The 57,671-nt window shown below is 50.0% G+C and carries 52 protein-coding genes and 3 pseudogenes (1 of these 55 running past the window's edge); 25 read left to right on the top strand and 30 right to left on the bottom strand.

Annotated features, from left to right (window positions below; genetic code table 11):
* From AC07NP_RS21060 to AC07NP_RS21040, 5 genes and pseudogenes are all read left to right on the top strand, one after another.
* Positions 1–2,421: the 3' portion of an ATP-binding protein gene (locus tag AC07NP_RS21060; RefSeq protein WP_494661613.1), read on the top strand. Its footprint begins 549 nt before the window's first position; the window shows 2,421 of its 2,970 coding nt (coding positions 550–2,970); the start codon falls outside the window, past its left edge; the stop codon is at positions 2,419–2,421.
* Positions 2,414–4,237, top strand: coding sequence for a response regulator receiver domain (locus tag AC07NP_RS21055; protein ID WP_494661612.1), 1,824 nt, complete (start codon positions 2,414–2,416; stop codon positions 4,235–4,237). Before AC07NP_RS21060 ends, AC07NP_RS21055 begins: the two co-directional genes overlap by 8 nt.
* A gap of 170 nt (positions 4,238–4,407) precedes the next feature.
* Positions 4,408–5,280 carry a phosphorothioated DNA-binding restriction endonuclease gene (locus AC07NP_RS21050; RefSeq protein WP_494661611.1) on the top strand — a complete coding sequence of 291 codons (873 nt, stop codon included), beginning with the start codon at positions 4,408–4,410 and terminating at the stop codon, positions 5,278–5,280.
* A 339-nt stretch (positions 5,281–5,619) separates the two neighbouring features.
* Positions 5,620–5,913 (top strand): annotated as a pseudogene (locus AC07NP_RS21045) (hypothetical protein).
* 85 nt (positions 5,914–5,998) lie between these two features.
* Complete coding sequence (locus AC07NP_RS21040) at positions 5,999–6,910, top strand: ArdC family protein (RefSeq protein WP_494661610.1); 912 nt, start codon at positions 5,999–6,001, stop codon at positions 6,908–6,910.
* Positions 6,911–6,931: 21 nt separating this feature from the next.
* On the opposite strand, the gene AC07NP_RS21035 is transcribed toward AC07NP_RS21040, so the two are convergent.
* Positions 6,932–7,138: a hypothetical protein gene (locus AC07NP_RS21035; protein WP_063390046.1), complete on the bottom strand. Its 207-nt coding sequence runs from the start codon at positions 7,136–7,138 to the stop codon at positions 6,932–6,934.
* 76 nt (positions 7,139–7,214) lie between these two features.
* Positions 7,215–7,487: a helix-turn-helix domain-containing protein gene (locus tag AC07NP_RS21030; protein WP_063390934.1), complete on the bottom strand. Its 273-nt coding sequence runs from the start codon at positions 7,485–7,487 to the stop codon at positions 7,215–7,217.
* Between the two features lie 120 nt (positions 7,488–7,607).
* On the opposite strand from AC07NP_RS21030, the gene AC07NP_RS21025 reads away from it, so the two are divergent.
* A complete protein-coding gene (locus tag AC07NP_RS21025; RefSeq protein ID WP_070556590.1) occupies positions 7,608–7,862 on the top strand; it encodes a helix-turn-helix transcriptional regulator in 255 nt (84 codons plus the stop codon).
* A 92-nt stretch (positions 7,863–7,954) separates the two neighbouring features.
* The gene (locus AC07NP_RS21020; RefSeq protein WP_494661617.1) at positions 7,955–8,200 is read left to right on the top strand and encodes a helix-turn-helix domain-containing protein; all 246 of its coding nucleotides are present in this window, start codon (positions 7,955–7,957) and stop codon (positions 8,198–8,200) included.
* Between the two features lies 1 nt (position 8,201).
* Here AC07NP_RS21020 and AC07NP_RS21015 read toward each other — a convergent pair whose 3' ends face one another.
* Positions 8,202–9,314 carry an ROK family protein gene (locus AC07NP_RS21015; protein WP_494661609.1) on the bottom strand — a complete coding sequence of 371 codons (1,113 nt, stop codon included), beginning with the start codon at positions 9,312–9,314 and terminating at the stop codon, positions 8,202–8,204.
* Positions 9,315–9,332: 18 nt separating this feature from the next.
* Positions 9,333–10,163, bottom strand: coding sequence for a glycerophosphodiester phosphodiesterase (locus AC07NP_RS21010; RefSeq protein ID WP_494661608.1), 831 nt, complete (start codon positions 10,161–10,163; stop codon positions 9,333–9,335).
* Between the two features lie 215 nt (positions 10,164–10,378).
* Here AC07NP_RS21010 and AC07NP_RS21005 point away from each other — a divergent pair, with 215 nt between their 5' ends.
* The 6 genes from AC07NP_RS21005 to AC07NP_RS20980 all read left to right on the top strand — a co-directional run bounded on the left by AC07NP_RS21005 (position 10,379) and on the right by AC07NP_RS20980 (position 16,945).
* Positions 10,379–11,446, top strand: coding sequence for an ABC transporter ATP-binding protein (locus tag AC07NP_RS21005; RefSeq protein WP_494661607.1), 1,068 nt, complete (start codon positions 10,379–10,381; stop codon positions 11,444–11,446).
* Positions 11,443–12,309, top strand: a complete 867-nt coding sequence (locus AC07NP_RS21000) for an ABC transporter permease (protein ID WP_494661606.1) — start codon at positions 11,443–11,445, stop codon at positions 12,307–12,309. The genes AC07NP_RS21005 and AC07NP_RS21000 overlap by 4 nt, the downstream gene beginning before the upstream one ends.
* The gene (locus tag AC07NP_RS20995) at positions 12,306–13,142 is read left to right on the top strand and encodes an ABC transporter permease (protein ID WP_494661605.1); all 837 of its coding nucleotides are present in this window, start codon (positions 12,306–12,308) and stop codon (positions 13,140–13,142) included. Before AC07NP_RS21000 ends, AC07NP_RS20995 begins: the two co-directional genes overlap by 4 nt.
* Before the next feature lie 21 nt (positions 13,143–13,163).
* Complete coding sequence (locus AC07NP_RS20990) at positions 13,164–14,237, top strand: extracellular solute-binding protein (protein WP_494661616.1); 1,074 nt, start codon at positions 13,164–13,166, stop codon at positions 14,235–14,237.
* Between the two features lie 181 nt (positions 14,238–14,418).
* The gene (mobH, locus tag AC07NP_RS20985) at positions 14,419–16,029 is read left to right on the top strand and encodes a MobH family relaxase (RefSeq protein WP_494661604.1); all 1,611 of its coding nucleotides are present in this window, start codon (positions 14,419–14,421) and stop codon (positions 16,027–16,029) included.
* Positions 16,019–16,945 carry a tyrosine-type recombinase/integrase gene (locus AC07NP_RS20980; protein ID WP_494661603.1) on the top strand — a complete coding sequence of 309 codons (927 nt, stop codon included), beginning with the start codon at positions 16,019–16,021 and terminating at the stop codon, positions 16,943–16,945. Before mobH ends, AC07NP_RS20980 begins: the two co-directional genes overlap by 11 nt.
* A gap of 445 nt (positions 16,946–17,390) precedes the next feature.
* Here AC07NP_RS20980 and AC07NP_RS20975 read toward each other — a convergent pair whose 3' ends face one another.
* From AC07NP_RS20975 to AC07NP_RS20920, 12 genes are all read right to left on the bottom strand, one after another.
* Positions 17,391–17,762, bottom strand: coding sequence for a TA system toxin CbtA family protein (locus tag AC07NP_RS20975; RefSeq protein WP_064324662.1), 372 nt, complete (start codon positions 17,760–17,762; stop codon positions 17,391–17,393).
* Between the two features lie 38 nt (positions 17,763–17,800).
* Positions 17,801–18,166, bottom strand: coding sequence for a type IV toxin-antitoxin system YeeU family antitoxin (locus tag AC07NP_RS20970; RefSeq protein ID WP_169330389.1), 366 nt, complete (start codon positions 18,164–18,166; stop codon positions 17,801–17,803).
* Between the two features lie 25 nt (positions 18,167–18,191).
* Positions 18,192–18,413, bottom strand: a complete 222-nt coding sequence (locus AC07NP_RS20965) for a DUF987 family protein (RefSeq protein WP_063963757.1) — start codon at positions 18,411–18,413, stop codon at positions 18,192–18,194.
* Positions 18,410–18,952 carry a RadC family protein gene (gene radC / locus AC07NP_RS20960; protein ID WP_169330390.1) on the bottom strand — a complete coding sequence of 181 codons (543 nt, stop codon included), beginning with the start codon at positions 18,950–18,952 and terminating at the stop codon, positions 18,410–18,412. The genes AC07NP_RS20965 and radC overlap by 4 nt, the downstream gene beginning before the upstream one ends.
* 12 nt (positions 18,953–18,964) lie before the next feature.
* Complete coding sequence (locus tag AC07NP_RS20955; RefSeq protein ID WP_001093282.1) at positions 18,965–19,408, bottom strand: antirestriction protein; 444 nt, start codon at positions 19,406–19,408, stop codon at positions 18,965–18,967.
* 30 nt (positions 19,409–19,438) lie between these two features.
* Positions 19,439–20,260: a DUF932 domain-containing protein gene (locus tag AC07NP_RS20950; protein ID WP_169330391.1), complete on the bottom strand. Its 822-nt coding sequence runs from the start codon at positions 20,258–20,260 to the stop codon at positions 19,439–19,441.
* 98 nt (positions 20,261–20,358) lie between these two features.
* Positions 20,359–20,589, bottom strand: coding sequence for a DUF905 domain-containing protein (locus AC07NP_RS20945; protein ID WP_063925496.1), 231 nt, complete (start codon positions 20,587–20,589; stop codon positions 20,359–20,361).
* A gap of 71 nt (positions 20,590–20,660) precedes the next feature.
* Positions 20,661–21,110: an IrmA family protein gene (locus AC07NP_RS20940; protein WP_000734140.1), complete on the bottom strand. Its 450-nt coding sequence runs from the start codon at positions 21,108–21,110 to the stop codon at positions 20,661–20,663.
* Positions 21,107–21,559: a YfjS/YafY family lipoprotein gene (locus AC07NP_RS20935; protein WP_000737933.1), complete on the bottom strand. Its 453-nt coding sequence runs from the start codon at positions 21,557–21,559 to the stop codon at positions 21,107–21,109. Before AC07NP_RS20935 ends, AC07NP_RS20940 begins: the two co-directional genes overlap by 4 nt.
* Positions 21,560–21,595: 36 nt before the next feature.
* Positions 21,596–22,165 (bottom strand): hypothetical protein, encoded by a 570-nt coding sequence (locus AC07NP_RS20930; RefSeq protein WP_169330504.1) that lies wholly within the window; start codon positions 22,163–22,165, stop codon positions 21,596–21,598.
* On the bottom strand, positions 22,165–22,869 hold the full coding sequence (locus AC07NP_RS20925) for a helix-turn-helix transcriptional regulator (protein WP_169330392.1): 705 nt from the start codon (positions 22,867–22,869) through the stop codon (positions 22,165–22,167). The genes AC07NP_RS20930 and AC07NP_RS20925 overlap by 1 nt, the downstream gene beginning before the upstream one ends.
* Before the next feature lie 200 nt (positions 22,870–23,069).
* Positions 23,070–23,945 carry a GTPase family protein gene (locus AC07NP_RS20920; protein ID WP_169330393.1) on the bottom strand — a complete coding sequence of 292 codons (876 nt, stop codon included), beginning with the start codon at positions 23,943–23,945 and terminating at the stop codon, positions 23,070–23,072.
* 393 nt (positions 23,946–24,338) lie between these two features.
* Here AC07NP_RS20920 and AC07NP_RS20915 point away from each other — a divergent pair, with 393 nt between their 5' ends.
* Entirely contained in the window at positions 24,339–26,021 is a 1,683-nt protein-coding gene (locus tag AC07NP_RS20915) for a DUF262 domain-containing protein (RefSeq protein ID WP_488939088.1), read from the top strand.
* A gap of 342 nt (positions 26,022–26,363) precedes the next feature.
* Here the strand turns inward: AC07NP_RS20915 and AC07NP_RS20910 are convergent, their stop codons facing one another.
* Entirely contained in the window at positions 26,364–27,281 is a 918-nt protein-coding gene (locus tag AC07NP_RS20910; RefSeq protein ID WP_494661602.1) for a hypothetical protein, read from the bottom strand.
* Between the two features lie 415 nt (positions 27,282–27,696).
* On the opposite strand from AC07NP_RS20910, the gene AC07NP_RS20905 reads away from it, so the two are divergent.
* Positions 27,697–28,275 carry a YagK/YfjJ domain-containing protein gene (locus tag AC07NP_RS20905; RefSeq protein WP_169330397.1) on the top strand — a complete coding sequence of 193 codons (579 nt, stop codon included), beginning with the start codon at positions 27,697–27,699 and terminating at the stop codon, positions 28,273–28,275.
* Positions 28,276–28,381: 106 nt separating this feature from the next.
* Positions 28,382–28,591, top strand: a complete 210-nt coding sequence (locus tag AC07NP_RS20900) for a helix-turn-helix transcriptional regulator (protein ID WP_169330505.1) — start codon at positions 28,382–28,384, stop codon at positions 28,589–28,591.
* A 218-nt stretch (positions 28,592–28,809) separates the two neighbouring features.
* Here AC07NP_RS20900 and AC07NP_RS20895 read toward each other — a convergent pair whose 3' ends face one another.
* Positions 28,810–29,418: a DUF1062 domain-containing protein gene (locus AC07NP_RS20895; protein ID WP_169330398.1), complete on the bottom strand. Its 609-nt coding sequence runs from the start codon at positions 29,416–29,418 to the stop codon at positions 28,810–28,812.
* A gap of 569 nt (positions 29,419–29,987) precedes the next feature.
* Here AC07NP_RS20895 and AC07NP_RS20890 point away from each other — a divergent pair.
* From AC07NP_RS20890 to queD, 9 genes and pseudogenes are all read left to right on the top strand, one after another.
* On the top strand, positions 29,988–30,380 hold the full coding sequence (locus tag AC07NP_RS20890) for a VOC family protein (protein WP_032689722.1): 393 nt from the start codon (positions 29,988–29,990) through the stop codon (positions 30,378–30,380).
* A 143-nt stretch (positions 30,381–30,523) separates the two neighbouring features.
* Positions 30,524–31,000 carry a GNAT family N-acetyltransferase gene (locus tag AC07NP_RS20885; protein WP_072413939.1) on the top strand — a complete coding sequence of 159 codons (477 nt, stop codon included), beginning with the start codon at positions 30,524–30,526 and terminating at the stop codon, positions 30,998–31,000.
* Positions 31,001–31,340: 340 nt separating this feature from the next.
* Positions 31,341–31,598: a YjhX family toxin gene (locus AC07NP_RS20880; protein WP_001054379.1), complete on the top strand. Its 258-nt coding sequence runs from the start codon at positions 31,341–31,343 to the stop codon at positions 31,596–31,598.
* A gap of 11 nt (positions 31,599–31,609) precedes the next feature.
* Positions 31,610–32,157, top strand: a pseudogene (locus tag AC07NP_RS20875) (GNAT family N-acetyltransferase).
* A 55-nt stretch (positions 32,158–32,212) separates the two neighbouring features.
* Complete coding sequence (locus tag AC07NP_RS20870) at positions 32,213–32,959, top strand: SAM-dependent methyltransferase (protein WP_169330400.1); 747 nt, start codon at positions 32,213–32,215, stop codon at positions 32,957–32,959.
* A gap of 127 nt (positions 32,960–33,086) precedes the next feature.
* Positions 33,087–33,338 carry a zinc ribbon domain-containing protein gene (locus tag AC07NP_RS20865; RefSeq protein WP_172860587.1) on the top strand — a complete coding sequence of 84 codons (252 nt, stop codon included), beginning with the start codon at positions 33,087–33,089 and terminating at the stop codon, positions 33,336–33,338.
* A 64-nt stretch (positions 33,339–33,402) separates the two neighbouring features.
* Positions 33,403–33,615, top strand: a complete 213-nt coding sequence (locus AC07NP_RS20860; protein WP_169330402.1) for a VOC family protein — start codon at positions 33,403–33,405, stop codon at positions 33,613–33,615.
* A 275-nt stretch (positions 33,616–33,890) separates the two neighbouring features.
* Positions 33,891–34,211: a DUF7828 domain-containing protein gene (locus tag AC07NP_RS20855; RefSeq protein WP_169330403.1), complete on the top strand. Its 321-nt coding sequence runs from the start codon at positions 33,891–33,893 to the stop codon at positions 34,209–34,211.
* 299 nt (positions 34,212–34,510) lie between these two features.
* Complete coding sequence (gene queD, locus AC07NP_RS20850; RefSeq protein WP_169330404.1) at positions 34,511–34,873, top strand: 6-carboxytetrahydropterin synthase QueD; 363 nt, start codon at positions 34,511–34,513, stop codon at positions 34,871–34,873.
* 56 nt (positions 34,874–34,929) lie between these two features.
* Here the strand turns inward: queD and dpdD are convergent, their stop codons facing one another.
* The 12 genes and pseudogenes from dpdD to AC07NP_RS20790 all read right to left on the bottom strand — a co-directional run.
* Positions 34,930–37,185, bottom strand: a complete 2,256-nt coding sequence (gene dpdD, locus AC07NP_RS20845; RefSeq protein ID WP_169330405.1) for a protein DpdD — start codon at positions 37,183–37,185, stop codon at positions 34,930–34,932.
* Positions 37,182–37,724: a phospholipase D-like domain-containing protein DpdK gene (gene dpdK / locus AC07NP_RS20840; protein ID WP_001097549.1), complete on the bottom strand. Its 543-nt coding sequence runs from the start codon at positions 37,722–37,724 to the stop codon at positions 37,182–37,184. The genes dpdD and dpdK overlap by 4 nt, the downstream gene beginning before the upstream one ends.
* Positions 37,721–42,250 (bottom strand): protein DpdJ, encoded by a 4,530-nt coding sequence (gene dpdJ / locus AC07NP_RS20835; protein WP_494661601.1) that lies wholly within the window; start codon positions 42,248–42,250, stop codon positions 37,721–37,723. The genes dpdK and dpdJ overlap by 4 nt, the downstream gene beginning before the upstream one ends.
* A gap of 15 nt (positions 42,251–42,265) precedes the next feature.
* Complete coding sequence (locus AC07NP_RS20830; RefSeq protein WP_169330407.1) at positions 42,266–43,057, bottom strand: hypothetical protein; 792 nt, start codon at positions 43,055–43,057, stop codon at positions 42,266–42,268.
* On the bottom strand, positions 43,054–46,134 hold the full coding sequence (gene dpdH / locus AC07NP_RS20825) for a protein DpdH (RefSeq protein WP_421673096.1): 3,081 nt from the start codon (positions 46,132–46,134) through the stop codon (positions 43,054–43,056). The genes AC07NP_RS20830 and dpdH overlap by 4 nt, the downstream gene beginning before the upstream one ends.
* Positions 46,134–47,039, bottom strand: coding sequence for a protein DpdG (dpdG, locus tag AC07NP_RS20820; RefSeq protein ID WP_000022531.1), 906 nt, complete (start codon positions 47,037–47,039; stop codon positions 46,134–46,136). The genes dpdH and dpdG overlap by 1 nt, the downstream gene beginning before the upstream one ends.
* Positions 47,023–49,590: a protein DpdF gene (gene dpdF / locus AC07NP_RS20815; RefSeq protein ID WP_169330408.1), complete on the bottom strand. Its 2,568-nt coding sequence runs from the start codon at positions 49,588–49,590 to the stop codon at positions 47,023–47,025. The genes dpdG and dpdF overlap by 17 nt, the downstream gene beginning before the upstream one ends.
* Positions 49,591–49,595: 5 nt before the next feature.
* Positions 49,596–52,751 (bottom strand): protein DpdE, encoded by a 3,156-nt coding sequence (dpdE, locus tag AC07NP_RS20810; protein WP_172860585.1) that lies wholly within the window; start codon positions 52,749–52,751, stop codon positions 49,596–49,598.
* 435 nt (positions 52,752–53,186) lie between these two features.
* Entirely contained in the window at positions 53,187–54,317 is a 1,131-nt protein-coding gene (dbpB, locus tag AC07NP_RS20805; protein ID WP_103774113.1) for a DGQHR domain-containing protein DpdB, read from the bottom strand.
* Positions 54,314–55,564 carry a tRNA-guanine transglycosylase DpdA gene (gene dpdA, locus AC07NP_RS20800; RefSeq protein WP_049283008.1) on the bottom strand — a complete coding sequence of 417 codons (1,251 nt, stop codon included), beginning with the start codon at positions 55,562–55,564 and terminating at the stop codon, positions 54,314–54,316. The genes dbpB and dpdA overlap by 4 nt, the downstream gene beginning before the upstream one ends.
* A gap of 73 nt (positions 55,565–55,637) precedes the next feature.
* Positions 55,638–56,489 carry a hypothetical protein gene (locus tag AC07NP_RS20795; RefSeq protein ID WP_169330506.1) on the bottom strand — a complete coding sequence of 284 codons (852 nt, stop codon included), beginning with the start codon at positions 56,487–56,489 and terminating at the stop codon, positions 55,638–55,640.
* A gap of 539 nt (positions 56,490–57,028) precedes the next feature.
* A pseudogene (locus tag AC07NP_RS20790) lies at positions 57,029–57,598 on the bottom strand (tyrosine-type recombinase/integrase); the annotation flags it as partial.
* Positions 57,599–57,671 lie beyond the last annotated feature (73 nt).

The raw sequence follows: 57,671 nt of genomic DNA, 5'->3' as shown, positions 1-57,671 counted from the left end.
GTTGACAATTTACGAGACAGCCGCATCGAACAAGCTTGGGAAAGTTATTCTGAATTAGAAGAAAATGAGAACAGTGATACTACAAAAGGAGCTATCGAACAAACTGTAATTAATGCTTTCTTTGAGGAAAGACATTTTCAGTCTTGGCCTGTGTGGAACAATAAAACAACTCACGGCACAGCAATGTTTATTGCTGGAATTCACGATGATTTAATAGCACAGCTATCGACAGATGCGGGTTCAGAAGCTCAAGGTGCAGAAGTTCGGGCTAAAGAACGCTTTCTTCAAACATTAAATAGCTTTGTTAATCCATTTAAAAGAGAAAGCGAAGAACAGATTACTGATTTCAAGACAAGTGTTGTCGCCTGGAATGGTAATCTTCAAAGATTTATTATCGATGAAGTTAGAAACTTTGATATCTCAAATTTTGATCAGCTAGAACATATAGTCGAAGGAAGTATTGATGAAAGTGGATTATTTTCCGGGAAAGTAAAAGCCTTCGGAGAATGGTTTGATAATATTACCGTTAAACCTAAATCTGCATATAAGACCAGAAAAGATACCCGCTTTGGCCCTTTCTTTTTAAGAATAGGCACATTTGAAGTTACGAGAACAAACAGCACCTTGTCAGATGAACAGCATGCAACCTTTAATCGTATCCGTGAACAATTCGGCGGCGTAATGGTTTTTCGAGATGATTTGCGTGTTATGCCTTATGGCCGTGAAGATAACGACTTTTTTGAAATTGAGAAAAGGCGTACTAAAAACGCTGGTATGTATATGTTCAGTAATAGGGCATGCTTTGGTGGTGTATATATAACTAAAGCCCATAACCCTAATCTGCGAGATAAAGCTGGCAGGGAAGGTATTATTGATAATAAAGCATCTAAATTATTTAGAGAGATCGTCGAAAATATTTTGATAGAAGTTGCAAAGAGATTTATTGGGCGTAGTTCAGATTTACGCGATGAGAAGCTCGAAGAAATAAATGCTAAACATGCTGCTTTAAAAGCAGATGAAGACAGAAAAAAACTATTACGAAAAGAACAAAAAAGGATTAAGACATCGATTCATCGGGATCGTCTTTCTTTAGAAAATTTAAGAAAAGAGTTTTATGAAATATCACAGCTTTTGAGCGATAAGAATAACTATAAGGATCTAGAAGAACTTTTACATCTCAAGGAACACATTGATTCATTAGATGGCTCATTGAAAAACTTATCTTTGGGCTCGGTACCTAGGAATTTAGGTAGCATAGAGAAAGACTATCGGCAATATCGTGATATAGAAATTGACGCTAAAAGTCTTTTGAAGCAGATTAATAACTCTGTATATTCAGCACTTGATCACCTTGTAGTTAAAGATGACCTTACAATTGCTGAAAAAGATTTTCGTAGCAAAGCTGCTATATTGCATTCGAAAATAAGAAAATTTTCGAACAAAGGACGCAGCATATTAAAAGAAGAAACCTTGCGATTTGATGAAATAACCAGTAATACCAATAAAGCTTTTCATGAAAAAGCATCACAATGTCTGGCTGATTTACAAGAAAATAGAACATCACTTAAGCAAACACTTGAGAATTTAGACCTTGCCTATCAAATTCAAGATATCGAAATAAATCAAACTTATGCCCCATATATCACAGCATTAGAAAGTTTAAGAGAGGAAATTGATTTAGAAGGCCTTGCTATCTCTTCAGTAAACGAGAATGCACGTTTAAAGAAACAAGTAGAACAAGTTAACGCTCTCGCTCAGTTAGGGATAACTGTGGAGATAATTGGTCATGAAATAGAAGGTTTCGATATGACTATTGAGCGGGGTATAAATAGATTGACATCAACGAATCTCGATGAATATCAGGAAAATGCATTATCTAGCATTACTCAAGCACACCAATCATTAAGCGATTCCTGGCGTTTTTTAAGTCCATTAAAACTATCGGGAGATAAGGTTAGAGCTTTCCTAAGTGGAAAAGATATTTTTGATTATGTTAATCACTTTTTCAAAAGTAAATTTGAAAAGGATTTAATTGAATTTTCTTGCTCTACTAAATTTTTAGATATTTCACTATATGATCAACCAGCTAGAATTTACCCTGTATTTATTAATTTAGTAAATAACTCACGATATTGGGTTAAAGAAACTATAGAAGAACGTCGAATTATTAGATTAGAGGTACTTGATGGTTTGATATATGTTAGTGATAATGGACCAGGGGTTGATCCTGATGATGTGTCCGAGCTTTTTACTATATTTTTCTCCAAGAAACAAAGAGGTGGTCGCGGGGTTGGCCTTTATCTCTGCAAACAAAATTTAGCAGTGAGTGGTCATAGTATTTTCTACGAAACAAGAACAGAGAAAAAAATACTAAATGGTGCTAATTTTGTAATTAATTTTAAAGGAATTAAAAATGCTTAATAACTCTACTTTCGATTACAAACCACATTTGAAATCTGCATATATCGACCCTATCAGAACAGTAACGGTTATTGACGATGAATATCCAACTATTGATGATCTAATTTTAAGCAGCAAAGATGACTTTTCTCAAGAAAATATTTACCGACTAAAAGAAATAATTGATATCAGTCGGAGTGAAAAATACAACTGGCTTTTAGATGTTTACAATGGCAAAGAGCAAAAGGTCCAAGAAGGTACTGTATCTAACCGTCTTTACCACAGTGATTTATTAATCTTAGACTATCATTTAGACGGGGAAGATTCTGGATATTGTAAGAAGTCGATAGATATTATAAAGAGCTTATCTGAGAATCGTCATTTTAATATTGTCGCGGTACATACCAAGGGTTATGATGGGCAAAAAGGTTCCGTTAATGAAGTTCTGATTGATATTATTACGTCATTACAGAAAAGACCAGCAATTAGTATTTTAAATGAGAAAATCAAGTCCAAGGTAGATGATAGTTTAGATGAGTGGGAAATCGACGAGCCTGGAATTAGGGACGATTTGGTTAATTCCATATCAACTATAGATTTATTATACTTAATTCACAAATATGATTCCGACTTATGTTCGGGGAATTTTCAGAACGAAACCCTTGATGTTTTTTATGATATATATGGGAGAAAACCAGATAGCATAAATATACAAAAGCCATTGATTTTAAAATGGATTATCTCAGAAAAACTTGAGAGATATGCAGATCAATTCAATGACAAGACCTCAAAATTTTTTGATTGGGGAATAAATAATGACTGTAATTGGATAAAAACAGAAGACTTATTTATCACGGTCCTTGGTAAAAAAGACACACCAATCAGTGAAATACCAAACCAACTTTTAGAAGCATTATCAAATTCTAAGCCACATCCGCATAAGCTTATTTTGTCAAAGCTCAGAAGTGAGATTGAAAGTAATGGCAGCTACGCTGCAAGTAACATACTAAATAAGAAGTTTTTACAAGCTGCATGGTTAAAAGAACTTCTTGAGAACAAAGATGAACATGCAATAAAAACCGCTGCATGGCAAGCAGTTACTAAATTGTGGGAAGAATTAGCATACGAAATTAAAGTAGGATTGGATCAATTTACAATCAACCTAGTCCGAGAACTAAAAAAAATAGACTCCCCCTTAGACTATTTTATCGATAAATCTACACTTGATGACGAACTAGAACAAATCAAACATGCAAATTGTTTCAGCTGTTCTAAAAAAATTACTTCTCATCATCTAGTTACCGGACATGTCTTAAAATTCAAGAACAATCACTGGCTATGTTTAACTCCCATGTGTGATCTTGTTCCTGGCCAGAAAAACGGAAATAATTTACTCCCTGTTACGCTCGTGAAGATGTACGATGCGAAAGTTGCATTAATCAACACTCGCCAAAACATGCAAAAAGAGCTTAATTTGGATAGTCTACCTCCAATTAACGACGATGAAGCTATTAGGCAAATATTAAATTACTCGACTCAAAATAATCTATTGTTCATTCAGCCTGAGTTGGATGGTAAAATACAAATACTTAGTTTCACTGTTGGGCTTGATGGAAAAGCAAACCCTAAAGCAATGGATTGTTATATAGAAAACCAAGGTATTTTCTCTGAAGAGAACACAATAATGCTCAAATATGCTGAACCAACAAATAATGAAATGAATGTGACATCTGTAGAAGCAAAAATAGTTGCGGAGTTACGCTACGAATATGCATTAAACTTATTAGGGAGACTTGGTGTATCCAAGTCCCGGGTAGGATTAGATTTTATCAATTAAAATATATAAGCACAGATCGGATCTGACAGTTACCAGTTAGTTATAGTGGTACCTGTCAGATCATTTTATATTTAAATTTCCTTATAACCAACGTGACGATCAACAATTGAATTTCACCGCTTTTGCGAGCATGATCGCAATAACATCAGCCTGTTACCCGGTTCATTCCTATGATATCTCTCGAAACGCTGCAATCAGCCATCTCCAACGTTTCTGTGTGGCGTCAAGGAAACGTATGCGCGCCGCATAAGCCGTTGCTGCTGTTGTATGTGTTGTCGCAGTACAAAGCAGAACACCCACGCCTGTTTAATTACGGCCTTGAGATCCACGAACCGCTCACTCGCCTGCTGAAAGAATTTGGCCCCAAGCGGCGTACTGACTATCCAAATATGCCTTTCTGGCGGCTTAGAACTGACGGCTTCTGGGAAATCACCAACGCGGAGGGTTGTAAACCGCGTAAAGGCAACACCCAGCCGACAAAAAAAGAACTGATTGATAACCAGGTAGCAGGCGGCTTTGATGAAGCGGCTTACCAGCAGTTGCTGGCGCATCCGGAGATGATCGACCAACTGGCCCAGCAGATTCTGATCGATCGTTTCCCCGAGAGTATTCAGAGGATCCTCGCCAACCAATTGGGTTTGGATTTTATCGACCGTTCAAAGAACCGCGATCCGCGCTTCAGAGACATCGTTCTCCGGGCTTACCATTCGCGATGTGCTTTCTGCGGTTACGACCTACGACTGGATGGTGCGCTGGTTGGTATTGAAGCAGCCCATATCCACTGGAAAACCTATGGCGGGCCGTGTGTGGTAAACAACGGTCTGGCGCTGTGTTCGCTGCACCATGATGCTTTTGATATGGGCGCGTTCGGGCTGGATGAAAACCTGACTATCCGTATCTCCGGCGGCGTCAGCCGTAGCCCGGTAGTGGATAATCTGTTCTGGCAACGGAACGACCAGCAGTTACATCTTCCTCATGACAAATCGCTGTGGCCCACTGAACAATACGTCGGCTGGCATCGTAAGCAGATCTTCAAAGCCTAAGGCCGTGAACTTCGCAGGTATCATTGAGTGCCCAATATGCTTTATCCCCTCTAAGGATAAATCCTGCGCACCAGACTGGCTTCCAGGATAACAAGTCCAAACTCTCACCCTGAGAAACCAGACTCTTGATTATTATTGATACCGTATTAATCTGTACGAAGTTTGCCCCGCAACCAGAGCCTTCAGGTTGCCACCCTACCCGGTGAGGCTCGCCTTTTCGTCCGCTCCGTATCATCCTCGCGGACAGCGCTTAGCGCCTGATACATCCTCGACCCCACCATGCAGGGAATCCCTCCCTGCCGGGCGGCGTTTCTCTGCTTTCATAACTGGAGAAACGCTATGCCTACTTCATCTTGCCCTGAAGCAAAATCCTTATCGTTGTCTGTCTCATCTGAGGCCTAGGAAAAGGTAGTCAGTTTTCCACCCGATCCCTCTCAGGAAGACGACCGTCTCGAAAACCTGATTGTCGCCACCATGCTGACATTCAAAAGTGCAGGCCCGGACCGTAAGAGCATCAATTTCGGTCTGTACTGTTTGCCCTCTGACGGCAGCAGCAATGTACCGCTGATGACGCCACTACGCTTAACGCTTGAAGATAACCACCTGTTGGTTACTGCCCTTCATACCTGCTGATTGCCTCAGCATCCTTCACTCCCCGTGCCGGGCGACTCCCGACCGGGAGCGCTGTACCCGGCTTCTTTATCATGAGGTTACGCTTATGAACAGAAGCAACGATCTTTACCAGAAAGTCACCGATGAAATTATCGCCGCGCTGGAGAAAGGCGTGATCCCCTGGGTTCGCCCGTGGCGGGAAGGGGAACCGGTGGTGCCAATGAATGCCTTATCCGGGCGGTTGTATCACGGCATCAATATTCCTCTGCTCTGGAACAGCGCTGAGCGACAGGGATATGAAAGCGATCGCTGGCTGACCTTCACTCAGATTCGCAATGCGGGCGGTAACATCCGCAAAGGCGAAAAATCTACACTGGCCGTGTTTTATCTGCCCCAGCAGCGCGAAGTTGTGGACAGCAACGGGAACACGGTTCTTGATGCTGACGGAAACCCCAAAGTGACGTCTTACGCCGTGGTACGCGAGTTCCGGCTGTTCAATATTCAGCAATGCGAAGATTTGCCGGAGGCATTCTCGCAGCCTGTCGTGATGGTCGATGATCCCATCGCCGCTGCTGAACAGATGGCCCGACAAAGCGCGGTGACAATCACTCACCGACGCCAGAACCGGGCGTATTACTCGCCGGGGCGCGACTGCATCATCATGCCGCATCCTGAGCAGTTCGCTTCGCGTGAGGATTACTACGGCACGCTGCTGCATGAACTGACGCACGCTACCGGACATGCTTCACGACTAAATCGGGACGGAATTACCGCCGGAAACCATACCTTTGGTGATCCGACGTATAGTTTCGAAGAGCTCGTTGCCGAAATGGGATCCGCCTTCCTGTGCGCTCATGTCGGCATTCAGGCGAAACTACAGCATGACAGCTACATCGCATCGTGGCTGAAGGTATTGCAGCAGGACAAAAAAGCGATTTTCCGCGCCAGCGGGTTAGCGCGTAACGCCTGCGAATATCTGCTTGAACGGGCGCAGCAGCCGTTAGCGCTGAGCGCATAACTTCATATTCACGGCAGGGTTCTACTCTGCCGTTCTCCCCTGCTCTTCCTCGTTATTGATATACCCCGCATCCATCGCACCTTTGAGCAGATCAAGCTGGTCGGAAAGGATAAACGTCAGTACATCCCGCACTCCTGGTTGTTTCGCGGCAATAATTTCCCGAACCAGTATCTGGCAGCGGATCACCAGTTCTTCGGCAGATGGCGGCGGTAAGAAGTGAGCCTGCATAAGCGCGTCCTGAACAGTTAAACCATTACCATCATCACGGAGTGCGAGGTCTTTTGTACACGGCATTTACGACCAATCAGCGTCCGGGCACCGGTAATTTCTGCCCCCGGACAAAACGTTCAATCCAACGCCCTCGCTCATCAAAGTATCTACTAGGCCAGATCTCCGCCGGGTGCTTACCAAGGCGCGATGCAATCAGCCATTCTCCCTTCGGCCAGGGTCTGTCGAGCGTGTTGGAGAGGGTGGAAGAACTCAGCCCGGCGCTACGGGAGAGCGCGGCAAGGCTGGTGCCACATTTGTGCAGTTCTGCAATGATATCCGCCCGATGCCAGTCATCCTTTGGTTTCATAGCCCACTCCACGAGATCCTGAAAGGTTATTTGAATCACCAATACTAAGGATAACTTAGTAATATTTACGCTAGCAAGGCTGAAAATTTCCCCAAATATAAGAAATGACGCGGGGATCTCATGCTGCCACATCGTCTGAAAGAGGCGCGACTCAGGGCGAAGCTGTCGCAAGAACGGCTAGGGATCCTTGCGGGCATTGATGAAGCAACGGCCAGCGCCCGGATGAACCAGTATGAGCGCGGCACCCACTCTCCCGATTTTTCTCTGGCGTGTAAGTTTGCTGAAGTACTAAAAATCCCTGCTTGTTACCTTTACACCGTCGAAGACGATCTGGCAGAAATCGTCCTGCATTACGCTGAACAGCACCGCACCTAGTCTCTGCCTACTGAACGCCAATTATCCCGTTTTGGGATAATTCATTAAAGCACGGATATTCGATTTTGGGATTTCAATCGGATTTCTGTGCGATGACTTCAGTTTATTCAGATGATTACCAGTCTGTGATTTCGGCCTTGAAACAAGCCAGAGTCAGGCAAAACATCACTCAAACAGCCATAGCGACCGCATTAGGGCGGCCACAGTCATTTATTGCGAAGGTCGAAAATGGGGAAAGGCGTCTGGATGTGGTGGAGTTTATCCGTCTGGCACAACTCCTAGCCATGGACTGGCAAAGCGAGCTACAAAGCATAGCCCGCAAATATGACTCTTTGTAACTCAATCTTCATTAATCACCTGATACAGCGGGATCATCGCCGCGCCGCGTGACGCGCTCTGCGCCCCCATCGAAGACGCGGCTAACTTCACTTTCGGGCGGTTGGGGTCGAGCCGGGTGTCCAGCCGTTGATTCAGCTCCTGCACCAGACGGCTGATAATCGGTTTCGGCATCGCGCCGCCGAGTACGATTATTTGCGGGTCTACCCACTGCACACAGCCAAACACCGTCTGCTCCACCTGGCCACGACAGCGTTCAAACCAGCTCTCCAGCAGCGGATGCTGTCCGGCAATTAGCTCCGGAAGCTGACTTTCACTGAACCCGTCACGCTCCAGTGTGGCAAGCAGATCCTTATACGATGGGCGCGGCGTGCCGGACGGAAATGCCATCCCGACTTCACCGGCATTGCTGAACCCGCCGCGCACCATTTTATGCCCGGAGATAATCCCCGCGCCGATACCGTAGCCAAGGTCGATAAAAGTCAGATCGCTGTAGGCATTCCATTCGCCGCTGTACAGCTCGCCTACCGCCGAGGCGTTGGCGTTGTTCTCCACCCACGTCGGCCACGGCAGGTTGTCGGCAAACGCCTGCTGTAAATCCACCTCGCGCCAGCTCTCCAGCCACGGCACGCTGTGGCGCTTGCGTCCGTCTGCTTTCAGAAATCCCGGCACCGCATAGCCAATACCGAGAATACGCGCGTGCTGGAGCTGGCGCTTTTTCAGCGTCTGCTCCACCAGGGTTTTGATCTGCGCGAGGGTCGCTTCCAGCGGCTGATTCTCCTGATGCGCTTCAGAAAGTGACAGCAGCTGGCGACCGCTGAGATCGACCACCGTCATATCGATAAAGCCAGGACTGAACGACAGCCCGATGGCGCAGCCGCCGCCGGGATTAAGGCGCAGCGGCAGCGACGGCTGTCCGCGCTGCCCGGTATTGCGCTCTCCTTCCACCACCAGGCCAGAGAACATCAGCTCCCGACACTGCTGGGTGATCGCCCCTGCCGTCAGCCCGGACAGCCGCGCCAGTTCGGCTCGTGTCACCGGCGCGTGGCGGCGGATCAGTTCCAGCAGCAGGCGCTGCGAACCGCGCAGTTCAAGGCGTTCAGAGTGGGCGTTCATGGTGTCCTTAATTTTTATCTAACCCCATTGCAGGCCTGCTTCTTCAATCAGCCCCTGCAAGTATGGAATATCATCGTGGCTGAGCATATCAATCAGCCCCGCCTGCATCCAGCCGATAATCACCGGACGACTGTCACAGCCGAATTTATAGTCGTACTGCTCCAGCGGCGTCATGCCGTTTTTCATTTCGTGCAGATACATCCGCACGCCCAGCCCGGCATTTTTGTAGGCCCGCAGGTCGTCGATATGGGCGAACTCGAACTCAAAGCAGACGCATCCGGCATTTGACTGCTGCACCGCCGCGAGCTGGTTATTGTACCGCTCCAGCGTCACTACCTGTAACGCCAGCTGTGGAATTTGCGCCTTCACCCGGTTAATCAGTACATGGTTGAAGCCCAGCAACTGGATATGGCCGATGGCCTCCGGCTGCTCGCGCAGAAGTCGCACCAGCTCAGCCACAAACGTCTCATGGCGGTTGCGCTGTTTGACCTCAACAATTAACCCCATGTCGTTTTCCACCGCCCAGCGCAGCACGTCCGCCAGCAGCGGGATTGTCGTTCCGGCAAATGACGGATGGTATTTCACGCCAAAGTCGCACGCCAGCAACTGCGGGTACATCATCTGCTCCACAAATCCCTGCCCGGTGGACACCCGGTCGATACGGTGATCGTGCGTGACGACCAGCTGGTTATCCGCCGTCAGGTGGATATCAATTTCGATACAGTGGGTTCCTGCCAGGCGGGCGGCTTCAAAGGCCGGAAAGGTGTTCTCCGGCGCACAGCTGGAATACCCGCGATGACTGTTGGCCAGCACAATCCCCTCTGCCGCCCGGTGAAAGTTAAACGCCATCTTCTTTTCCTCTCGAATGTAAGATGGTTATTAACTTTACTATTTAAATTTAAATGTGAAAGATGTTTTTATCTTTTCATGGTTAATACATTGTTTTACCTGTATTTAATTTGATATTTAGATCATATTTCAACTTTAAAGATCTGCGTCACATAAATTTAATGTTTAGTATGTAAATTTAATAATCATCTTTTACATCGACGGAAAACAGACTCATGTCAAAACTGGTTCTGGAACAGGTGACCAAAACGTTCGGCGAATTCTATGCCGCCAGGGAAATCTCGTTCTGCGCCGAAGAGGGGGAGTTCGTCACCCTGCTCGGGCCGAGCGGCTGCGGTAAAACCACCCTGCTGAAAATGATCGGCGGCTTTCACCAGCCGGACAGCGGACGCATTCTGATTGGCGATAAAGCGGTCAACGCCCTGCCGCCGGAAAAGCGCAACACCGCCATGTGTTTCCAGTCCTATGCACTGTTTCCGCACCTCAACGTGGCGCACAACATCTGTTTCGGCCTGAAACAGAAAAAGGTCGCCATCGGCGAACAGCAGACACGGCTGGCGGAGGCGCTGAAGCAGGTGGGGCTGGAGAGCCAGCGGCTGAAAATGCCCGCCCAGCTCTCCGGCGGCCAGCAGCAGCGCGTGGCGCTGGCGCGGGCGATGATCACCCGCCCGGATGTGATCCTGTTCGACGAACCGCTCTCCAACCTCGATGCCAAGCTGCGCGAGAGCGTGCGTTTTGAAATCAAGGAACTCCAGCGGCAGTACCGGCTCACCTCGATCTACGTCACCCACGACCAGGCGGAAGCGCTGGCGATGTCGGACAAAATCGTGGTGCTGAACGCCGGCAACGTCGAGCAGATCGGCAGGCCGGAGGAGATCTACTACCGCCCGGCCAACCGCTTTGTGGCGGACTTTATCGGCGCGGCCAATATCGACACCGCACAGGTCACGCCCGCAGAGCAGCCGGGTTATTACCGGGTACGCTGCGCCCTCGGCGAGTTTTATGTCTTCTCAGACCAGCCGCCGCGCGCAGAGCACTGCTACATCTGCTGGCGACCGGAAGACGCGCAGTATGTCAGCCAGCCGCAGGCAGGCGACAACCACTTCTCCCTGACGCTCGACAAAATGGCCTTTATGGGCAATCTCACCGAAGCCTGGGGCCACAACGACGCCGGGCTGTCGGTCCGTTTACAGCTAATCAAAAAGCCGCCCGTCGCCCCCGGCGAGCGCGCCTGCTTCCGTCTGGCGGATAACGCCATCCATTTTCTGGAGCCGGTATCATGAAAAACTGGCGCAACGATGCGGTCGCCTGGCTGCTGATGCTCAGCGGGCTGGGCACCATTCTGCTGCTGATGGGATCGACGTTTTACGTGGTGATCGTCCAGAGCCTGGGCTGGTTTAACCTCGAAGGCGACAGCCATTTCTCGCTGGAATACTGGCGCAATATGTTGCAGGACGAAGTGCTGCGCAGTGCTCTGGTTTATTCAGTAAAAGTGTCGCTGCTGGGGGCGTTCGGCTCGGTGATTTTCGCGTATCCGCTGGCGCTGTGGCTGCGTAAACCGATGGCCGGTAAAGAGGGCATTATCGCGGTGCTGCGCGCGCCGATGTTTATCCCCGGCCTGGTGGCGGCGTTTCTGTTCGTCAACATCGTCGCCTATCACGGCATTATCAACGAACTGCTGCTGGCGCTGGGGATTATCAGCGAGCCGCTGCGGATGCAGAACGACGACTTTGGCTGGGGCGTGGTGATCCTGCAAATCTGGAAAAACCTGCCCTTCGCCCTGATCCTCGTCGGCGGTGCGGTCAACGCCATTCGTAATGACGTGCTGGACGCCGCCAGCAACCTCGGCGCCAGCCGCTGGCGCAGCTTTACCGGCGTGGTGGTGCCGCTGACGCTGCCCGCCGTGCAGGTGACACTGATTCTGGTGTTTATCGGCGCGCTGGGCGACTTCGCCTTCTTCTCGGTGGCCGGGCCGCGCAACACCTACTCGCTGGCGCGGCTGATGCAGGCCACCGCCATGGAGTACGGCGAGTGGAATAACGCGGCGGTGATTGCGGTGATCATTATGGTCACGGCGGCACTCTGCACGCTGCTGATCGCCCTGCTTATCACCCCGTTCGCCACCCGCAAAGGAGAGGTCAAATGAGCCACACTGCCAACGGTCGCCGGGTGGTAACGATTTCGCTGGTCTTCTTCGTCGTAGCCAACCTGGTCTGGCTGGGGATGCCGTTCGGCATGGCGATCCTCTGGTCGCTGGTTGACCCGGCCCATCCGTGGAGCTACCCGGATATCTTCCCGCCCGTATTATCGTTCAGCCGCTGGCTGCTGGTCTGGGAAAAAACCTCGCTTTCCGAGGCGCTGTTCAACAGCTACACCATTGCGCCTGCGGTGGCGGTGGTCAGCCTGCTGCTGTCGCTGCCCACGGCGTACGCCTTCGGGCGCATGACCTTTCGCGGTAAGGCGGTGGCGGAGATGCTGACGCTGATCCCACTGGTGATGCCGGGAATGCTGATCGGGATTTTCTTTAGCGCGATGCTAATTAACCTCAATATCGACAACGCCTTTATCAGCATTGTTATCGGCCATACGGTGCTGACGCTGCCCTATTCGATCCGCATTATGTCGGCAGGGTTTAAGGCGGTACCGCAGGATCTGATCGACGCCAGCCGCGATTTAGGTTCCGGCACGTGGGGCACCTTCTGTAACGCCTATCTGCCGCTGCTGAAACCGAGCTTCCTGGCGGCGCTGATTTTTTGTCTGGTGCGAAGTCTGGAGGAGTTCAGCATCTCATACGTGCTGGGCGCGCCGGATTTTATCACCGTCCCGACCATTCTTTACTCTTTCCTCGGCTACTCCTTCGTCCGCCCGGATGCGGCGGTGGTGTCGATGATTCTGGTGATCCCCAACGTCATCCTGATGGTCATCATCGAGAAATTGCTGAAGGGGAACTATCTGTCGCAATCCACGGGGAAAGCCTGACCTTTTACAGGAGATAATGTGATGAAAAAAACAGTGATGATTCTGGCGGGCGGCCTGCTGTGCAGCTCGCTGGCGCTGGCGGCGGATAATCCCGACCTGATCGCCCAGGCGAAAAAAGAGGGCAGCGTGACCTTTAACGTCTGGTATTTACAGCCGCAGTGGCGCAGCTTTGTGAAGGATTTTGAGCAGCAGTACGGCGTTAAGGTGCGCATTCCGGAAGGCAGTATCGACGGCAATATGAACAAGCTGCTGGCGGAAGCGGGCAAAGCGAAGGGCAAAATTGACGTTATCGCCCTGTCCGTGGCGCAGCTCCCGGTAACGACGGGGGCGAAAGCGCTGGCGAAGGTGGACGACCTGCCCGGCTATGGCGACGCCATTCACCAGATTCAGAACGTCGATACTCAGGGCTACGCCGTGGCGTTCTGGGGCAACCAGACCGGATTTGCTTACGACCCGCAGCAAATAGGCGATCGGGCGCTGCCGCAGACGCTGGAACAGTTGCAGAGCTTTATCGACGCCAATCCAAAGCGCTTCGGCTATAACGACCCGAATAACGGCGGCGCGGGGGAAGCCTTTATCCAGCGTATCGTCACCACTCAGGGCGGCAAGTTTAACAGCGAAGCGGAGAACGTTGACCCGGCGGTGGTGAAAAACTGGCACAAAGGCTGGCAGTGGTTTGCCACCAACGGCGACAAAATCACCCGCACCGCCTCCGGTGCTGACAGCCTGACGCGCCTGAACGACGGTGAGCTGATGCTGACGCCCGCGTGGGAAGACCATCTGGCCGGGCTGCAAAAAACCGGGGCCATCACCTCGCGGCTGAAATTTTACGTGCCGGAGTTTGGCATGCCCGGCGGCGGTAATATCGCGGCCATTGCCGCCAACAGCCCGCATCCGGCGGCCTCACGGCTGTTCCTTAACTGGCTGATTCAGCCAGAAACACAACAGGCGCTCAGCAAAGCCTTCGGCTCCACGCCGATGAACAAACAGGTCAGCCCGGACGTAAAACGCCCGGATGCAGCAGTGCAGTTTTACGGTAAAGCGTACAGTACGCAGCTCAGAAAAGAGTTCGTGCGTGAAGTCATGATGCAGTAAACCTCAATTTGCGTGCAGCCATAAACAATTTCCCTCAGAACCTGACCGCGCGAAAAGGCAGAATGCAAAAGGTTCAGGGGAAGGGGTTGAAGGGATAACGGGCTTACCCGGAAAAGGAACCCCCTTCGTCTTTCGGGTTGCAGTCCCGCGACCCGAAATCCATTGGGTATAAAGGGCCATTATGCGGATATGGCTGGCACGCAAAAAACCAGACACCACATCATCCACCGACGAGACAAACGCCACGGAGGGTTGGCTGCAATCTGAATCTGCTGAAATCCTGCTGGCGAAGCCATCCCGCCAGCAGCTTATCCAGTTTATTCACCAAAGCACCGCACTCCCTGCCCCGCTGTTCGAACGCTTCTGGCTGACGCCACTCCACCGTTTTGCGGAACTGGCGCAGTCGTTTCCCGCCTCGGAAAACCACCACCACGCCCACGCGGGCGGTCTGCTCGATCACAGCCTAGAAGCCGCCTGCTATGCCGCACGGCTGCGGCAGAGTTATCTTTTTCCACCTGATGCAGCGCCGGAAGATCAGGCCGCGCAGTCCGAACGCTGGACGACGGTTATTATCTACGCCGCGCTGCTGCACGATCTGGGCAAACTCATCACCGATATTGAGGTGGAGGATGACAGCGGACAACGCTGGTTTCCGTGGCATGGCCCGCTGACCCAGCGCTATCGGTTTCGCTATCTGCCGCAACGTGATTATCTGCGCCACCCGGCTGCGGCAGCTCTTCTGCTGACCCGACTACTCCCCCCGGAATGCCTCGACTGGCTCGCCGCCGACGCCGCTGCGTTATCCACTCTCATTCACTGCCTGAACGGACAGTATCAGTATGCCGGGCTGGCTGGTGAACTAGTGCAGAAAGCCGACCGGGCGTCGGTGGCGTTTAATCTCGGCGGCGATCCGGTCAAAGCGATTCATCGCCCACAAACCTCGCTGCCGCAGCAAATCATCGCTGCCCTGCGCGACCTGCTGGCGCAGGAGTTCCGGCTCAATAACCCGAACGGCGGCGCTGACGGCTGGCTGACGGAAGAGGCGCTGTGGCTGGTCAGTAAGAACGCTGCTGACGCGGTACGCGGCTGGCTGCTGCGCCAGGGGATTGACGCCGTACCGCAGCATAACGTGCGGCTGTTCGACGAGATGCAGGCACATCGGTTACTTATTCCCTGCGAGGACAAGGCCATCTGGCGCTGCCGGATCGAGGCCAGCGGCGGCTGGAGCAGCGAACTGACCCTGCTGCGCTTTTCTCCGTCGCTTATCTGGGAAAACCTGCAACAACGGCCAGACGTCTTTCAGGGAACGGTAACGCCCATCGCGCCAGAACCGGATAAACCTTGTATTGCCAATGAACCTGAGCCAGAACCTGTTCCCGCCACACTACAGGATGAAGAACCGCTGTCCGGCGAAGCCTTCTGGCTGTGGCTAACCCAAAACGTCCAGATGCAACGTCTGGAAATCAACGAACCCAACGCCCGGATCCACACCGTCGCCGGAACGGCGTTTCTGGTCACGCCGGGCATTTTTAAGCTCTGGCTGAACGCCTGCGGAAGAAATATCCCGGCAGAACGCTGGCGGGAGGTACAGAAAGCGTTTCAGGATCTGAATCTGCACCGCAAACGCAAAAACGGCCTCAACATCTGGAACTGCGCCGTTGTCGGTCCGCGCCGCAGCTCGCGTTTAAAGGGGTATCTGCTCCACGATCCCACGCTGCTGTTCGGCGATGACATCCCCTTTAATAACCCCCATCTCTTGCTGAATGAAGGAGAGAATGACCATGACCTTTGAAGAACTCCTGGATGAGTACTTTTTTGCCCGCCTGCTGCGACCGGCGACCCAGGATTGTTATCGCACGGCGGTGGAGCAGTTTACCCACTGGCGCAACGTACTGCCCGCCGAAGTCACGCCGCATATGGCGCTGGAATGGCGCGGCTATCTGCTGAACGAGCGCGATATCAAGCCGGTGAGCTGGAATCACTACATGCGCCACTTGCGCGCGCTGTATAACTTCGCCATCCGCCAGGGACTGCTGACGCAGTTCATCAATCCGTTTATGAACGTCACGCTGCGCGAATCGCGTCGCCGGAAGAAAACCCTGACTCATGAGCAAATTGTTCTCTCACGCGAAGTCCTGCATCACTACATCGAGCAGGAGAAAACGCAGTACGGCTACCATTCGCCGTTTTACCCCGCCTGGTTCTGGCTGGCGGCAATAGAGACATTCAACTACACCGCCATCCGGCTGAACCAGCTTCTGCATCTGCGTAGCCGGGATATCGATCTGTTACATAACACCCTGTTTATCCAGAGCGAGGGCAGTAAAAGCCACGATGAGCATGTGGTACCCATCTCCTCCCGACTGCGGCCACATCTGGAAATGTTACTGTATGAGGCGCACAAACGGAGGATCGCTTCCGGCGAGCAACTATTTAATATCAACTGCTTCAACCAGCGGACGCTGCGCCAGGGCAAAACGATGACAGAAAATCAGGTCAGCTATTTCTTTGCCAAACTGAGCGACGCCTGCCACAGCCGTTTTTCCTCACACCGCTACCGCCACACCGTGGCAACCGAACTGATGAAGAAACCGGAGCAAAATTTATACGTCACGCAGAAGCTGCTGGGGCACAGGGATATTAAAGTCACGCTCAGCTATATCGAACATAATGTCGAGATGCTCAGAAGTTGCGTGGAGAGAGATTGACAAAGCGGAAGGTGAGTGGAAAGATCCCGAACCGAGGCTTTATAAACAAAAAAGCCAGAAACACGGCCTCTTGTGGTTGCCGTTAATTTCCGGTCTTAATGAATAACGCATTGACTACTTTAGGTTTTCCGCCTGCTTTTTAATTCATGGTGCGAAGGCCGGACTCGCACATTAAAATTAACTCCTTGAATTAAAACCAATAAAAACAAACTAATTTTATGTGTACCAACGCAGATACCAACACATTAATTCATTGGATTCGGGACTCGAATCAGGGCAAAGCCAACTGAACAAAATCCCCCTATGAGTAGATGATACAGATAAAGATGAGAAGCTGGCTTTAGCCTTCGCGAACTCCTCATCATCTGGTTACTGTTAGCTTTCCCTACATTGGACAGCATTGTATCAATGTTGTCGATATCAACATTAATTGACTGCCCATAGCTTATAGCTCCTGATGTTGACCTGCCGTTACCCTGGTAACAGTTTTGTGACTGTTGCGTTTCATCAGACCGGAGGCTTTCCGGGCACGTAGAATATCGATACTGGTGATAAACGGTGACTTCTCCATGACAGAGCAACCATCGCAGTCAATTCTTACCAGTTCATATTTTTCGACAAGAAAGTTTACCGCATCGCTAAGCGATATTCCTGCATCAATATGTTCCTGGATGGTGGCTTCATCACTGAACGGTGTGTCATTCAGCGTCAGGCCATAGTGCTGCGATAACAGATGAGTCAGCAGCAACTGCCAGATTTCAACGGGTGACAGGCAGGGCTGAGCCGCCCGTGTCGGGTGTGATGATATGGTTTGCATGAGGTTTACTCTATGAAGTTAAGGGGATAAGCGGTGAGTTACTGCGGCTCAGTATGCTCAGGATAGATAGCAATGAAGACATAGCCACAGGAGCCGAGTGTGTCGGCTTCGCAGGTGAGTCCGTTGTGGTAAAGCGTGACGCTGTGCGGGTGCCTAGGGTTGAGCTCTCCGCTGGTGAGCATCAGCTCCAGCTGCTTGAGTATTAACGGAAAGGCCTGGTCGAGGCGCAACGCATGCTCGTCACTGAAAGCACCGTTAAACCCGGCGCGGTCAGCGAGAAAATGCAGGCGGTCGCCTTCTTGCACCAGCCGAGCTCCAAAACAGGGTGTGATCGTACTCTTTAGCCCCCACTGCTGGCAGGGGGAATTCTCAAGTATGGCACCGGATTCTGAGTGATTGTTCATTATTATTCCTGATTAAAGTGAAGGATTAATTGAGAGTAACGCTTCGAAGAATGACATAGGGGCCATTGCGGTCCTGACAACGTTCAGCAAACACGGCCAGAACGCCGCGTATGTCCTCCACCTCGCGGCCAGCATAATGGCAGATACTACCTGACCATTTATATTTGCCCGTACTGAAGCGAAACAGTCGGGATCCAGGATGTTGCCGGTACAGGGTCATTGCCTGGCGTTTGCTGATGATTTTCATATCCAGCCTCGCTCTGCGAACGACACAATGCCCTCTGAACCGATGACCAGATGATCGAGCGTGTTCACATCAACCAGTGCCAGCGCTTCTTTAAGCCTGCCCGTAATGTTGCGGTCGCATTGGCTGGGCTCCGGGTCACCGGATGGATGGTTATGCGCCAGTACGACAGCTGCAGCATTGAAGCGAAGCGCTGATTTCACTACCTCACGGGGATGGACTTGCACATGGTTAATCGAACCGGCAAATAGCGTTTCACTCTCCAGTAAACGATGCTGGTTATCGAGATAGAGCACCATAAACACTTCCCGTTCTTGTCCTGCCAGATGTAACCGAAGCCAGTCACGGGCAGCAGTACTGGAGGTAAAGGATATACCGGGGTGGCGCAGATATTTATCCAGCAGATTGATAGCCCGGCGAATGGTGCGTTGGGCATAGGGGGTTAATCCGGAGGTCGCGGGGAGCAAACAACCATGCTGGGTCATAATCGCCAGTGGAAAGAGTTCAGGCTGAGATGACAGCGGGGATAATGCGGTATTCATGTTCGGTATCCCTCAGTCGATGAGATGCATAATGGCGCTGCACTCTGGATGGTTCAGCACGTAGTCGCGTAAGCGATAATAGTGCTCAGTCATCGCGTCACACTCGGTGCGACAGGCGTGGTGATTGTAAGTCATCAGACAGGCGACCATCCCTGCAGCTTCACTGGTAAGCTCTGCGCCATTGCCGTTCATGCTGTTGAACAATGTCCACTTCTCATCGTGATCTGACTCGGGAGCCATAAAAGCGCCGCGGTTGCTGAGTGTCGAAAAGCGCCAGATACCACCTTGGTAATCGGAACACAGCCGATCCATCCAGGCAAAGATTTGGGGCTCAAGCGTTATCCATTGCGGGATGGTGCCAAAGTGCTGTGGCCAGAAGCCAATGCGTAACTCGTCAGGGACCGCTGAGGCAGTAATTACGGTATGCTCCTCGAACTGATGATTTTTTGTATTCATTAAACTATCTCCTTATACCGGAACTGTTGTTTAACGCCCGAAAAATTCGAGCATGTTTTCTGCCATAACCCACAGGGCGCGATTGAGCTTCACATCGCCGTCAATGCCGGTAACGGCACGGGTGCGGCTGCTTTTCCCCTGTGCGGTTCGCCCTGACAGACCTCCTTTCATCAGGTTCTCCTGCACGCGCTGGTAGACAGTCCACAGGTCATCGCCGTAGTCCTCCCGACGACGCGGAGTCAGCAGCTGCGATACCGTGACCGGCTGGTGGTCTTCGCCAAAGCGATATTTCAGCGCGGCATTCGCCAGCGCGTGACGGGCCGGGGCTGGCAGCGCCAGTGACTGCATCGCATCGCGCTTCTCCTCCACCCGGTCAAAGACCCCGAGCACTTCGTAAGCCCCTTCAATCACCTTCTCGACGACATTGCCTTTATGCGGTACCCGCACTTCTCCGAATGACTGGCCGCAGACCAGACCATTGGTACAGACGCCTCGAAATAGCCCCGGCAACATCTGGTAGCTTGATGAGCCGTCATGGCTGTTAAGTAGAATGATTTCCGGCACCTGATGTCCTGACAGTTGACCGGCACGACGCAGGCGAAGCATGTGTTTGGTGTACTCCCGCTTGCTCTGGTCCCGAACCTTCGTCTGGCAGGCAAAGAACGGCTCAAAGCCTTCACGCTGCAGGCTTTCAAGGATGGTGATGGTCGGGATGTAGGTGTACATGTCTGAACGAGATTCATGTTTGTCACTCCCGAACACGCTGGGGACATGACTCATCAGCTCTTCGTAGGTTAGAGGCCGGTCACGTCGTATCTGGTTTATACGGCCAAAGCGGCTGGCTAATCGCATGGGTAACTCCTTATGCAGTGGGTAAAAAGACAAAAGGCCACACTTCCCGAAAGAGGTGTGCCCTGACTTTGTTTGTATCGGTGATGTGCTGGTGGTGGTTATGCAGGAAATTTGCGGATGCCATAACGAGTGATATACCGGTTCAGCCAGTAACCGGCATCCGGCTCAAAGTTCCAGGCTCGCCAAACCATGCAACGCTCATGACGGATAACCAGACGGAAATGCGTACCCTGGTCGTCCTCTATAGCAATGTTGGAATATTGAGCCGCAACCGCCTCTGCCTGCTGGCGCGAAAACGGTCCCTCTGGTAGTTCAGTGAGTTCAGGCATACAGGCTCCTTAAAACAAAAAGCCCCTGTGGCATAAGCGACAGGGGCTGAATCAAACGGGTAAAGAATTGGCTAAGACGCCTTACCTCCGACAACCGTGACTTGCAGCGGTTGGTAATACTGCGGGTCGAAAACAGACAGTGGCAGGTCAATCTGGTAACCATTACGCTCTTCCGTTGCCTTCATGATTTCGACAGAGCTGACGTTTTCCACGCATTCGTTCTCCAGCGAGGCTTCCTGAGAGCGAGTCGCATCGCTCTCACCAAATGCAGCCACCGCCATATTCCCCTTAACCAGCGTGTTTCCCCCTTTGTCTTTCAGACGTAGGGAGAGCGTCAGAGGCCCAAACCCCTCACCACTGCCGCCGTTGTCCAGGCGAAACTGCCACACGCAGACATTGCCCGGCACCCAGACCATGTCTGTGTTGCGGATGCTGATGTAACGCTGTTCTTCGGCCTGAGCCGGTGAAAGCAAACAAAGGCTCAGAGCGAAAACTGAGATAACGCCTTTCAGCTTCTTCATGGATTTTTCTCCTGATTCTCCGGCAGATAGAGTTTCCCCATTTCCTTGCCATCGTGCGAATACACCACCGATTTTTCACCCGTGTAGCTGTCGGTTTCAATCCGGAAGCTCAGGGTGATATTGTCCGCAAGACACAGGGCAGCAATCAGAGGCTGCACCGTTTTCTGCTGCATATCCGCAATGTAGTAATAATTGCCTGACTCACAGCCTTCCGGCGACTGGTTGGTTTTCATCACCGTATATTGCGGTGTGCCGAAAGCATCCTTCTTTACCCATTCCTGGGCAATATCGGATTTATGCGAGACAACCTTGCTGAACGGTGGCGGAGTCAGGTCCTTAAAACTTGCTATCGTTTTCACACCCGCATCTTCCTTGCGGTCGCAGCCAGAAACCCCCATGGCACCGATAACCATCAAAACAGTGAGAACAGGTCGATACAATTTCTTCATGGTGCAGATTCCTTATTAATCGTCCGTTCCTTGGCTTCAGCAATTGCCGGTGCTCCGGCACAACTCTGCCAGACTCTGTTGAGCTACCCACTGCTGCAGTTTCTGCTCTGAGGCAGAACGCTTCGCCGCCAGGGCAGCTTGCTGCTGTTTGTTGACACAGTTTTCCGGGAATGCGGCAAGCACCTGGTTGCTGTGAGGTACATCAGCCAGCCCCAGCTGATACTGGGTGTCGATGATAGTGAAGTAACACCCTTTCCCCTGGTCTTCACTCTGATAGACCGAGGTCAGATCGGAGTAATAACCGCTGGCAGGTTTCAGATTCAGCTTGCGCACGGTATGCGTTTTCTTATCGGCGAGAAAATATACACCGCCACCACGCTGACGCAGCAGGAATTGCCTGGTCCAGGGATAATTGCCAATCACACTGGCCTGATAGAGCGTATTGTTCAGCGCGTCGTTGTCCATGCCATCTGCTGATTTCCAGCCATCCGCCTGCATGTACTGCCAGAATTTGACGGTACCCACGACAGTTTCAGCAGACGCCGGAAAGGTAGCGCCTGCGCAGAGACTGACGGCCAGCACCGTTGTAGTCAGTATTTTCTTCATCATGATTCCTTATGAGGTAAAAGACCGTCGCCGGTTCTGGCGAGCAGTGAGTGAAAAACGTGAAAATGGGGAAGAGCTCTGAGGAATTCCGGTTCGGTGAGAACGTTGCGAATCTGAAGGTTGGGCACGAACAGTTCCGGGTGCAAGGTAACTGCATGGATATCATTCAGCGGAAACACCGCCACTCGATGATGGTGCTCTCCAGTCAGATACCAGTGCCCGCCGCAGAGTACGAGGCGGTATGGTGCAAGCCCTGAGCAACGACAACCTTCAGCCAGCAGCGTCACGCGACGACGCTCTGATATGGCCCTTACAAGGCGTGTAAATATGCCTGGCCTGGGTGGCGACAATGACTCTGACTCTGCCCATATGAGACAAGGAGACTCACCGGGTCCACTTAACAGGGAACTGACCATGTGGTTATCCATGTCAGGAAACAGGGCCTCCACGCCTGACTGACGAGCAAAAGTCAGTACAGCCAGTTCGCGTTGATGACTACCAGAGAGCAGACGACAGGTGCCGTCGCGATATTCCAGATCCAGGTACATCAGTCGCTCACGAAAATCCCGGCGGAGGGTGCGGATCGATACACCAAACTCTGCTGCAAGAAGGCCCATATCCAGTGTTTCGCCAGCAACAAGGCGACTGATAATGAGGGACAGCCGAACCGCCAGCCGCTCATGGCGACGCTCAGTCTGGGACATTAGATTTTCTCCATCCTGTTAACAGGCTGAAAATTAAGTGATTAGTGTAACGAAGGGGCCGGACAGGGTATGGACATGGGAAGGCGTATTTTTTCAGTATGTGGATTTCAGCCATGATGCGGCTTTGCGCCTAATCGATGGGTTAGTTGCTCATTAATTGAGCGCAGCAAGGACAGGGAGTGTCCGCCATAAGCGGTTTGTCATAAGAAAATCCAGTCCCAGACGGCACGGGCAACGGTTACCACGGCTTCCCGCACGGTTCGAATCACCGTTTTCAGTGGCGCAGGCAGGAATGACGATGACTCAGCCGTATCGAAAACACAACCCACAGCGTCACCGAAACTGTCACGGGCCTGCGACTTTACCGGCTCTGTGCAGAGTCTCCCGTGCAGTTGTGTCACCACCGGACTGGTGGCGCGGTCAGGCAGACAGCGCATCATGGTTGCCACCATATCCTCAATGCCCCATCCAGTGCTGGCGGACACCGCACAGACCGGATGATGCGGTTTAAACATCGCCATAATCGCAGCCTGCTTCGCTTTAAGATTTCCCTGTTGGTGTGTTGAAGGTTTGCTGGTGAGGGTATCCCATTCATGACAGGGTTCGATTTTGTCGGCCTGGTTAATCACAAACAGTACCTTTTGCCTGTAAGGTTGCATCACACCGTGCCAGGACTGCTCGTCCACGGTTAGTGCCCGATCATCGGCCTTAATGACCCACAACACCAGATCCAGTTCCGGCAGGATTCGACGGTACAGGGCACGGTATTCTTGATCCCGCCGCCCGTTTTCACCAACCCCCGGTAAATCGACAATCACCAGACTGTGACGACCGCTGCGCAACCGGAAGCGCAGTACGTCGCGAGTACAGGCGTTCACATCACTCACCGGGGACACCTCACCCCGGAAAAGTTCGTTGCAAAGAGAGGATTTACCTGTACCACTTTTGCCCATGATGCCAATTACCGGCTCGTAATGGGTCAGGTTCTGGATACGTTCAAGAATAAGCTGGCGAAGCGTGTGCGGAAGCGACGCGAGCGGTTGTTCAAGGGCCTGAAGGCCGTCAGGTTTATTCATACAGTAGTCTCAGCGTGAAAAATAAAAAACCCCGAGTTCCAGTCAGGAAAGCGGGGATTCACAGAGATAATATCTATCTGAAATTATTTTGAATTTTAGATTAATACACAAAGGACCTTGTGTAGCCCAGGACTAAACGAGATCCGCTTCGTGCCAAATGCGGACGTTGCAGTACATTTCGCTTTCGACTCACTGCGGACCTTTAGCTAAGTCAGCAATGTCCGTTGCGTGCCAGCAGCGGGAATTACTTACACAAATGCTGTATTATTTATCTGTAAGGGTAGTAAAGTGTGGACCTGAAGTGTCAAGATGATTATTAGCAATACATATCGTGCAAAAAACCATTTAATTTAGTTATGAAATTAATTTTAAAAAGTAAAGGATTCCAACTATATGGCCAAACAGTTTATGTTAATGGAACCAAAAAATGAAAACTTCAATGAATTAATTGGAGGTTCAAATAAGTACATTGTTCCTAGATTTCAGCGAGATTACGCTTGGGATATAGATCAGTGGGAGGACCTTTGGAGTGATGTCACAGCACTTGATGATGAAGGTTTTCATTATATGGGATACATAGTTCTTCAGCAAAAAGAACAGTATCAACATGAGGTCATTGATGGTCAACAACGATTGGTAACCTTGTCGATTATAGTTCTGGCTGCCATGAAAGCTATTAAAAATTTGATAGACAAAGGAGAGGAGGTTGAAGAAAACACAGAGCGACTTGATGCAATAACAAAGACATTTGTGGGTAATAAAAACTTCGTTTCATTAAAGGTGGTTAGCAAGCTAGATTTAAATAGAAATAATAAAAGATATTTTCAAAGCATTTGTTCAAACTTAGAAGCCCCTAATACGCGTGGAACTACATCTACAAATAAGTTACTCAGGAAATGCTTTGATTTTTTCCAAAAAAAGGAATTTGGTAATTCCGGCGCTGATATCGCACAGTTTATCGCCGATTTTTCTTCGAGTATGGTTTTTACAAAAATAGTTGTTCAAGATGACTTAAATGCATACAAAGTATTTGAAACTTTAAATGCTAGAGGTGTCCAGTTATCCACACCAGATCTCTTAAAAAACTATTTATTTTCGATAGTAACTAAGGATGAAAAAATCGGAGATGAGGAATTAGATGAGTTAGATGAGCAATGGTCGGAGATTATCGATCAGTTGGGAGAAAGCAATGTTTCTGATTACATTAGATATCATCATAATTCTCACAGAAAAATGGTCACAAAAAATAATTTATACACTTCAATGAGAAAAGTAATAACGACCCCTAAAGAGGCATACGATTATTTAAGATCACTGATAAATTCCGCACCTATTTATGCCTCATTGATTAACCCAAATGATTTATGGTGGGCAGAGCAAGATGCTAAATACAAGAAGGCAATTCATTATCTTAACGGCATTAGGCTTTTTAATATTAAACAGCCATTAACAATATTGCTATCAGCTTTTAATCAATTCAGTCCAGATGAGTTCGTCACCCTTACTCGTTATTTATATATCTTATCAATTAGATACAATGTTATTTGTCATTTATCACCAAGTGAACAAGAAACTATGTATAATCAAATTGCAATTAAGGTTTCCAATAAGGAATACAAGAGAGCTAGTAATGTGAAAAATGGGGATGAATTTAAAAGATTATATCCTGATAATAACGTGTTTTTTAATGCTTTTGAATTTCATCGAATGCCAAGTAGACAAACAGCAAAAAAAATCAGATTCCTTTTGGCTGAAATTGAACAATATCTTGGTAATAATTGCGATCATGAAAAAGTCACACTCGAACACATTTGTCCATTTAACCCAGAGAAAGAGTGGTGCAATTCGTTTGGCGAGGGGGTTAACGACGTAAAGGATAGGCTGGGAAATATGATTTTGATGGATAAGGATAATCTAAAAAGAGCTTCATTTGAAGTGAAGAAAAATGAATATGGGAAATCGAAATATAAATTAGCGGCCAAGGTTAAACAGTATCCTGAATGGAATTTAGAGGCAGTCAATGATTTTCAAAAATGGATGTCGGAACAAGCAGTAAATGTATGGAAAGTGGTTTAATCTATCAATAGAAACATAGGCGGCAGTGGGATGTTTTACTGACAGTTCGATGAGTCTTGGTATTACTTCCCACTAGGCCTACTACCTGTCTTCAGTTATATCATTATGAGGCAGGCCCGATATTAACAAGTCCGCTCCTCGCTCATAGCGGACCTTCAGCTCAATCAGTTTGTCCGCTTAGTGTCAGAAGTAAACGTTCTAATTTTCATACCTCGACTATGTGCTCTGTACGTAACGGGACAAGGAGGAGATAGTGAGAGGACCCTAGATCGACTCAAAGGGTCGACTCAGATTCATCACTACAATGAGAAATCAGACGAAGAAACCACTGAGATCACAACGCTATTTAGCAGATCGCCGATAAGATTTTGATGCTTGCCAGGCATGTTTCATCTTCTCAATAAACTCCAGCTTCTCTTCAGGCTGGACGTTCCACACATCCATAGCCGCAATAATCATGTCATAACGCATGGACGTATTATAAGGGCGAAGATAGCCCGCTATTCGTTCTTTTCCTTTGAGATAGTCCCAGAGATAGACTAACTGAATTTCATCATCACGTGACATCCAGTCAAAATCTGTCAGAAAAAAATCATATTGCTCAAGCCAGCGCTCATGCAGTTTTTTGAAATAAGAGATCTTATCTCCAAGTGAGCATGGAGCTTCATCAATGTATCTCATCACACCATTGATGAGTTCACGCTCAGTTACCGGGGTGGGGTTGTACAGATCGGTACTTGCTCCCGCGTTCAGATAAAATCGGGAGAAAACACGTTTCGGTTTTTTCGAGGCTGTGGCCTTTGGATTGGTTATCAGGTCCCAATCGATATCGTCCAGGTCGATATTCAAATTAGGGAAATCAAGATTTGTGAAGATATTATTATCCATTAAAAGAGAATTAAATCTTCCTGAACAACCGAGGTCATTCCCCAACCCACCAAGCGTCAGCCCTGCAGATAATACTGGGTATTCAAAAATATAATGGTGAGCAAACCACAATGCTCTTGGTGTACCTTTGAAACAATCAAAATAATCTTTATCAATCAGTAGCAGTTCAGCCCATTCTTTAAGAGTTTTCCGGCCAACTTTGATCCTGTCCTGATCGCCCAGGAAATGCCGTTCAAGGATCTCAGAGATTAAACGTCGAAACTGATCCGGCGAATCATAAGTACTCCACTGTAAGGAGTAATCAGTGTTGGAAAGCGCACCAAGCATTTTTAGATACATTATCTCGTAGCGGATCATATCGTACTGCAACATCGTCTCTTCCCTCTAATTCTGGCTCCTGAACACAGATTAGCATGAGCATCTTTTAGGTAGAGGGACTCGGGTCACAGGCTGAGGGATGACTGATTTTTTACTGATATCCTACTGATTTTATTGTGATAATACTCTGACATTTTACTGCATTATTCCTATGGTTTTTTCTCTACGAATCTCCTCTGTTCACCTCATTAAAATCGTTCAACAGCAGATATGAACATTTGGGTTTTTAGTATAATTAAAGGGGACTCCCTGTTTCTATACCACTCTGCTCGCAGCTCCTTCCCCCAACAAGCAACCCTGCCTGTATTCCCCTGGATACACAGTTCCCTGTATCTGCCATATCTCCGCTTCTCTTAAAAATTACATCTCATCCCAATCCTTTGAACACTACCTGACAAAGGATAAATCAATGCACACACCTTACCCCTTTAATCCCAGATACACGATGAACTGGTTTCTACTGTCTCTAATCAACGACCACCTGAATCAGCTACTGAACCGATACTCCCGAATACAGGCACTCAGACTCGACCTGTTCTATCAGAAAGGTACAGAGCGCTATAAACGCCATTCATGGAACGAAACCGAACGAGAGGTACGTGTACTGATTGAACGCACCCTGCAGCACACAAATCTGGCTGGGTATTTCTGGGTACTCGAGAACTCTGTAGACCACGGGTGCCATGCCCATATCGTGTTCTATCTCGACAGGCACCTTAACCAAGCTACCTACCCAATAGCTGAGAGAGTCGGAACAATATGGCGGGAAATAACGCAACGAGAAGGCTATTACAACCGCTGTGAATACAAGCCCGCTTATGAAGTCAGTATTGATAAGCCAGTGAACTACGATGATACCGAAGCCATCCATACCCTGCGCTACATCATCAGCTACCTCGCCAAAGAAGAGCAAAAGCACGGTCACTATCACTACGGAGTCAGTGAAGTACCGTCGCCCAGCGGACTGGGGCGTCCTCGCACGGTGTAGCTCGCGTTCTGCACTTTTTTACGTATCAATCCATTGATGTGGAGGGCTGGTGGTAACGAGCAATCAACCACCAGCTCAGGATAATCCCACAATGGAAGACAGCATCATGACAGAACAAATTTCTTTGCTTGATGATCAACTGGTGGATATGCGATTCATCACGAAGCTAACGGGGCTGACAGATAAATGGTTCTACAAGCTGATAAAAGATGGCCTGTTTCCGAGACCAATTAAGCTGGGCCGCAGTTCCCGCTGGAAGCAAAGCGAAGTCGAATTATGGTTACAGCAGCGCATTACGGATTCGCGCGGCCAATGATACAACCCATTCAATTAAGCTACGCCTTTGCCGATACCCCAATCCTTAAAGCACCATTCAGACTCGGCTCAATTCAAGCGATATCGTTTATCACCCCATTCACTAAAGTTCTCCATTCTGAAGCTGAAAAACTGAAGCTCCCCTATCCCCGGCCTATTTGGCATTATGTTGAACCGCTACCACACGGGCGTTTATTACCTCAGGGGAGCTTCATGTTTTTAACGATGCGTCAGAACAATCCTGCGCCTGGCATATAACGTTTCCGCAGACAGCTGGAATTCATATTCCGCTGCCTTCAGCTTTCTCGATTTAAGCATCTTCATCGTAACGCCGCTGATCTGCCCTGCCTCAACCCCTTTCAGAATTTCCCCGGCACTCAGCATGAGCTGTTGCTTCAAAATCGACAGCAGACTTACCTGAAATGAACGGGAAATCCTAACACTAACGCGGACCCGCTGGTGGGCAGTGATGCTTACCGGCCAGCGTTCCTGAACGGTAAAATCAGGCCGACCCGATAGCTCGGCATTATTTCGCTTCAGCGTAGCTGTGTCATAGGCAAAATGTAGAACCGTGGCTGCATCGTTCATCATCAATCGGTGATGAAGTTCGCGGTCAATTTTGCTGACGTGCAGGCGCGTAAACAGGGAGATATTCCAGGTGTAATCGCAGTGTGTGCATTTGTAGATACTCCACACGTCCAGCACCTTCTTTTGCGAATTAACCCGAAATGCCCCCGAAGGCAAAAAGTCCCGTTTAATGCTGCATGAAGGGCAGCGTTTCGCGATGCGCTGACACCCCACAGGCGTGACGGTCCATGTAACTTTCATAACGTACCTTTTTTAACCCATACAAAACCGGATCCGCACTGAACGGACCATAGATGTTTATGTTCGAAAAATATTTAAGAGTTATTTTTCAGCGGGTTAAAAAAAGATTTCCAACGTTACAATCCTGTCAACGACCAAAGAGATACAGTAAGACTATCAAAGCGGCATTCATTGGACATATGAGTTGAATCAATATTCATAATGTTATCAGCAGCATCTCTTGATCTGACCCGCTAAACGCCGCGCAGAAATTCTGTATATTTAGTAGACAACTAAACGACAGATGGTGCGTGTTATGACATAGCACGAACAGTTTTGTCAGGCCTATGAGATGCCGATATCCGCCTGTATTCTTGCTTAGAGCGCATTTACTCTTTCCGGTGATGCAACTCGATGGATTTACTTTCTGCTGGCGGCAGGATGGCCTTCCACTACGCGGCACTGCTAGCCGGTATAGCCGTCATCTATTGGTTTCCGGTCTGCTTAAACTGGGCAAGCAGCACCAGGGGCAGTCAGTATCACCGGTAGGCTGCCAGGAGCAATAATGCAAAAGAGATTAAGGAGGGTTTATGTTTTCTTACGTGATGCTGGGTACTAACGATCTAGAGCGCGCCATAAGGTTCTACGATCCGCTGATGGAATTGCTTGGACATCCAAAGGCAGGCCGTAATGAAGAAGGCGCATCCTGGGGGACGTTCAGCAATAACCATACCATCGGATTGTGCGTCGGCAGGCCCTTTAACCAGCAACCAGCGAGCGTTGGTAATGGCACGATGGTCGCACTGAATACCCACTCGTTTGAACACATCCAGCAGTTGTACGAACTTGCTATCAGTCTGGGCGCCAGGGATGAAGGTACACCGGGGCACAGGCCACAATACGGACAGGGATTCCATAGTGCCTATGTACGCGATCCGGACGGGAATAAACTGGCGTTTGTGTTCTATGCCGATGAGGGTTGAACATCAAACTGACAGTTTTCGTGTTGTGTATGAAAGCGGCGACGCACCGGACATAGCCAGAGAGTAGCCGTCGGCATAGCGTCAGGTGGTAACTCTTGTAGTCGCAGAGACTGGGGCAGGAGAATCACTAAACAGGAAGCCTTATGCAAATAATATCGTCAAGATGCATCATTCGACCATTTCAGTCACACGAAATTGAAAGTTTTATGGTGTACCGTAATGATGCTGAGTGGATGAAATATCAGGGATTTAAGGGGCTAACAAAAGAGGACTATGAAGCAGAGTTGCTGGGAGTTCTTACACCTGCTCGCGGTATTCAATTGGCCATTGTCAACAAGCTGACGCAGGTTTTGATTGGTGATATTTATTTACGTCAGCAATGCGATGTGTTTTGGCTCGGCTATACCATCAGTCCCGCTTATGCTCGCCAGGGATATGCAATTGAAGCAATTACCGCCACGATCGACTGGATAAAAGAGAACGGTTTTTCACTCATCAAAGCCGGTGTGAATCCGGAAAATACCCTATCAATAAAATTACTTATCAGGATTGGCTTCAACTTTTCAGGAATCGAAGAGGGTGAGCATATTTATGTTCTGGATTTAACAAAAGGAGAATAACCTCCGGAGGGGAAAAGCCAATGAGGCCATATAAGGGGTACTAAAACCTGCATTCGTCAGTGCACCTGCCTTTTTTCAGTAAATGAGCTGGCGTTCGATTTCCGAAGTACATCACACTTTTTCTACTGAAACATATCCCTTCTAAAACTACGTGTTATTATTACGCTCCGTAAATACCTTTCAACTCTACCCGAGGCTTTGATGCTGGAGAATGTAATCATCCGATAATCAGCTTACCGACCTTTTCAGGCCGGACTGATTATCAATGCGCCGAAATCGAATGCGGACACCGCTGTGTGTTTGCACATTTTGCACATGATGATTAAACAGGTTCTTCAGTATGAATTTATCCCGTCAGGAACAACGTACGTTACACGTTCTCGCTAAAGGTGGACGTATTGCGCACGTCCGCGATTCTTCAGGCCGCGTCACTTCCGTTGAATGCTACAGCCGCGAAGGGCTGTTGCTGACCGACTGCACGCTCGCCGTCTTCAAAAAACTCAAAACCAAAAAACTTATCAAGTCCGTCAATGGTCAGCCCTATCGAATCAACACTACCGGGCTGAATAACGTTCGCGCTCAGCTCGATAATCGCTAAGGAGAGTTTCTATGACAGCACACCACTTCACTTTTCAAATCACAGATGAAAGTGATGCCAGTGATATCCGGGAAGTCGAAACCCGCGCATTTGGCTTCAGCAAAGAAGCCGATTTAACGGCCTCTTTACTTGAGGATGAAAGCGCGCGCCCTGCGTTATCGCTGCTGGCCCGACATGAAGGCAAAGCCGTCGGGCATATTTTATTTACCCGGGCAACCTTCAAAGGGGAAATGGATTCACCGCTGATGCATATCCTCGCTCCCCTGGCAGTCATACCGGAATACCAGGGGATGGGCGTGGGAGGACGGTTGATACGCACTGGCATCGAGCACCTGAAATCGATGGGCTGCCAGACAGTATTCGTTCTCGGCCACGCCACCTATTACCCCAGACATGGGTTCGAACCCTGTGCCGGAGACAACGGCTATCCGGCACCTTATCCCATCCCGGAGGAGCACAAAGCCTGCTGGATGATGCAATCACTCACCGCTCAGCCCATGAACGTGACCGGCCACATCCAGTGCGCGCAGGCCCTGATGAAACCGGAGCACTGGCGTGAATAACAATCTTGTTGTGCCCTTGTTGGTGCTTAACCCAATAACAGGAATTAAATAATGGATATCCCACGTATTTTTACCATCAGCGAAAGTGAACACCGCATCCATAACCCGTTCACCGAAGAGAAGTACGCCACGCTGGGTCGCGTGCTGCGTATGAAGCCGGGCACCCGCATTCTTGATCTCGGCAGCGGCTCGGGCGAGATGCTCTGCACTTGGGCCCGGGATCATGGCATTACGGGGACTGGCATCGACATGAGTTCGCTCTTCACCGCGCAGGCCAGACGCCGCGCGGAAGAACTCGGCGTCAGCGAACGCGTACATTTTATTCATAATGATGCGGCGGGTTACGTCGCCAATGAAAAATGTGACGTGGCAGCCTGCGTCGGCGCGACCTGGATTGCCGGAGGCTTTGCCGGGACAGTCGAACTGCTGGCGCAGAGCCTTAAACCGGGCGGCATCATGCTCATCGGTGAACCTTACTGGCGCCAGCTTCCGGCAACGGACGAGATAGCCCAGGCCTGCGGCGTCAACTCGACAAGCGATTTCCTGACGCTTCCTGGGCTTGTCAGCGCGTTTGACGACCTCGGCTACGACGTGGTGGAAATGGTACTGGCGGACCAGGAAGGCTGGGATCGGTATGAGGCCGCGAAATGGCTGACCATGCGCCGCTGGTTGGAAGCCAATCCTGACGACGATTTCGCCGCCGAAGTCAGGGCCGAGCTAAACATCTCGCCGAAACGCCACGTAACGTACGCGCGGGAATACTTTGGCTGGGGCGTGTTCGCGCTTATTGCCAGGTAACAACAGGTTCCCGGTATTTCTGACCGGAAATACCGGGGCCTTCGTCTTTGCTTTGATCTGAGGCATCACCTGCACAATACATACTCAGTATATTTATTAATCAGGATGTCACCATAAGGAGCATCATATGTCACAACATGAACAGTTCTGTCAGGCTTGCGGAATGCCGATGTCGGCACCCGATGCACACGGTGCCAGCGATCAATATTGTGCATATTGCAGCGACAGTAATGGCAATCTTAAACCCTGGGAAGAGGCGGTATCAGGCTTGGCCAGCTTCCTTGATTCCTGGCAAAAAGTCGGCCCGGAAGAAGCAACAAAACGGGCAAAACGTTATCTGACGGCGATGCCCGCCTGGGCTCATAAAGCAGATGAATGAAAAACAAAGCCTGCGTGATTTAGACAGGCTATCTTCTCTCCCCTGGTTCCATAAAGGAGAGCAGATGTTTTCTTACATTATGCTAGGGACCAATGATCTGTCACGCGCCATTACATTTTACGATCCGCTGATGGATATACTGGCGTATCCTCGCGGCGGCACGGACGAGGGGGCACCAGGCCTACGTCCGCATTTCGGCGAAGGTTTCTACAGCGCTTACGTCAGAGATCCCGATGGCAACAAGCTGGCTTTCGTGTATTACACCGCACAATCCTGAGAACGATAAACCGGGGGCCTCAGTGCCCCCACCTGAAACTAAACCGATCCCGCAAATTTCAGAAGAGCGTTGGACGAGTTGATAAATGCCGAGATGTCTGAATGTTTTTACGCCAGAACTCCATAGTGTGCCAACCAAAGAACAGTAACGACACCCGACACAGGCTTACTTCGCCTCCGCCGATAACACATAGCTAATCCGCCATTCACACCCTGCCCGCGTAGCCCGTACAGGGACTGCTGACGCCTACGAATTGTCTGGCAGGAGCCAATACTATGTACGCCAAATCCTTTATCGCTCTCGACGGTAACGGTCGTCTGACCGGTGCCCGTATTGCGCAGACTGCCCCTTACGACAGGTATACCTGCCACCATTGCGGCAGTGCGCTGCAATACCAACCTGGATACGACACAGAACGCCCGTGGTTTGCACACCGGCACGGCGATCTAACAGAGAACGGGCGACAGCACTGCCCGTATGTAAATCCTGACTCGGGTGAAAGGCAATTAGCCAGACGGCTACAGCACTTCCTCCCCAATGCTATCCTCAGGGTCAGTAAAGCCGACTGGCTCTGCGCACCATGCGAGACCAGTTAGTTATAGCCTGAGTTGTCGTAGTGGAGATTTCAGTTATCCAACTGAAATAGCGTCATGAGAATGCTGAAGCTCTTTTTTGCCGCCAATCTTTAAACTTACGTACGAAGCGGTGATATTAGTCGATGTAGGACTGTGACTAGCGATAACGTCCAATTGAATTGCATGCTCATCCTGCAAAGAGGCTCACAATCGAAAACAATCCGGTTTGGGTCGGAATACGCAAGCGTGCTAATGCTCATTCTTAAATGCTAGGAAATCTTGCTTCTTATTGTTACTGTATAACAAAAAATGAGGTCACCATGAAAACTACGTTATACAAAGATTTCACATTTGAAGCCGCACACCGTCTTCCCAATGTTCCTAAAGGCCATAAATGCGGCCGCTTACACGGACACTCTTTTGTCGTGCGCCTTGAGATAACTGGTGAAGTTGATAAACACACAGGTTGGATTATTGATTTCGCTGAACTCAAGGCCATTTTCAAGCCGACGCTAGATCGCCTGGACCACTACTATCTCAACGACATCCCTGGCTTGGAAAACCCAACCAGCGAAGTACTCGCCAAATGGATATGGAGTCAGGTTAAAACACAGTTGCCAATTCTGAGTGCTGTCATGGTGAAAGAAACCTGTAGTGCGGGTTGCGTGTATCGGGGTGAATAGCCCGAGATTGAACTTAGCTGTGACGTTATAGGTTACAGCTAAGTTTTTCACCTTTACTACAATTTAAGATAACTACGTATGCAGTCCAGCATACTCGTACTGCCTTTTCCGGAAGGTTGCAATAATGGTTTATCCCCTCGCTCTTCCTTTATCGCGTAATAAGCAGAATGTTTAGAACTAAGCCAAGCAAAAATAAATACATCCGCTTCTCTAGCCAATGAACGCAGCATGGTTGAGCCGCCTTTATCGTTGTTGAGGCGAATATCGGCCTGAGGATAATCGGCTAGTAGTTGTTTTTTCACACGCTGTGCTACCGACTCAGTCAATGTATAAATGCCCACTACCTTGTCATTCAATGTTGATCCGACACGAACCTCATCATTTTTCTCCCCACTGTCCTCTAAAATTTGTGGGGGAATTTCACAGACAAGTCCGCACTCACCAGCAAACTGAGCCAATAGGTTCCACTGCAATTTACTATAGCGGGCTGGGTTGCGGTAAAACATGTTGAGTACCAGATTGAATAATTGTTCTCTGGCAAGTTGGTCAGCAGTTGGGTAGACCAAGAACAGTTCCAGCAAATCCAGCCAGGCGCTAGCGCTGGTGGTACCTGAACTCTCGATCATCATCTGCAGGTTTTCTATTAGTTCGCGGTAATCGTGCGCATTACTATCGCCCTCTAAATAACCGCGTGTTAGATCACAGGCAGTAAAGATATCTTCGCGAGAACTATTGTCGTCCAGCGCCAATTGTTGCAGCAATGCTAACCGGACAGACTGCCAGGAAGCACTTGTTTGATGGTTATCCAGCCACTCGAGCAGTACTGGAATGGCATCGCGCAACACCATGCTGGCGCAGTTGTTGGTTTTATCCAGCAACGAAACAAATGCCTCGGGCTGGAAAGCCGCTGCGTTCCATTGGCCGCAGGCCTGTTCTACCGCTTCTATCGCCCCCGACCATCGAGGGTTATTTAAGACTTCCTTCAACCAGTCCTGCCAGTTATTGATACCTGCAGTATCATGTTCTGTTCGTTTGGATGGCAGCATCAACTGTAAGGCAGTGTAATAACGCTGGAAGGCCGGTTTCGCCAGTAACAAGTCGCGCTCTTGTTGAGCCAGTTGTTGCAGATAGCTTACAGCCTTCACAGCAGCTTCTGCACTGCCTATGACCCAAGCACATTGCAAAGCAATAGCTGCACCGCGAGCACTGACCGGTAGTAACAGTAATTCTTTCAGAACGCTTTCAGGATATTCATCGGCTCTGGCAAGCAATTCATCGGTGCTCGCCACCGGTAGCGAGGCCACAGCAACGGCCGGGAATGCTTCCAGCAACCGGCGGATCCAGTGCCGGTCATCGTCTGTTGCCCCCTTCATACCGGCAACCACTTGTTGTGCCTGTTCCCTCAGTCTTGCAGGATCACTTTGTGTGTCAGAAAGTAACCACAGTAGGATATTTTTGATCGCCGATGGCGTGTTTATACCCTGCGTCACTTGGAACAGGCGCGGTACGTTCTTCACCAGCAAAATATTAAATGCTTGTCGTTGGGCTGCGAGGTCGCTCAACTGCTCATACTTCAGCAGAAACTGCTGATAGAAAACCGTCATCACTTCTTCAGCCAACACCAACGGGTGCGGCATATCCAAGACCTGTCGCAACTGAGTCGAATCTAGCAGGCTTTTGGCATCACCTTCCAGAGCCATGCAGCGCAGTTCGATAAACAGTTCGTTAATATGGCCTATGCCACCAGCTTCACGTAGTTCCTGCAGATAGAGGCGAGTCTGCGGCACATCACGTCGACGCAAGGCGGCACGGACGTCACGCAGAATACGGCCACGCGGGCGTAGAAGTATGAGCTGGTGAATCGGGCGGCTGGCGAGTTGTTGGCGCAAGCGCTCAATGCCATTGAAAATCTCCGGGATCCTCGACTGAGAAAGCGAGCTAAATTTGTATACTCTATCGCTATAGTGGTCTATCAACGCTTTTTCCACCGGGTCGCTCGGATCCAGCATCGTGCGCTGGCGGTTAAAGTCAGACCACGAGGTGCCGACGTGCGCGTCTAATAACTCGCGCAACTCCGCATAGTCTCGTTCCTCATCGGCCATTGCATACCAAGTCACTTTATCGTTACTGCCCTTTACTACACGCGGCAGGATCACCGGGAAGCATCCGTTGCGGACATCGTTAAGCCAGGGGGTCAACCGCTGTTGGGTTGATGCTTCTAGCAGGCCACCCGCGATTTTTTCCCAAGAGATAATATTGTTTTCTCTATGGAAAAAGGCTCGCAGGAACTTTTCGCTATCAGCGCTGTTCATTGCACACCTCCCTGTGCCGGTTGGTAAAAGTCGTTAAATGCTAACAACGCCTGCACGATGGCGGTTTTGTCTGTGGTCAAGTTAATCTGTTCATCATTGATCACGATCCCGCCGATCGTCAGATTCATTGAACCGCTTAGGAAGAAATGATCTCCGAGGAACCCTTTGGTATGCAGTACCTCTTTCTGGCCAATGTACAGGTTATCCAGCATGCCGTAGTTGGCGACGCGTTCGGTTAACTGGCGGATAAAGCGTGCATTATGCTGGGTCTCGTTGGTCATCACTTTAAGCGTACCGCCGTTGGCTACCGCACGCGCCAGCAGTTCTGAGGTCTGCACCTGACGCTGTCCCCAGGCTGGTTCGAGGTAGTCGAAACGGCCGGTGCGATTATCCAGCAGGTCGAGGTCGGTGATCCACGGCGAGACTATCCACAATTCCGCGCTGGGCTGAGCGATCTCCGCTACCAACAAGGAGCTGAGTACATCAAGAACTTCACTCTGGCGTGAGGTTCTGGATTTAAAGATACGACGGGTATTCATTGGATCGCCTCCGGAATTTCAATCATGGCGAAGGTGTCATTGTTGTGGCGGCGCAGGGCACTGACGCGCGGGTAGAAGAACAACCCATACATTTCTACTGGGGTGACTAAAAGAGTAGCGATGGCCTCATTTATTGCATCGCCCGGTTCGGCTAGTAACTCGCATTTACCATTATTTTCCAGATGCTGGTGACACTGCTGCATCCAGTCTGGTTGGCTGAGCGCCACCTGAGCACAACTGTGCTGCACCACATGGGCCAGCAGGAGGCGCTCGGTTGGCCCGGCAAAGCTGTAAGGGTTGTACCAAGTTAGCCAGCTATCACGAATGGTATGGCCACGTGGCCACAGTAGGCCATTACAGGTATTTAAACGCCAACTCTCCAAGTTGTGCTGCCCTTGGCTAGCTTGTTGTAGTTGCTGGTCAAGCGCGCTGGACTGACTACAGGTAAAGGCATAGACACGCTGTGGTAGTTCAATACCCAGTCGCTGCTCCTGCTGTCGCCAATCCTGTTGCAGTTGCAGTAAAAAGACATCGCTGCTGGCATCGGTCCCCGGCCGTAATAGGCGGGTGTTGATCGCCGACAGGAAGCTGTGGCTGGTCATAAAGCCGCTGCGCTGCAATTCTCCCAGCAAGTTGCGCTGCGCCTGAACCTGGCTGGCATGATCGTTGGCAAGGCGCATTTCGTTCATACACGCAGGCAGGGATGATGTCGGGTTTACCATGGTTTGCAGCAGGTGCCAGACATTATTGTCCATTGTTTCGTAGTCGCCTGGACTGAGGTTAAAGTCTAGCAACTCGAAGAAACTGCGCGGATCTTCACGGTAAATCTGTTGGATCTTCTCAATGATACCGCCACCGCCCACGGTGGTTTCCGACAGCCAGATTTCGCGCTGGTCAGGCGCGAGCAGCGCAGTGCGCACCGGCCCACCGTTGAGGTCAAGGATTAGGTCGTTGTCGTCGGCATCTGGGCACAACTGCATAGCGGTTTGCAGCAGCGCCGCACCCAGTGTGTTGGTGAAGTTGAGGGTCAACCACTCCAACCAGGTGTTATCCAGCGGTTGCCACAGCAGTTCCACCCAGTCGGCAATTCTTGCCATCACCGGAGCCTGGGACAACAGTTCACGCAAGCTTTGCTGTAGATCCTGCTCTATCTCTTCACCGGTCTGCGCATCATACAACGTCTGGAAGATTCGAGCAGGAACGTCAATCAAGGCGATCCCTGCGCTGTTGTGTTCCATTGCGCGGAACGCCTGCTCCGGGGTGCAGTTTTTCAATACTGCTTCGCTGCCAATACCTGCCAGGACAGTTTCTGCCAGCCAACCGCCGAGGAAAGTATTAACACTGATTGCCTCGTCGTGGCTGACTTCATACAGGAAGCGCGCTGTGCGCAATCCGGCCACCAGTTCACGGTTGTTGCTGATGCTAGCGAGATCAAAATTAGGTAACCGACACTGGAATTTTATCGCATCTACCCACAGCGAGAAGCCAAACGCAGCGGGTTCGCCTTGGTGTTCAAATTTGAAGTCAATCTGCAGGTCTTCACGCTGGTCGCTGAATTTAATATTGGCACGTGATCCGGTGGCAAAGCGCACGGCTTCGATCGGACAGTGCTGCTGGTGGCTGTAAAACTCCACCTGCTGGAAAATATCCTGCCAGGCATTGTTGGATGGCACTTCCGCAGGGATGCCGTTCTGAGGTGGACGGATCTCGCTGTGCCAGTTAAGAAACGCGTTTGAGGTTTCACTCAGTTTAAGGTCATCTGGTGGCGTGCTGGCAGTCACTTCCCAGGCGCGGAAGCAAGGGATAACCTGCATGCCAGTGCGAGTGGTAATGTGACAATCGGGCATGGACTCCCGTTTGTCTGGCGGGCAGTAATCATCAATCGGGAATGGATGCGAACCATCTTTCAGCTCGAGTTTTTTCGGCACTAGCCAGTGGCATTCGCGAATGTTTTTGATGGCAAAGCGCTTGCTGATACGCCCCGGGGCAAAATCTTTCATCCCCTGCAAAATCGGCATGCTGTGCGCATCGGGTTCCTGACCGACTTCACCTAGCAGGTTAATCTGTAACTCCGGCAGGCAGAGGTCGTTAAACAACGCGGACGGTATAAAATCAGGCATCGGCGTGCTTTTGCGGCAGTTATCGGCCTGCTCAATGCCAAGGCGCGACCAGTTGGAGCGCAGTCTTCTAAGTACCGTAGGAAGAAACGCGGTCATAATCGCGCGTGGGGGTTGCCACAGCAATGACTGCAGCAGTTTTTCGTCCTTAATCCCCAGTGCTTCAGCCAACCATGAGTTAAACTCCTGCTGGGTTTTCTGGCTGTTCAGAAGGTCTTCAATCAGATCGGCCAGCTTTGACTGAGCTTCAGATGGCTTACCTTTGTCCTGCGGGACGGATAGGTCATCCCAGATACCACGATTCCACTGATTAAGATACTCGTTACGGCTGGAGAGCCAGTCCATAGTGGCAAAGGCCGCCTGCATACGCAGTACGTAACTGTTGCCGACCGGCAGTTGGCGCGCCTTTAGTACCGGCTCAAACAGGTTTTCGTAGCACTGAAATGCCATGCGATCACGGCCATAGTCGGACAGCACAACCACGGTCCACGGGCGCATGGTTCGTTGACGTCCAGCACGCCCTTTACGCTGCAGGAATTGGGCATTATCGCGCGGGGCTTTATGCTGGATAACGGCACCGACGTTCGGGTCGTTAAATCCGACCTCAAGTGACGCGGTAGCGACAATCAGATCCGCAGCATGGTCGACGCCAGCATCCTGCGAAGAGGTGCGCTTAACGTTGCTGCGGTCAGCAGAATCGAGTGTATGGCCAATCATTTTAGCCAACGGCCATTGCTGACCAAAGGTAAATTTCTCTTCATTTGGCGCATCGCCGCGCAGCATCGCCAGCGGTTCTTTTTTGGCATTGATATTGCCATTCGAGTAACGCCCCTCGGCATCCAGTAGCTGGAAATAGAGGCGGTTAATGACGTCAATATCATCTGTAAATATAAAACTGCGCGTGCCGTACATACCGTTGCTGACCGGCACTGCGGCGTTGTCGAGCATACGCCTGGTTAGCATGGAGGCCTGAATGGTGGTGGACAAAAGGCTAGAGCGGGACGCCGGGTCGCCACGTAGAGCCAGCATATACTCCGCGCCCTCTGTCTCCATATCGTCTTCGATCGGACTAACTTCCGCCACTAGGTACTCTTCCAACCCGGTTAACGAAGCCATAAAGCGCGTCGCCTGCTCCAACGTTGCGGACAGTCCAACAAAGTGCGGTGTAGCACCGGACAGATGCCGCCAGCGGCGGATCAGCATGCCGTTCTGTGCACCGCTGACGCCGGAATAGGTATGCACCTCATCAAGCAGCATCATCGATGGCGGGACGACATTTTTGCCGATGCCAAACAGCGATGCCAGAAACGGGTTGCCCATCTGCTTATTCAGCATTTCGGTGCTGGTAAACAAAATATCTGGCAGTTCGATCTTCATACGCTTACGCGTCAGGATCACTTCATCAGGCTCGATGGTCTGCGTACAGCTATCGCAATGCAGACGTTCAAAGCTGTTTTCAAGATCAGCGGTGCGCCAGACCATTTTGCCACGACAGCTATCCGTCGGGCAGGGAATATACTGGCAGGACATGCCGTCACGATGCCGGCTCCAAGCCGTTTTCATGTAGTCACGATAAATCGCGTCTTTATCTAGCGGCACCATGCCGAAAAGAGCGGCGATACGTACTTTGCGCACGCCTTTTTCTTCCAGCAAACCGTTCAGTTTACGTACCTGACGCAGCGTTTCGATAAACTGATCTTTCAGCAGTTCATTGCGAGGGTAAATTGCTAGCGCCTTTACCGCATCTTTTCTTTTGGCGACCAGTTCACTGCCGATAAAGGTCAGAGCAGGCAGATAGAACGCCAAAGTTTTACCAGTCCCAGTTCCGGCGCAGACAATGGTAGCAGTCGAGCGGTGCTGGCTCTGCTGCAATCCGCGCAGTACGTTTTTGCAGGCTTCTTGTTGAAAGTAGGCGAGGTTGTACATTCCGCTCGAATGGCTGAGCAGGGCCGACAGTAACTGGCGGTGCGTAGAGGTAAAACCAGTTATTTCATCAAGTTGCTGCAAAACTTCAGCAGCCTGTTGGTTACGCTTCGGGTATTTGCGTTGGCGGCGTAAGAAGCGATAGTCGGACACCAACGTCGATGCGGTACGCCAGTTATTGTTAAGGCCGTGCTTAGGAAACATCTGGCGCAACTGGCTGTAAAGGCGCACTGCCTCCGCCATGCGGGTACGAAACACCGAAACACCATTTTGCTGGTGACGCAGTAGCAATCCACGATCGATCATAACTTTCGCTATGCCAAAACTAGTTAGGCCGTTGGCCTCGAGCGGGTGGTTCTGTAAGACCTGAGAAATAGTATTACGGAGTTCGGTCTCAGTGAAAAAACCTTGTGTGTTACCCCAAGTGAGGAGTACCGCCTCCTGCGACTCCAGCCCATCAAGTACTGCGCGAATAATCTGTTCCATTGAAACTACGGCTCCTTACAGGCGTCTTATGCGATAGCGCGTCGGGTCGTCTTCTTCCGTCAGCCAACTGAGTACATTAGGCGTCAACATATCGAGCGTGGCACCTTGCCCGGCTACGGCTTTGAGGAAGAGATTGACCTCTTCTGGCACATCCAGCTTAAGTGCTCCGCGTTGCTGGCAGAGTTTCTCATGCAGGTCTCTCACCGTATCAAATTCTTCAATGGTTTTCGGCAGCCCCCGGCTACTGCTGGTGAACTTTTCCACGAGATCACTGTAGTGCTGTTGTACTTTTCGTTGTCCTTCCTGATGCGCCAAGTTACTGAACAGTCTCTGATCCACTTCCCACTGCGCTTTTAATCCGCGAATATAGTTAACCCACGCCGCGGTGGTGTGCGTGCTGAGTTCGCTGGCTAAGCGCCTAATTTCTTGAGTAAGCAGGGCAAGTTCACCCTCTTGCTCAACATCATGTTTATGCGTCGCGTACTGCTGGCAAAAGGCCGTCAGCAGGATTTGTGGATTGCCGAAAGTCGCACGGTCAAACGGACCAACAATCGGCTTACCCGTTTCATCGTCGTGGACCTGCCTTAACACCCTATAGCTACAGAGGGCCTGTGCTAGTGTTTGAGTCGGAGTATCGATTTTTTTTGCTATCCGCAGCAGGTTATCGCGGATATCCTGAGCTTTCTCCATTTGTTGGTAGCGTTGAAGGCGTGCTTTAAAATCACCGCTGCGCCGTGCAAAAATACCGCGTTCTTCCGGTACGCTGGCTACGGGAGTTACCACGTCATTGATGTTTACTTCACTCATGATAAGTCCGCCTCCAGCAGCGTTAACTGTTCAGCCAGGTTTGCCAGGGTATCTGTAACTTGGTTTTCTGCATCCTCAACTTGGTCTCCGCCCTTATCGCTTATACGCTGTTGCACATACTTGTCGGTGGCGTCTTCGAACTTGCCCCAAGTCTCTAATAACTGTCGAAACGCCTCAAACTGCTCGCCATTGATGGCAAGGATCTCTCTCATCAACATGTGCGAGTTATCGGCTGGCAACGTCAGTTTTTCCAGTTGTCTGATCAGTTTTTTCAGCTCTGGATCTTTCCAGTTCTTCAGCAACTTCAGCAGTACCGGTACAGTTTCACCCATTGGACGGGCGACGTCCGCGCTATTCGCCAGTTCGACTATCTCCTTCATGGTGTCGCAGAGGTTCACCGCTGCCAGGCTGGCGCTGTTGCCGTCGCTCAGGCGTTCAGTGATGCTCTCTTGGGTCTTCAATAGCAGGGTGCGGTAGCCACCGAGCTTACTTTTGACTTCATGGATCTTGCCCGGTTGTTTGCCAGCGTCTGGCAGTTGTTTCTTAGACGCCTCCACCAGCATTAAGCCGTTAATAGCATACGGCTGAGCACCCGGTTTTTTCGCCGCCGTAAGCGCGATTAAACGCTCGCGACGTTTCAGATGCTCATCAATCACGGTGTCGCGCGCTTGGGTTAAGAACTCATCCAGCAGTGGATGGTTGCTGTTTGCGACTTGCGGTTCCGTTAACAGTGCCTGCACCAGCGTGGCCGGATGGGATGCTGATAATCCATCCAACCCAAGGAATGCACCACTTAACTGCAGATCGTTGATGATACTAGAAAGCTCCTCGCGTTCTTCCTGCAACACCTTGAGTTTTACTTCGTGCTCAATGCAATCCATGAAACTATGAAAGGCGGCGTAGTCGATCTCACTGCCGTCATAATCCCAACTCTGATAATGGTTGAAGTGCGCCATCGCCAGACAGGCGCTACGCAACTCAGGAGTATCTTCAAGCTTCACCAGCGGATGTGACTGATTCCCTACAAGCACGCCGGGCAAGTGGATCCTTCCCTGAGTTTTTGCTGAGCTGGCCATGAGAGAGGTCTGGATAAGCTCAGTTGACCAGTCGATACGGGCATTCAGCGCTTCCAGGAGCCACTTACGAATGTCGCGGGCTCTGGTTTGCTCGAGCGTCTTGCTCTGGTGCCATTTATCCAGCACGAGTTTCCATTCATCAAGTGGTGATGGTGGTGCCGGTACTGATTCCGGTACTGGTACAGGTTCCGGTACTGGTTCCGGTGCTGGTTCCGGTGCTGGTTCCGGTGCTGGTTCCGGTGGCGTTCCACCGCCCCCCAACAGTACTGCCGCATCCGGCAGACCAAACTCTTTACAGATGGCGGGCGTAAGACCTGCCAGGTTTGTACTATTTCCCCCCCAAACAGCCAGCAGTGAATTAATCCGCTCAGGCTGGCTGAGGCCTTCCAGGCGTATCCTCTGCTGTAATGCCGGGTTACATACAATCTCAGCAAATTGTGATGGCGGGAACTGCCCGTCCAGATAATTCTGGCGATACTTTTTCAGTGGCTCGCGCAAAATTTCATGCAAAATATTACGCGGGATAAACACTAGGCCTTGTTCTTTAACTTTGCAGTGTCGTTCTACCAACTGCCCAATGGCTGCTGGGTTGAAGGGAAACAGCGGATGACCAATGCTACTGCTGCCAAAACTGGCCAGCGCTGGCGCAGCAGATTCGTTCTCCAGCACCTCCTGATCCTGCCATACAGGAATCTCCTGATAACACTGCGCGTCCTGCTGGAGGTGATAAGTTTCCAGAGCAGCAGCGCCGTGACGGGCAGCGTTGAGATAGCGGCCGCAAAAGTCAATAACGCGTTTTTTCAGCGCGACATCGTTTTCGCTGGCATGCTGCTGGATCACCCATTCGTAGCGGGCGCGGGTGCCTAGTGTATTACGTAGGCGCTTAAAGCTATCGTGACCCTCAGTAACCGCAATAATCGATCTTAGAGTACATAAAACTTTTTTGCCGTCGTACTCATCTTCCTCTATCAGACAGGCGATCAGGACATCTTCAATCGCCGAGGTGGCGGTAAGATCTTCCACAAGAAGGATCAGGTCGCGACCTTCTGCCAGCAACTGTCGGCGGATCATACGCATCAGATCCTGGAAATTGGCCCGGTTAAAGCTAAATAGTTCGACGAAGGTGTCTTCTAACGCCTGGCTGCGCACCACGTTGACAACGCGAGCCGCTGCTTGCTTTTTTTCATCGCTGGTAAGCAACTGTTGGTTGCGCAGGTAGGGAAGCACTGTTGGTGAAACCTGCCTGAAGTCCAGTCCTTTGAAGGTGAAGTCTTCCGCAGACATTTCATACCGCAAGTTGGCAATACTGTCGTCGTTAGCTCCCTGGCAGAAGCGCTGCGCTATATTGTGAAGACAGGCGCCAGGAGCAGTGAAATACTGCGTCATCACGCTGTCAAAAAACAGCGCGGGCAGTCGAGATGATGCTGCGTGTTGTTGAATTTCTTCCAGCTGCTTTTTTCTGCTTTCTTCCAGCTGAATTTTTCCCATTTTTTCTTGGCGAAGCTCTTCAATGGCATCTGTATATGCTGCGTTTAGCGCTTGACGCAATTTAAGAGCAATATGTTCGGCAACGTTTTCGGGGATTAATTGCTTTCCAACTCCGTTAACCTTTTCACGAATACTCTGATACTCCTCGCCGTCAAGACCTTCCAGAATGGCGGCAAGTACACGTGGCAGAGAAGCATTTTTGGGGATGCGGATAATGTGGTATTTCGCATGATCTTCACGACGTTTGAGCTGAGCATGAACCCAGCGTACCAAGTGGGATTTCCCCACGCCAGAAGCGCCAATTAGCGGCAGCGGGCGGTTATGTTCAAGCAGAAAGTCCAGCAGCGCCCCCTCTCCCACCTGCGTGACCTTACCACTTTGAAACTCAATGCGGTCGAGACGCATCGGTTCATGCACCGCCAGCAACTGGCTGTCAGCCAGTGACTCAGCCTCGGTTAGGATGCAGGCAGTAACGTTCTGCTCGCTGGGCCAGTAGCTCTGTAGTTGTGGCATTAGTGGACTCCCACATCATTTAAGGTCAGATGGGTTACGGTACGCAGCACGCTGCCGTTCCGGCCGGTTAACTGCATTGCGCCGCTGGCGTCAGACTCAGCCTTCATGTTGATTACTCCAGAAAGCTGAAGCCGCAGCAGCGCACGCGACAGCGAGGTGGAAAGGCGGTTAGGGCTAAGAGAGTGCCAGCCATACAGACTGATACGCTCCTCGACCTGCTGGCGATAACTGCCACCATCTAGCACCGGGAGCGCCCGATTAAGACGTTGCAGCACTTCGCCGATGGAAAGTTGTTCGCCAACACGCATAAGGAACGGTAACTCTTCACGAATAGAATCGGTGGGGTCAATGGCGTAACTGTCGCGAGTGAGTTGTTGAGCAAAGCCCAGCCAACTGAGATACCCCGGAACGACAGCAATTTCATTACTGTTGATACGAAAATCAGGTATAAACGTGTTCACCAGCACTTCAAGGTTGCCCGATTTGATTTCTGCGTTCTGATAGACATCCAGCGCCAGCAGCAATGCAGCCAAAAGGGTAAGGTCGACGGCGCGTTCATCGCGTGAGCTCAGGTCACTGTTATTTTCCTGTGCCTGTAAACAGCGGCGCGCAGCCTGGCGCAGCGGCATACTTTTTGTGCTGAAATAGTTCGCGTTGAAACTGATTTGTGTTGTCTCTTCTACTTTTTCTTCCGTCAGTAACCCCAAGTCCAGCCATGCTCTTAATTCCTGAGACGCTTTACCACGTGCATTTTGTGAGTCGCCGGTTTGCAATGTTTCCGGTGCACAGAGCGCCATCAGCTTTTCACGCGGTAGTTGGTTCTTCGGGCTGGCTTTCAGCACCTGATAAAATGCGGCCAGCACGGCATACTGGCTGCCACCATGGGCATTATTGATAATCGACACTGTCTAGTTTCCTTTGAAGTTGTTCGATGGTGATCCAATTGTGATTATCGAGAAGAACGTAATGCGCCCCGCCAGGATGGTGAGGATCGGGCATATCATGCGGGATCAGCGTCAGTTGTAATGGTGCTGGGTTGAAAGGCGGCAGGTAACCATTGGCGCAGGACTCTTGAGTGGGAAGTACCAACTCTGCCAACTCGGCCATTACATCGTTATCCGGCGCTGGCTCATCACGTGCAGGCAATTCGTCACTCAACAAGATCAGGCGCTCACCGCGCGGAATGGCGCTAAATATACTATGCAACAAGGCAGGATCTGCCCAGACGCGCTGGACAATGCCTCTATGATACAGTTGCACCAGTAGCGTCGCGATGCGGTGATACCAGTTCTCACGTTCCCACTCATCGTCGTTAACTGGCGGATAGGTGATAAAGCAACTGGAGTAAGATAGGCCGCTGAGCGCCTGCCAGCGGCTTAACGCCTGCTGTGCCACCGACGCTGGAGGGTTAAGCAACAGCGTCGGTGGGCTCGGATAATTACTAGTAAGCGCCTGCTTATCGCGACAGGCAGGGCAACCACCACAGGCGTGACCCGGAATAAATTCCGCCATGGAGTAGAGATCCACAAGTGCCTCGCACAGCGGTCTGCTCAGTGGCGTATGCAGCCAGTTGATTAATGCATTATGGTTAGCCCTTGCAGCTTGCAGCGTCTCTTCACGGGAAGGGATAATACGTGTTTTCCACAATTCTTCTCCGGTGTGGTGACTACGCAGGATGCGTACTACCAGTGAATTTCCGTTCTGTCGGATGATTTGCTCTTTTGCCGCTTCGTAGCGATTAACATCGGCAAAGTCTTTTTTGTCTGGCGGGTTTTGTAGATCGGCATCCAGTTCCAGCACTCCTGCACGCACCATCATCAGTACGGTACGCAAGTTCCATAATTTATTTTGTTTGCTGCGGAAATTAAGGCCGCTATGGATCCTCTCTATATCAATACGATACAGGTTGTCGCCCACCGATTCGGCACTACCCCATAACTTTTTCCAGCGTTCCAGGCCCAACTCAAGACCAATCAACTTTTGTGAGGACAGATGTTCTGCCTGTTTGACATCCTGATGATTGTAAATTAGCAGTGAGGTACAGGCATAGCCATCGCGTCCACCACGTCCCACTTCCTGGTAGAAGCGGTCCATGTTTTCCGGCACTGTGGCATGGATCACTGTGCGCACGTCGTTTTTATCCATACCTACGCCAAATGCTGAGGTCGCAATCATGATATCCAGTTGGTTTTTATCCCATTTTTCCAGCAGGCTTCGGCGTACTTCACTCGGTGTATCACCGGTAAATGTTGCCAAACGCTGATACCCCTGCAAACGCAACTGTTGCGCCCACTCTTCAGCTTCTTTCGGTCGCGTCACGTAGAGGATCAGCGGGCGTGGCGCATGAGCCAGCGATTGCAGCACCTTATCCCGTTTGTCGCTGTGGTCTTTTGCCCGATAACACCAGTAAGCAGGTTCCGGGCGCAGATGGCAGGCATGGACTTCGCTCATCTCCTGATCGAAGGTATCGCGCAGGATTTTACGGCTGGCTTCGGTGATAGTCGCACTCATCAGCAGTGTTGAGCACGGTGTAAGATTCGCTTCACGGCTGATGCGCTTCAGCCCACGAATTAAGCCACCAAGTTGCTGGAAATGCGGGCGAAAGTCGTTCCCCCAGCTGGCGACAATATGCGCTTCATCAACAATAACATGGCGCAGCCCTCCCTGTTTTGCTGCTTCAAATAAGGCGAACTGCAGGGAACTGCAGGTCGCTTCAGGAGAGGTGACGATCAGCCGCTGCTCACCCACACGGATACGCATGTACGTATCATATTTATCCTGCGCCGGTAAGCCGCTATACCAGCCGGTGACAGATTCTGCTTTGTTCCCTGCTTCAATCAGTAACTTCCGGAAACGGCTAGCCAGCTCCAACACCAGCGCCGTGGTCGGGGCGATCAGTACACAAAGTGCCCCGGGAGCTGAGGCTGTCAGAGCTAATGCTTGCGCTACCAGTGTTTTCCCGGTGCCAGTGGGCAAATTGACCAACAGCGTACTGCCCGGTGGGGCGAACAGAGCCCGGCGTACCGCATCGCGCTGGCCCGGTGCCTGATAGCTGATATAATTGTCCTTCTTGAAGTAACGGCGCAGGACATAGTCCATCGGTACTCGAGTGTCCTGGCGGCAGAATTGGTGCTGATCGCTGGCGAGAAAAGGCATGCCGTTTCCCTGCTCCAGCCACTGCGGACACCAAGCAGGGCCAGCGCTGAGCAGAAAGGTCTGACCTAGTCGTTGACAGTTAATACCGCTGGCTTCCCACTCCTCCTGTCTTGGCCAACCAGGGTGGCTGTCATCAGGGACGGTCAGTTCGTTATTGTTGTGGTGGGCATGTTTTTCCCGGTACAGCCAGTCACGGATCAACGCCCGGCGGTCGAGGTGTCCGGCAGTCGCCTCTGGCAGCAGGCACTCACTCAACCTTGATGAAATAACATCATTATCAATCAGTTGCGCCAGATTCATCCGGTTTATGAGTCCTCATCCAATATAGCTTCTGATGCAATGATTAAGGCACGCGTCGCCAGGCAGGTCATTTTCGGCTGTGCAATACCCTGGCGCAGCATCTGCCCTGTCTCCTGCCGGTTAGCATGATGCAGCGCGGCGCTGCTTAGATAATGTTCCAGTCGGCTCAGGCTGAGAGCCTGTTGTGTGGCGAACTGTTCCACCGCCAGTCGCTGGGCTATGCTATAGCTATCGTTACACCAGGTGCGCCAATCTTTAGCGCTGATGCAATGGGAGATCTGCGCCCAGCGTTCCTCATTGAGATTTAGGTGGCGTCCGCCCTTATCCTTCGGTTTATAGTCTTCATTAAGTATCATCAACACCTCTGCGTTGGTGACCTGCTCGCCGGCCTGGTCCAGCCACAAGGTAATGGTTTCAGGAGGCATCAGATGGTCGGCCAGTCGTTGCAGTGCTGGTGTATTGACATCAGCTTCAATCAGAAAATCGTAGCGGAAAAAAATATTTTCATCGCCCATGCCTGGTGTGATGCGGATAATCGCGCTAGCAACACCGCGTTCTTCAAAATCCAGCATTTGTAGGATGGCATCATGGAAAGGTTCACCCAAGCGAGCCGGGCGGATTTTACCCTGAGAGGTATCAGCCCGGTAGTAGCTAAGTGGCCAAGTCATGGGCGAACTTCCGCTAGATTGGTTGAGATCAAAGCCCAGCAGGCAGTGTTTTTGTAGGCGCTGTGGGCTGACTAAGGTGCCCGTCCCTCTATCACCAGGGTTGAAGCGATAGCGGAATATCGATGGATCTTTCTCATCTGGAATAAAATCGAATTTCAGTACATTACCTATCAGATTACGAGCGCAGCGGCGGAATTCCTCTTCATTCTCATCTATATCCGCCAGTGCATCGGCATACTCTCTGGCTTCGATGATATCGCCATCAATTTGCAGCAGGACTTCCTGCATTTCAATGCGCTGCTTTTCCACCGTAAGGCGGCCATCTTCACCAGCCAGACGCGCACTGAGTTGCATCATGCTCTCTTCACCCAGCGGGTAAAGATTGGAAATAAGCCGCTGTAATTCCTCATCAATCAAGTATTGTAGGCTTGCAATCGACTCTTCGAAGACATTGAACACTTCATTGAGAATAGTCAGCCACTGATTTTGCAGACCCTCTGCTTCACTCACCAGCGCCATGCTGAGGATAGTAGTCGCACTCTCAGTCGCGCAGTAGCGATTCAAGCGGCCAAGACGCTGTTCCATACGGTTAGGCGACAGCAACAAGTCGTAATGCAGCGCAATCTTGCGCCCGCCGTGCAGATTGACACCTTCTTCAGCCCGGCGATCGCACACTAAGATCTGGCATTTGCTTCCCTTGCCAAAGCGCACTTCTTTGTCGGGGTTATGGCGCTGGATTTTGCCAATAAATGGTATCATCAGGTCGGTAAATACCTGGTCGGCTACCCATGGCTGGTCACAGAACACCACAATATAAGGGAGTTCTCTGACGTTACTATCCAGAAGTTTTTCCAATACATCAATTAAGCGCTGGCGCTTGCTGTCACACTCCATTTTGCAGCGGTCTATCAGCTCAAGCAGGATCTCCTTCTCGCCATCAAACAGCGGATGCTGCAACAGCGCGAGCTGTGAATCACTATAGAGAAAGCCCTGCGCGGCACCAAGTGACTCCTGCTGTAAGCGATAGTTTGCAAGCCGGGCCAGTAGTTCCGGCGTAGCGATAGCGGCTTCAAACAGTAACTGATAAATTGCCGCCAACGTGGGGTCTTGTGGGTGCATCATTATTGCCGATTCGCGCCAGGCGATCATCATGTCGTTGCTGGCGTTCGTCGTGGCATATTTTTTTAGTGATAGGCCGGACAAGCCAGGCATCAGGACGCTAATGGCGGGGTTGCTACGGCGGTTGCGTAGCAGGCGGTGGTGCAGACGGTAACGGTTACCAATGTAGTGGCGGATTTTATTGATCAGCAGATCACGCGCCTCACTCCGCAGCGGTTGCATCATATCTAAATGGGGAAGCAACTGTGAAGCCATCCCGTTTAGTACTTCATCCTCAGGAAACATCCTAGTCAACGCTTCCAGGTTCTCTTCCAGCGTCATGTTGTCGTTATCACAGTTAAACGCGTAGAACAGTGAACCTATTTCTTCGCGCTGCTGGATACGCTGCTGAAATTTCTGTAAGCCAGTGTCAGTCAGTGGGTAATTTTTAGCATCCAGCAGATGCAGCATGGCCAGGAAGTTCTTTTCATTGCCAGTTACGGGTGTCGCTGATAGTAATAGCAATTTTTCACTTTGTTGCGCCAAGTAGTTCACACTAGCGTAGCGCTGCTCGTACTCTGCATCCCATGCCCAGGCACCGACCTGATGAGCTTCGTCAATCACCAGCATATCGGGGCGGAACGACAGGGGGTCCGCTGTGCTGAAGGCGGCCATATCAATGATATGGATCGACTTATTAAGCAGTTCCTCCAGGTGAAAACGTGCAGAAAGTTCCTGCTGCCACTGCCGGTGCAGAACTCCAGGCGCCACAATCACCACGCAGTGGGTGAGCGGATTTTCCGTGACGTGTTGACGCACGATCAGCCCAGCTTCGATGGTTTTCCCGAGGCCGACTTCATCAGCCAACAGATAGCGTTGAATAGGGTCAGATAACACCCGACGCGCGACGGCCAACTGGTAAGGTTCGAGTTCAATACTGGACGACAGCGAAGAGGTAATCCCAGCACAAGCGTTGCGTTGTTTCAGCATCTGATGCTGATAAGCTAGACGGGCATCTTGCCAGAAGGGGGTATAGGTAATGCGCTCGGCCAGAAGGGCCGCAGCATCGCTGATAGGGCGATCCCAGCGCACAAAGATATCATTTAAGCTGACGTCTTCCTGCTGCTTGTTAGGAAAATGCAAACGCACCCCTCCAGGCACGGCACCAACAACACGTGCAATCTGCCAGTGTGCAACCTCGTAGTCGTAGCGATAAACCAGACTTTCCGCGTGGAGTTCGGCTTTTTTTAGGTGTTTTACTTCGACAGTTTGCTCTATGCCTTCATAATTTACGGGGGAATCGAAATACTTAATTAGAGCATCATTATTGTTAATGCGAATAAGTTTGCCGATTCCATAAGGCGAGTCAACGAGGTCGCCAACTTCAAGGGGCATATATCCATCCATAAATTTGCTGTGCGTAACAGTGATTTTAAAAGCCTTTGATTAATGGTGATTTTTTATACGTATAATATCACTGAATACAAGGACAATGTCATACACTGCAACCCGTAAAGATGATTGTCAAGGAGGGGGATCACGGTTACTAGTCTACTATGACTTTTAGGGGGATTGGTGGGTAATCCGGTGCGGCCTATGACTTATTTACCGGCTTTCAAAACTCGTGAAACGACTAAATCTCAACAAAAAAAATCTTGATTTTTCATAAGTTACGAACATATATCGTAACAAGGTCAGCGTTTGATGATAAGAATGAAAGCATGGGGGCTGTCTGGCGCTTGCACAGAATTTGAACTTCTGCACCATATCTGCAGCCCCCACGTCGATAATCAGCACTCGATACTTCTAATGCCAATTGGGTTGTCACCCTTATTTAATATCTGCATTGACAGTTTTCATATAGCTAGTTACCAAATAGTCAGTAACCAAAGATATATCTTTTGAAAGATTTTGCAGTTCGTTCCATTTACGGACGATAGGCTGACCATCAATATCTGTGCCGAAGTTCCACACGCCACTGCTCCATGCACAAAGCGGCTTTATTCGGTTTAGCTCTTCTACAAAACGAGTGTAGGAAGGGATCTCAGTCCAGCCAGGTTCACCTTTATAGTCCTGATGGACCTGATCGATTTCATCCATCAAGCTGCCAAGCGCAAGAATACCAACGCCATGTAACAAGCGGGAATAGCGAGGCTTTTTATCCCAGTCATCAGTAAACACAGTTTCCACAGCCGACCAGAAGTTATTCAGCAGTTTCACCATCTTCCCTTCATCCCCCAACCCTGTCGCCGGGTCACGGAAGCGATACAATGCTCCCTCGCGAAGACTGGCATCGATCATTTTGATCATCGAGTTGTCAGCAATAACCCCATCAGGATTGGTCGCCGTTTTGATACGCCCTGCAAGTGAACCTTCGCCGAAGTTCAGTCGTTGAGTCAGCAGTGAAGGAAACTTACGCATTTGCAGATCGGATGGCAAACGACCGTGGGTATGCGGTGCCAGTTCGTATAACAACGTTTTGGGCAACGGTTTTGTGGAGTTAACCAGCATGAACTGTTCACGCTGTTCTTCCGCGTCATTAGCGATAAAAGCGGAGACCGGCATCATAAACGAATTGATTTCTGCATCCCGCAAAGCAGCAGTACGTTGTTGACCATCCACAATAAAACCTGGCTTCTCAAAATCCTTATCTTCGGAGAAAGGTATTACCAGATGTCCCATGTCGTCATTATCTGTAAGCGGTTCAAAACGCACACGCTTATCAAAAGCGATAATCACCGGGTTTGGTATCATCGGATTTGCGCTCTCAATGTAGCGCTGAATTTCGCGAATATGGTTACGTACTTCTGGACGCTGATAACCAACCAAACTCTCTTCGCCGCGACGAATACGCGAAATCGCTGCAATTTTGCTGATCTGTTTACCTTCTATCGCAAGGCTATAGAGTTGCCTCTCCTCACCCTGTCGGATTCGCAGGGCAGGAACACGATATTCACTCATGACAGTTCCTCTGAGCGTAATGACAATGTGTGCTGTAAACGGTTGTACAACACCTGAATATTATGGAAACCGCGGCGACGGTTACGTTCTGCTCCGCGGAAAATGATGACATTGATACCGATGGCCTGGCAAATATTGCACTGGCATTGTTTCCAGGGTCGTTCTCCTAGCGTACGTTCATAATCCGCACGAATTTTGTCGGCCTCTTTTTCACCCGAATGCAGACGTTCATAAGCCAAGACTGCATCAAGAGCCTTCTCAAGGGACAAAGCCCCTTTATCGTATTCGAACAGGGCATTCATGGCATCCTTTTCCAGATGCCGTGCAATATCCTGATCAATCACGCCAGATTTAATTTTGCGACTCAAACTTGGATTCGCATCAAACTGAGGGACACGCACAGCGGTATAGGCCGGGCCATCAGGCGTATGATAGTTGTTTTTTCGATCTTTGAAGGCCTGCTGAAGCGGTGTAGTCGAGTCAATACTGGTCACACCAAATTTGATAAAGTCGGAGAAACTCTCTGGACGGGCAATACCAAGCAAGTGAACACGCGTATCACTTTTCAGCAACGGCTTAATCTCTTCGAGAGTCTCTAGGATCTGCGCCGTTTTCAACGGCACCATCCCCCCCATAGTGATATTTTTGTATCCCATGGCCAGCAGGGCCTCTACAGACTGACGGTAGGAGGTTTTGCTCCATCCATGTGCAACGCCAAAGGGGGTGAAACAGGACTTTTGAGACTTATTTAAAAACTCTTGAGCCAAGGTCAGCGTGATATCCTGGCGTCGGCGACACTCAGTCAATACTTCGCCACTAAATACCTCACCAGGTTTTTCATAGCCAAAAACGATATGATCGAGCGAAACGCCATGGTTAAAGCGGGAAGTTTCGTAAAACTCAATCACCTCTTCCACACGGTATGGCGGGACGTCCTGATTAACATAGGTGAAGGCTCCGCAATCACCCATAGTTTCCATATTTTCCGGCAGACGGAAAAAGTGCTTCATTCCATTACGGAAGTAACGCAAACGCTGGGCACGAGTATATTTGCTCTCGCCGCCGCCAAGACCATCAACTACAGCTTTAGAAACCAGCATACCATCGTAAGGATGAGGAAAAATCTCATGCGGATACTGATCGTCACGTTGACGCACGCGATGTTCGTTACGCGTTTCGCGGAAGAAGTCGAAACTGGGATCGATAAAATCCTGACTATCAGGGAAAAAATACTTTAGCTTCGACAACTTACTCTCCTGTGACGCCACTGCAAAGCCTCAAAAAACGGGGGATTCTACCATGAAACCCAGGCAAGTAGCATTAAGGTTTAGCCTCTCTCAGGGCCATAAACTCAGCCCGAAAACGTTTTTCCTCAAATGAATTTCCCGAGTCACGAAATTCACGCAACGCGTGTGTTGCACTGATACCAGGATTTTTTTCCATAATCTTTAAAATGAAAGACTTAACTTCCTCCGGACTACGACGAATTCCTTTTTTCACTTCACGCTCAGGTAACTCCTTGAGTTCTTCTTTTAACTTTTGAGATAACTCATTTAAATCATTGAGTTGTTTTGACGTAAATTCCTTCACAATGTATTTTGCCACACTGATATTAAGCATGAGCATATTGCATCTCAGCCACTGAGCCATATCTTGGTTGGTTTTGAAAAGGTATGTAGTTAACCTACCATTGATTTTTTTGGAAGTTATAATAAGCAGTTGTTTTTTTGCATCAACCAGATACTCAAGACCATTAATGATATCTAGTTCAATTGCATTAATATAATCTGGAGAGCCACAGATAATATAATAGTCTCTTTTTCTTTTTTTCATTAATTCTACAATAGATGTAGGATGCTTAGATTTAAAAATAGATCTATTGGTTATTTCTTTCCACCATGTTCTATGAAAATTTTTCCCTACATATTCTTGAGAATACAATGGTATTGATTCGTCATATCCAACAGCAAAGGTCGCTTTATAAGGTACAACATTGTCTTTGTGGTGAAGGAGTCCTAAACCAGCAGAAAGAATCCATAAATCAATAGGATAATCCTCTAAGATGGCTTTAGCCGTCGCCCAGTGCCCACCTTTATAAAGATCCTCTGCACATACAGTTGCAGATGTAGAAATAGCTTCATTCAGAGCATTGCACCAAGAATTCACGAGCACATTTGAAGGGGTTCGGCCTGATGAAAATTGACTCAGACTCAATATATCCCTACTACCGTAGTGTTTGCCGTTTGTACATGTGGTTATTAAGTTGATGTTGCTCACAATCGCCCCCCAGAATCGTGTTACACAAGCTACAGGAGAAAAAAGGGGATGACAAGAACGGAGTAATCAGTCCCTGAAAAAATTTTCAGGGACTGATGTTAGTGAGGAATATACTCAAAATACTCATCTTGAGAATGAGAACATCTTTGGCATCGCCTCAGAATACCTTTTTCCTCAAGAGAGAGACAAAAATTTCGACATGACTCAAGAAGGACGTCAGAATTTTCATTTTTATCTTTAGAAATCAATGCCCTAGCGAGTGTGTCATAACTAAAACCTCCCGTTGAGTGCGATACAATGCTCATCGCAAGTTGAGTATCGAAAGTTTTCATAGTGCACCTCTGAGTCGCCAGAATAATACAGTTATAAAAAAGTATGGGTTATAGTTCAAGCCGGCTTTTCAAATTCGAACATAGCAAGCATCAGGAATTAGACTACTTGCCAAAGTCATAAGGGCTAACTTCGCTTTCCCTATTCGCATCCAAAAAATCAGCCCACCACTGCAGCATCAGTCGCCGTTCATCAAGATGTTCGGCCTTATGAATGTAAGCTGCGCGTACTGAGTTGCGTTCCATATGGCTCATCTGCCTTTCCACTGCATCCCTCGACCACAATCCAGACTCGATCAATGAACTACAGGCCATTGTCCTGAAACCGTGCCCACAAACCTCTACCTTCGTGTCATAACCCATAACGCGCAGCGCCTTGTTCACCGTGTTTTCACTCATCGGTTTGCGATGGTCATGATCGCCGATGAAAACAAAATCGCGATCACCACTAAGTTTGTAAACATCTTTCAGAATTGCTAAAGCTTGATGAGAAAGCGGCACCAGATGAGGTGTACGCATTTTTGAACCACGCTGTGAATGCTTTACTCCTTCAATAGCTTCGCGCTCTGCAGGTATTGCCCACATTGATGTTTCGAAATCGATCTCAGACCAACGAGCAAAGCGTAGTTCACTTGAACGAATGAATACTAGGAGCGTGAGTTCGACGGCAAGTTGAAGTGGTCAACAAAAACTGGCCACCACTTTAGAGTTTTTCCAGTATCGATTTTCCGATTCGTTGGGTGGTAAC

The organism is Citrobacter sp. GW821-FHT07H02, from assembly GCF_059418505.1.
The sequence above is the reverse complement of the archived record's forward strand: the minus strand, read 5'-3'. Positions and strand labels throughout refer to the sequence as shown.

Bases quoted from the DNA above. Each gene is read 5' to 3' on its own strand.
- AC07NP_RS21055 (WP_494661612.1), top strand. From the start codon at position 2,414: ATGCTTAATAACTCTACTTTCGATTACAAACCACATTTGAAATCTGCA.
- AC07NP_RS21050 (WP_494661611.1), top strand. From the start codon at position 4,408: ATGATATCTCTCGAAACGCTGCAATCAGCCATCTCCAACGTTTCTGTG.
- AC07NP_RS21040 (WP_494661610.1), top strand. From the start codon at position 5,999: ATGAACAGAAGCAACGATCTTTACCAGAAAGTCACCGATGAAATTATC.
- AC07NP_RS21035 (WP_063390046.1), bottom strand. From the start codon at position 7,138: ATGCAGGCTCACTTCTTACCGCCGCCATCTGCCGAAGAACTGGTGATC.
- AC07NP_RS21030 (WP_063390934.1), bottom strand. From the start codon at position 7,487: ATGAAACCAAAGGATGACTGGCATCGGGCGGATATCATTGCAGAACTG.
- AC07NP_RS21025 (WP_070556590.1), top strand. From the start codon at position 7,608: ATGCTGCCACATCGTCTGAAAGAGGCGCGACTCAGGGCGAAGCTGTCG.
- AC07NP_RS21020 (WP_494661617.1), top strand. From the start codon at position 7,955: ATGACTTCAGTTTATTCAGATGATTACCAGTCTGTGATTTCGGCCTTG.
- AC07NP_RS21015 (WP_494661609.1), bottom strand. From the start codon at position 9,314: ATGAACGCCCACTCTGAACGCCTTGAACTGCGCGGTTCGCAGCGCCTG.
- AC07NP_RS21010 (WP_494661608.1), bottom strand. From the start codon at position 10,163: ATGGCGTTTAACTTTCACCGGGCGGCAGAGGGGATTGTGCTGGCCAAC.
- AC07NP_RS21005 (WP_494661607.1), top strand. From the start codon at position 10,379: ATGTCAAAACTGGTTCTGGAACAGGTGACCAAAACGTTCGGCGAATTC.
- AC07NP_RS21000 (WP_494661606.1), top strand. From the start codon at position 11,443: ATGAAAAACTGGCGCAACGATGCGGTCGCCTGGCTGCTGATGCTCAGC.
- AC07NP_RS20995 (WP_494661605.1), top strand. From the start codon at position 12,306: ATGAGCCACACTGCCAACGGTCGCCGGGTGGTAACGATTTCGCTGGTC.
- AC07NP_RS20990 (WP_494661616.1), top strand. From the start codon at position 13,164: ATGAAAAAAACAGTGATGATTCTGGCGGGCGGCCTGCTGTGCAGCTCG.
- mobH (WP_494661604.1), top strand. From the start codon at position 14,419: ATGCGGATATGGCTGGCACGCAAAAAACCAGACACCACATCATCCACC.
- AC07NP_RS20980 (WP_494661603.1), top strand. From the start codon at position 16,019: ATGACCTTTGAAGAACTCCTGGATGAGTACTTTTTTGCCCGCCTGCTG.
- AC07NP_RS20975 (WP_064324662.1), bottom strand. From the start codon at position 17,762: ATGCAAACCATATCATCACACCCGACACGGGCGGCTCAGCCCTGCCTG.
- AC07NP_RS20970 (WP_169330389.1), bottom strand. From the start codon at position 18,166: ATGAACAATCACTCAGAATCCGGTGCCATACTTGAGAATTCCCCCTGC.
- AC07NP_RS20965 (WP_063963757.1), bottom strand. From the start codon at position 18,413: ATGAAAATCATCAGCAAACGCCAGGCAATGACCCTGTACCGGCAACAT.
- radC (WP_169330390.1), bottom strand. From the start codon at position 18,952: ATGAATACCGCATTATCCCCGCTGTCATCTCAGCCTGAACTCTTTCCA.
- AC07NP_RS20955 (WP_001093282.1), bottom strand. From the start codon at position 19,408: ATGAATACAAAAAATCATCAGTTCGAGGAGCATACCGTAATTACTGCC.
- AC07NP_RS20950 (WP_169330391.1), bottom strand. From the start codon at position 20,260: ATGCGATTAGCCAGCCGCTTTGGCCGTATAAACCAGATACGACGTGAC.
- AC07NP_RS20945 (WP_063925496.1), bottom strand. From the start codon at position 20,589: ATGCCTGAACTCACTGAACTACCAGAGGGACCGTTTTCGCGCCAGCAG.
- AC07NP_RS20940 (WP_000734140.1), bottom strand. From the start codon at position 21,110: ATGAAGAAGCTGAAAGGCGTTATCTCAGTTTTCGCTCTGAGCCTTTGT.
- AC07NP_RS20935 (WP_000737933.1), bottom strand. From the start codon at position 21,559: ATGAAGAAATTGTATCGACCTGTTCTCACTGTTTTGATGGTTATCGGT.
- AC07NP_RS20930 (WP_169330504.1), bottom strand. From the start codon at position 22,165: ATGAAGAAAATACTGACTACAACGGTGCTGGCCGTCAGTCTCTGCGCA.
- AC07NP_RS20925 (WP_169330392.1), bottom strand. From the start codon at position 22,869: ATGTCCCAGACTGAGCGTCGCCATGAGCGGCTGGCGGTTCGGCTGTCC.
- AC07NP_RS20920 (WP_169330393.1), bottom strand. From the start codon at position 23,945: ATGAATAAACCTGACGGCCTTCAGGCCCTTGAACAACCGCTCGCGTCG.
- AC07NP_RS20915 (WP_488939088.1), top strand. From the start codon at position 24,339: ATGGCCAAACAGTTTATGTTAATGGAACCAAAAAATGAAAACTTCAAT.
- AC07NP_RS20910 (WP_494661602.1), bottom strand. From the start codon at position 27,281: ATGTTGCAGTACGATATGATCCGCTACGAGATAATGTATCTAAAAATG.
- AC07NP_RS20905 (WP_169330397.1), top strand. From the start codon at position 27,697: ATGCACACACCTTACCCCTTTAATCCCAGATACACGATGAACTGGTTT.
- AC07NP_RS20900 (WP_169330505.1), top strand. From the start codon at position 28,382: ATGACAGAACAAATTTCTTTGCTTGATGATCAACTGGTGGATATGCGA.
- AC07NP_RS20895 (WP_169330398.1), bottom strand. From the start codon at position 29,418: ATGAAAGTTACATGGACCGTCACGCCTGTGGGGTGTCAGCGCATCGCG.
- AC07NP_RS20890 (WP_032689722.1), top strand. From the start codon at position 29,988: ATGTTTTCTTACGTGATGCTGGGTACTAACGATCTAGAGCGCGCCATA.
- AC07NP_RS20885 (WP_072413939.1), top strand. From the start codon at position 30,524: ATGCAAATAATATCGTCAAGATGCATCATTCGACCATTTCAGTCACAC.
- AC07NP_RS20880 (WP_001054379.1), top strand. From the start codon at position 31,341: ATGAATTTATCCCGTCAGGAACAACGTACGTTACACGTTCTCGCTAAA.
- AC07NP_RS20870 (WP_169330400.1), top strand. From the start codon at position 32,213: ATGGATATCCCACGTATTTTTACCATCAGCGAAAGTGAACACCGCATC.
- AC07NP_RS20865 (WP_172860587.1), top strand. From the start codon at position 33,087: ATGTCACAACATGAACAGTTCTGTCAGGCTTGCGGAATGCCGATGTCG.
- AC07NP_RS20860 (WP_169330402.1), top strand. From the start codon at position 33,403: ATGTTTTCTTACATTATGCTAGGGACCAATGATCTGTCACGCGCCATT.
- AC07NP_RS20855 (WP_169330403.1), top strand. From the start codon at position 33,891: ATGTACGCCAAATCCTTTATCGCTCTCGACGGTAACGGTCGTCTGACC.
- queD (WP_169330404.1), top strand. From the start codon at position 34,511: ATGAAAACTACGTTATACAAAGATTTCACATTTGAAGCCGCACACCGT.
- dpdD (WP_169330405.1), bottom strand. From the start codon at position 37,185: ATGAACAGCGCTGATAGCGAAAAGTTCCTGCGAGCCTTTTTCCATAGA.
- dpdK (WP_001097549.1), bottom strand. From the start codon at position 37,724: ATGAATACCCGTCGTATCTTTAAATCCAGAACCTCACGCCAGAGTGAA.
- dpdJ (WP_494661601.1), bottom strand. From the start codon at position 42,250: ATGGAACAGATTATTCGCGCAGTACTTGATGGGCTGGAGTCGCAGGAG.
- AC07NP_RS20830 (WP_169330407.1), bottom strand. From the start codon at position 43,057: ATGAGTGAAGTAAACATCAATGACGTGGTAACTCCCGTAGCCAGCGTA.
- dpdH (WP_421673096.1), bottom strand. From the start codon at position 46,134: ATGCCACAACTACAGAGCTACTGGCCCAGCGAGCAGAACGTTACTGCC.
- dpdF (WP_169330408.1), bottom strand. From the start codon at position 49,590: ATGAATCTGGCGCAACTGATTGATAATGATGTTATTTCATCAAGGTTG.
- dpdE (WP_172860585.1), bottom strand. From the start codon at position 52,751: ATGCCCCTTGAAGTTGGCGACCTCGTTGACTCGCCTTATGGAATCGGC.
- dbpB (WP_103774113.1), bottom strand. From the start codon at position 54,317: ATGAGTGAATATCGTGTTCCTGCCCTGCGAATCCGACAGGGTGAGGAG.